The sequence below is a fragment of the Stenotrophomonas sp. PD6 genome, assembly GCF_049199305.1.
Lineage (GTDB): Bacteria > Pseudomonadota > Gammaproteobacteria > Xanthomonadales > Xanthomonadaceae > Stenotrophomonas.
In genome coordinates this window covers 5,388-61,744 of the sequence record NZ_JBLZQD010000011.1, presented here as the reverse complement: position 1 = coordinate 61,744, position 56,357 = coordinate 5,388, and the positions used below count along the sequence as shown (strand labels likewise).

Annotated in this window: 50 protein-coding genes (1 of these 50 only partly in view); 33 read left to right on the top strand and 17 right to left on the bottom strand. The window is 68.1% G+C overall.

Going from position 1 to position 56,357, the window contains the following annotated elements:
* The 6 genes from ACOZHM_RS15010 to ACOZHM_RS14985 all read left to right on the top strand — a co-directional run.
* A protein-coding gene (locus ACOZHM_RS15010) for a PhoH family protein (protein WP_421570116.1) crosses the window boundary here: on the top strand, positions 1-133 show its final stretch. The gene continues 848 nt to the left of window position 1, outside the view; only the last 133 of its 981 coding nucleotides appear in the window; its start codon lies beyond the left edge, outside the window; the stop codon is at positions 131-133.
* Between the two features lie 101 nt (positions 134-234).
* Positions 235-720 (top strand): rRNA maturation RNase YbeY, encoded by a 486-nt coding sequence (gene ybeY / locus ACOZHM_RS15005; RefSeq protein WP_421570115.1) that lies wholly within the window; start codon positions 235-237, stop codon positions 718-720.
* Between the two features lie 29 nt (positions 721-749).
* Positions 750-1,352: a hypothetical protein gene (locus ACOZHM_RS15000; RefSeq protein ID WP_421570114.1), complete on the top strand. Its 603-nt coding sequence runs from the start codon at positions 750-752 to the stop codon at positions 1,350-1,352.
* A 64-nt stretch (positions 1,353-1,416) separates the two neighbouring features.
* Entirely contained in the window at positions 1,417-2,298 is an 882-nt protein-coding gene (locus ACOZHM_RS14995; protein WP_421570113.1) for an HlyC/CorC family transporter, read from the top strand.
* 23 nt (positions 2,299-2,321) lie between these two features.
* Positions 2,322-3,566, top strand: a complete 1,245-nt coding sequence (locus tag ACOZHM_RS14990) for a DUF4105 domain-containing protein (protein ID WP_421570179.1) — start codon at positions 2,322-2,324, stop codon at positions 3,564-3,566.
* Between the two features lie 15 nt (positions 3,567-3,581).
* Positions 3,582-4,580 carry a magnesium and cobalt transport protein CorA gene (locus tag ACOZHM_RS14985; protein ID WP_421570112.1) on the top strand — a complete coding sequence of 333 codons (999 nt, stop codon included), beginning with the start codon at positions 3,582-3,584 and terminating at the stop codon, positions 4,578-4,580.
* Between the two features lie 90 nt (positions 4,581-4,670).
* Here the strand turns inward: ACOZHM_RS14985 and ACOZHM_RS14980 are convergent, their stop codons facing one another.
* From ACOZHM_RS14980 to ACOZHM_RS14965, 4 genes are all read right to left on the bottom strand, one after another.
* Entirely contained in the window at positions 4,671-6,035 is a 1,365-nt protein-coding gene (locus ACOZHM_RS14980; RefSeq protein ID WP_421570111.1) for an NAD-dependent succinate-semialdehyde dehydrogenase, read from the bottom strand.
* 146 nt (positions 6,036-6,181) lie between these two features.
* A complete protein-coding gene (locus ACOZHM_RS14975) occupies positions 6,182-7,024 on the bottom strand; it encodes an ABC transporter permease subunit (protein WP_421570110.1) in 843 nt (280 codons plus the stop codon).
* On the bottom strand, positions 7,021-7,932 hold the full coding sequence (locus tag ACOZHM_RS14970; protein WP_421570109.1) for an ABC transporter permease subunit: 912 nt from the start codon (positions 7,930-7,932) through the stop codon (positions 7,021-7,023). Before ACOZHM_RS14970 ends, ACOZHM_RS14975 begins: the two co-directional genes overlap by 4 nt.
* Complete coding sequence (locus ACOZHM_RS14965) at positions 7,929-9,062, bottom strand: ABC transporter ATP-binding protein (protein ID WP_421570108.1); 1,134 nt, start codon at positions 9,060-9,062, stop codon at positions 7,929-7,931. The genes ACOZHM_RS14970 and ACOZHM_RS14965 overlap by 4 nt, the downstream gene beginning before the upstream one ends.
* A 415-nt stretch (positions 9,063-9,477) precedes the next feature.
* Between ACOZHM_RS14965 and ACOZHM_RS14960 the strand changes: the two genes are divergently transcribed.
* Positions 9,478-10,842 (top strand): flavin-containing monooxygenase, encoded by a 1,365-nt coding sequence (locus tag ACOZHM_RS14960; protein ID WP_421570107.1) that lies wholly within the window; start codon positions 9,478-9,480, stop codon positions 10,840-10,842.
* Positions 10,843-10,898: 56 nt separating this feature from the next.
* On the opposite strand, the gene ACOZHM_RS14955 is transcribed toward ACOZHM_RS14960, so the two are convergent.
* Positions 10,899-12,005, bottom strand: coding sequence for a polyamine ABC transporter substrate-binding protein (locus ACOZHM_RS14955; RefSeq protein ID WP_421570106.1), 1,107 nt, complete (start codon positions 12,003-12,005; stop codon positions 10,899-10,901).
* Between the two features lie 158 nt (positions 12,006-12,163).
* Entirely contained in the window at positions 12,164-13,615 is a 1,452-nt protein-coding gene (locus tag ACOZHM_RS14950) for a glutamine synthetase family protein (protein ID WP_421570105.1), read from the bottom strand.
* Positions 13,616-13,808: 193 nt separating this feature from the next.
* Between ACOZHM_RS14950 and ACOZHM_RS14945 the strand changes: the two genes are divergently transcribed.
* The 3 genes from ACOZHM_RS14945 (at position 13,809) to ACOZHM_RS14935 (ending at position 17,877) form a co-directional block, all read left to right on the top strand.
* Complete coding sequence (locus ACOZHM_RS14945) at positions 13,809-15,110, top strand: NAD(P)/FAD-dependent oxidoreductase (protein ID WP_421570104.1); 1,302 nt, start codon at positions 13,809-13,811, stop codon at positions 15,108-15,110.
* 894 nt (positions 15,111-16,004) lie between these two features.
* Positions 16,005-17,345: a diguanylate cyclase gene (locus ACOZHM_RS14940; protein ID WP_421570103.1), complete on the top strand. Its 1,341-nt coding sequence runs from the start codon at positions 16,005-16,007 to the stop codon at positions 17,343-17,345.
* A gap of 70 nt (positions 17,346-17,415) precedes the next feature.
* The gene (locus ACOZHM_RS14935; protein WP_421570102.1) at positions 17,416-17,877 is read left to right on the top strand and encodes a bacteriohemerythrin; all 462 of its coding nucleotides are present in this window, start codon (positions 17,416-17,418) and stop codon (positions 17,875-17,877) included.
* Here ACOZHM_RS14935 and ACOZHM_RS14930 read toward each other — a convergent pair.
* Entirely contained in the window at positions 17,858-19,153 is a 1,296-nt protein-coding gene (locus tag ACOZHM_RS14930; protein ID WP_421570101.1) for an MFS transporter, read from the bottom strand. The two genes, ACOZHM_RS14935 and ACOZHM_RS14930, sit on opposite strands and share 20 nt — an antisense overlap.
* A 93-nt stretch (positions 19,154-19,246) precedes the next feature.
* Positions 19,247-20,743, bottom strand: coding sequence for an aldehyde dehydrogenase (locus tag ACOZHM_RS14925; protein ID WP_421570100.1), 1,497 nt, complete (start codon positions 20,741-20,743; stop codon positions 19,247-19,249).
* A 111-nt stretch (positions 20,744-20,854) separates the two neighbouring features.
* On the opposite strand from ACOZHM_RS14925, the gene ACOZHM_RS14920 reads away from it, so the two are divergent.
* The 4 genes from ACOZHM_RS14920 (at position 20,855) to ACOZHM_RS14905 (ending at position 25,148) form a co-directional block, all read left to right on the top strand.
* A complete protein-coding gene (locus ACOZHM_RS14920) occupies positions 20,855-22,207 on the top strand; it encodes an aspartate aminotransferase family protein (protein WP_421570099.1) in 1,353 nt (450 codons plus the stop codon).
* Between the two features lie 73 nt (positions 22,208-22,280).
* Entirely contained in the window at positions 22,281-23,159 is an 879-nt protein-coding gene (locus tag ACOZHM_RS14915) for a plasmid replication/partition related protein (RefSeq protein ID WP_421570098.1), read from the top strand.
* Positions 23,160-23,267: 108 nt separating this feature from the next.
* On the top strand, positions 23,268-24,560 hold the full coding sequence (locus ACOZHM_RS14910) for a DUF445 domain-containing protein (protein ID WP_421570097.1): 1,293 nt from the start codon (positions 23,268-23,270) through the stop codon (positions 24,558-24,560).
* 189 nt (positions 24,561-24,749) lie between these two features.
* Complete coding sequence (locus tag ACOZHM_RS14905) at positions 24,750-25,148, top strand: DUF4124 domain-containing protein (protein WP_421570096.1); 399 nt, start codon at positions 24,750-24,752, stop codon at positions 25,146-25,148.
* A gap of 28 nt (positions 25,149-25,176) precedes the next feature.
* Here the strand turns inward: ACOZHM_RS14905 and ACOZHM_RS14900 are convergent, their stop codons facing one another.
* Complete coding sequence (locus ACOZHM_RS14900) at positions 25,177-26,412, bottom strand: aminotransferase class V-fold PLP-dependent enzyme (RefSeq protein ID WP_421570095.1); 1,236 nt, start codon at positions 26,410-26,412, stop codon at positions 25,177-25,179.
* 278 nt (positions 26,413-26,690) lie between these two features.
* Between ACOZHM_RS14900 and ACOZHM_RS14895 the strand changes: the two genes are divergently transcribed.
* Genes ACOZHM_RS14895 through ACOZHM_RS14885 form a run of 3 tightly spaced genes read left to right on the top strand, consistent with a single transcriptional unit; the run spans position 26,691 to position 28,977 of the window.
* On the top strand, positions 26,691-27,014 hold the full coding sequence (locus tag ACOZHM_RS14895; RefSeq protein ID WP_421570094.1) for a DUF3649 domain-containing protein: 324 nt from the start codon (positions 26,691-26,693) through the stop codon (positions 27,012-27,014).
* The gene (locus ACOZHM_RS14890) at positions 27,011-28,651 is read left to right on the top strand and encodes a PepSY-associated TM helix domain-containing protein (RefSeq protein ID WP_421570093.1); all 1,641 of its coding nucleotides are present in this window, start codon (positions 27,011-27,013) and stop codon (positions 28,649-28,651) included. Before ACOZHM_RS14895 ends, ACOZHM_RS14890 begins: the two co-directional genes overlap by 4 nt.
* On the top strand, positions 28,648-28,977 hold the full coding sequence (locus ACOZHM_RS14885; protein WP_421570092.1) for a DUF3325 domain-containing protein: 330 nt from the start codon (positions 28,648-28,650) through the stop codon (positions 28,975-28,977). The genes ACOZHM_RS14890 and ACOZHM_RS14885 overlap by 4 nt, the downstream gene beginning before the upstream one ends.
* 83 nt (positions 28,978-29,060) lie before the next feature.
* On the opposite strand, the gene rlmKL is transcribed toward ACOZHM_RS14885, so the two are convergent.
* Both rlmKL and ACOZHM_RS14875 read right to left on the bottom strand, forming a co-directional pair.
* On the bottom strand, positions 29,061-31,205 hold the full coding sequence (gene rlmKL / locus ACOZHM_RS14880; RefSeq protein ID WP_421570091.1) for a bifunctional 23S rRNA (guanine(2069)-N(7))-methyltransferase RlmK/23S rRNA (guanine(2445)-N(2))-methyltransferase RlmL: 2,145 nt from the start codon (positions 31,203-31,205) through the stop codon (positions 29,061-29,063).
* Between the two features lie 216 nt (positions 31,206-31,421).
* Positions 31,422-31,952, bottom strand: a complete 531-nt coding sequence (locus tag ACOZHM_RS14875; protein WP_421570090.1) for a hypothetical protein — start codon at positions 31,950-31,952, stop codon at positions 31,422-31,424.
* 57 nt (positions 31,953-32,009) lie between these two features.
* On the opposite strand from ACOZHM_RS14875, the gene ACOZHM_RS14870 reads away from it, so the two are divergent.
* Entirely contained in the window at positions 32,010-32,579 is a 570-nt protein-coding gene (locus ACOZHM_RS14870; protein WP_421570089.1) for an N-acetylmuramoyl-L-alanine amidase, read from the top strand.
* A gap of 4 nt (positions 32,580-32,583) precedes the next feature.
* Here the strand turns inward: ACOZHM_RS14870 and ACOZHM_RS14865 are convergent, their stop codons facing one another.
* The 3 genes from ACOZHM_RS14865 to ACOZHM_RS14855 form a co-directional block, all read right to left on the bottom strand.
* Positions 32,584-33,492 (bottom strand): sulfurtransferase, encoded by a 909-nt coding sequence (locus ACOZHM_RS14865; RefSeq protein ID WP_421570088.1) that lies wholly within the window; start codon positions 33,490-33,492, stop codon positions 32,584-32,586.
* Complete coding sequence (locus ACOZHM_RS14860) at positions 33,489-34,292, bottom strand: CoA pyrophosphatase (RefSeq protein ID WP_421570087.1); 804 nt, start codon at positions 34,290-34,292, stop codon at positions 33,489-33,491. Before ACOZHM_RS14860 ends, ACOZHM_RS14865 begins: the two co-directional genes overlap by 4 nt.
* An 89-nt stretch (positions 34,293-34,381) precedes the next feature.
* Entirely contained in the window at positions 34,382-35,083 is a 702-nt protein-coding gene (locus ACOZHM_RS14855; RefSeq protein ID WP_421570086.1) for an FKBP-type peptidyl-prolyl cis-trans isomerase N-terminal domain-containing protein, read from the bottom strand.
* Between the two features lie 167 nt (positions 35,084-35,250).
* Between ACOZHM_RS14855 and ACOZHM_RS14850 the strand changes: the two genes are divergently transcribed.
* The 12 genes from ACOZHM_RS14850 (at position 35,251) to rnt (ending at position 46,049) form a co-directional block, all read left to right on the top strand.
* Positions 35,251-36,033 (top strand): enoyl-CoA hydratase/isomerase family protein, encoded by a 783-nt coding sequence (locus ACOZHM_RS14850; protein WP_421570085.1) that lies wholly within the window; start codon positions 35,251-35,253, stop codon positions 36,031-36,033.
* Positions 36,034-36,036: 3 nt separating this feature from the next.
* Positions 36,037-36,399, top strand: a complete 363-nt coding sequence (locus ACOZHM_RS14845) for a hypothetical protein (protein ID WP_421570084.1) — start codon at positions 36,037-36,039, stop codon at positions 36,397-36,399.
* Positions 36,399-37,073, top strand: coding sequence for an endonuclease III (gene nth, locus ACOZHM_RS14840; RefSeq protein WP_421570083.1), 675 nt, complete (start codon positions 36,399-36,401; stop codon positions 37,071-37,073). Before ACOZHM_RS14845 ends, nth begins: the two co-directional genes overlap by 1 nt.
* A 181-nt stretch (positions 37,074-37,254) precedes the next feature.
* The gene (locus ACOZHM_RS14835) at positions 37,255-38,466 is read left to right on the top strand and encodes an OprO/OprP family phosphate-selective porin (RefSeq protein ID WP_421570082.1); all 1,212 of its coding nucleotides are present in this window, start codon (positions 37,255-37,257) and stop codon (positions 38,464-38,466) included.
* Between the two features lie 322 nt (positions 38,467-38,788).
* Positions 38,789-39,808 (top strand): phosphate ABC transporter substrate-binding protein PstS, encoded by a 1,020-nt coding sequence (pstS, locus tag ACOZHM_RS14830; protein WP_421570081.1) that lies wholly within the window; start codon positions 38,789-38,791, stop codon positions 39,806-39,808.
* Between the two features lie 287 nt (positions 39,809-40,095).
* The gene (pstS, locus tag ACOZHM_RS14825) at positions 40,096-41,187 is read left to right on the top strand and encodes a phosphate ABC transporter substrate-binding protein PstS (RefSeq protein ID WP_421570080.1); all 1,092 of its coding nucleotides are present in this window, start codon (positions 40,096-40,098) and stop codon (positions 41,185-41,187) included.
* A gap of 109 nt (positions 41,188-41,296) precedes the next feature.
* Positions 41,297-42,265: a phosphate ABC transporter permease subunit PstC gene (pstC, locus tag ACOZHM_RS14820; RefSeq protein ID WP_313348790.1), complete on the top strand. Its 969-nt coding sequence runs from the start codon at positions 41,297-41,299 to the stop codon at positions 42,263-42,265.
* Entirely contained in the window at positions 42,265-43,140 is an 876-nt protein-coding gene (gene pstA / locus ACOZHM_RS14815) for a phosphate ABC transporter permease PstA (protein ID WP_421570079.1), read from the top strand. Before pstC ends, pstA begins: the two co-directional genes overlap by 1 nt.
* A 19-nt stretch (positions 43,141-43,159) precedes the next feature.
* Positions 43,160-43,990, top strand: a complete 831-nt coding sequence (pstB, locus tag ACOZHM_RS14810) for a phosphate ABC transporter ATP-binding protein PstB (protein ID WP_421570178.1) — start codon at positions 43,160-43,162, stop codon at positions 43,988-43,990.
* Between the two features lie 141 nt (positions 43,991-44,131).
* A complete protein-coding gene (gene phoU, locus ACOZHM_RS14805) occupies positions 44,132-44,839 on the top strand; it encodes a phosphate signaling complex protein PhoU (protein ID WP_421570078.1) in 708 nt (235 codons plus the stop codon).
* 129 nt (positions 44,840-44,968) lie between these two features.
* Positions 44,969-45,310 (top strand): RcnB family protein, encoded by a 342-nt coding sequence (locus ACOZHM_RS14800; protein WP_421570077.1) that lies wholly within the window; start codon positions 44,969-44,971, stop codon positions 45,308-45,310.
* Between the two features lie 151 nt (positions 45,311-45,461).
* Positions 45,462-46,049 carry a ribonuclease T gene (rnt, locus tag ACOZHM_RS14795; protein ID WP_421570177.1) on the top strand — a complete coding sequence of 196 codons (588 nt, stop codon included), beginning with the start codon at positions 45,462-45,464 and terminating at the stop codon, positions 46,047-46,049.
* Here rnt and ACOZHM_RS14790 read toward each other — a convergent pair whose 3' ends face one another.
* The 3 genes from ACOZHM_RS14790 to ACOZHM_RS14780 all read right to left on the bottom strand — a co-directional run bounded on the left by ACOZHM_RS14790 (position 46,050) and on the right by ACOZHM_RS14780 (position 51,346).
* A complete protein-coding gene (locus ACOZHM_RS14790) occupies positions 46,050-49,076 on the bottom strand; it encodes a two-component regulator propeller domain-containing protein (RefSeq protein ID WP_421570076.1) in 3,027 nt (1,008 codons plus the stop codon).
* A gap of 150 nt (positions 49,077-49,226) precedes the next feature.
* Positions 49,227-50,639, bottom strand: coding sequence for an ATP-binding protein (locus ACOZHM_RS14785; protein ID WP_421570075.1), 1,413 nt, complete (start codon positions 50,637-50,639; stop codon positions 49,227-49,229).
* Positions 50,636-51,346: a response regulator gene (locus ACOZHM_RS14780; protein WP_421570176.1), complete on the bottom strand. Its 711-nt coding sequence runs from the start codon at positions 51,344-51,346 to the stop codon at positions 50,636-50,638. Before ACOZHM_RS14780 ends, ACOZHM_RS14785 begins: the two co-directional genes overlap by 4 nt.
* Positions 51,347-51,564: 218 nt before the next feature.
* Between ACOZHM_RS14780 and ACOZHM_RS14775 the strand changes: the two genes are divergently transcribed.
* The 3 genes from ACOZHM_RS14775 to ACOZHM_RS14765 are packed head-to-tail and all read left to right on the top strand — an operon-like array spanning position 51,565 to position 56,212.
* Complete coding sequence (locus tag ACOZHM_RS14775; RefSeq protein ID WP_421570074.1) at positions 51,565-52,806, top strand: efflux RND transporter periplasmic adaptor subunit; 1,242 nt, start codon at positions 51,565-51,567, stop codon at positions 52,804-52,806.
* Positions 52,803-54,773: a MacB family efflux pump subunit gene (locus tag ACOZHM_RS14770; RefSeq protein ID WP_421570073.1), complete on the top strand. Its 1,971-nt coding sequence runs from the start codon at positions 52,803-52,805 to the stop codon at positions 54,771-54,773. Before ACOZHM_RS14775 ends, ACOZHM_RS14770 begins: the two co-directional genes overlap by 4 nt.
* Entirely contained in the window at positions 54,770-56,212 is a 1,443-nt protein-coding gene (locus ACOZHM_RS14765) for an efflux transporter outer membrane subunit (RefSeq protein WP_421570072.1), read from the top strand. Before ACOZHM_RS14770 ends, ACOZHM_RS14765 begins: the two co-directional genes overlap by 4 nt.
* Positions 56,213-56,357: the final 145 nt, after the last annotated feature.

Below are 56,357 nucleotides of genomic sequence, written 5' to 3'. Positions count from 1 at the left end.
GGTGCTGCGCGACGTGGACGGGGTGAGCTTCACCTTCTTCGAGGCGCGCGACGTGGTCCGCCATCCGCTGGTGGCGCGCATCGTCAGCGCCTACGATCGCCGCGACCTGCAGCAGGTCAAGCCGGACGCGTGACAGGGCTCCCGGCGCCACCTGGGACACGCATGGCGTGTCGCTACCGTCGGGGGCGCTCACGCGCGATAATGTGCCTCACAATTTGATGCACCGGAACCGCCATGACCAAAGGCCCCATTCGACTCGATGTCGCCGTCAGCTACGCCCTGCCCCGCGCCGGGTTGCCGTCGGCGGTGAGTTTCCGCAAATGGGTGGGCGCCGCGCTCAAGGGCCGCATCCGCGAAGCCGATCTGGCGATTCGCGTGGTCGATGCCAAGGAGGGCCAGTCGCTGAACCGGCACTACCGCGGCAAGGACTACGCCACCAATGTGCTCAGCTTCCCCGCCGAGCTTCCCGAGGGCCTGCCCAAGGGCGTCAAGTTCCCGCTGCTGGGCGACCTGGTGATCTGTGCGCCGGTGGTGGCCGCCGAGGCGGAGGAACAGGCCAAGGCGCTCAATGCGCACTACGCGCACCTGACCGTGCACGGGGTGCTGCACCTGCTGGGCTGGGACCACGAAGACGACAAGGAAGCCGAGGCGATGGAGCAGCTGGAGCGCGACATCCTGGCCGAGCTCGGCATCGACGACCCCTACGCCGGCGAACGCTGAGCGCGCCGCCCCTGATGGAAGCTCTCCGCATGCCCCTCCTGCGCCCCGCCCGCCTGACCCTGCTCGCCGTGCTCTGCGGCCCGGCCCTGGCCGCCGCCGCACCGCTGGATATCGCCGCCCTGATCGAATGCCGCCAGCGCGTGGCCGACTACGACGCCGTGGCCCCGGTCGTGGCCGACCCGCTCAAGGCCGTGGCCAACGGGCTGCAGCCGTTGCCGCAGAGCAACCAGTTCATGAGCGAGTTCCGCCTGGCCGCGCCGGTGACGGTGTTCGGCCAGCGCACCGAATACGTGGCCGTGTCCGGCGCCAGCATCATGGCGATCCTGGACCTGGCCGACCCGCGCCCGCTGGCCAAGGCGCTGGCGCTGGAGGCCAGGGTCGACAACCCGGACAAGTTCATGGCCGGGCGCGAGGTGGTCAGCCGCGACGTGACCGACCCGCGCACCGGCGAGCCGATGATCGAATCGATCGTCCTCGGCCTGTCCACGGTCAAGAGCCACCCGGGCAAGTCCCTGGCCGGCTGCACCTACAGCCTGGACCTGCCGGCCGAGGAGGAGCTCCCGGCCGACGCCCCGCCGGCACCGGCCGCCCCGCTGCCCCCGTCCGTGAATACCCCGCCGGACAGGCGCTGACAGCGGCCCGCATCCTGATAGACTGGCGCCAACGCCCGGCTCGCCGGGTGCCTTTTTTCCAGAGATGTCTGACGACGACAGTAGTGGCTCCATCGCGGAGCAAAATGAGAAGAAGCGCAGCTGGCTTGAACGCCTGACCTCTGCCTTCTCCGGCGAACCCCACACCCGCGACGAGCTGGTGGCGGTACTGCACACCGCGCACGACGACGGCCTCATCGCCGCCGATACGCTGCGGATGATGGAAGGCGCGATCTCGGTGGCCGAGCTCACCGTTGGCGACGTGATGATCTCGCGCTCGCAGATGGTCTCGCTGCCGGTGGAAGCGCCCTTCCTTGAACTGATGAAGCAGGTGGTCGAATCGGGCCATTCGCGCTTCCCCGTGCACGGCGACAACAAGGACGACATCCTTGGCATCCTGCTGGCCAAGGACCTGCTGCGCGGCGTGGTCGCCGACAACGGGCCGGCCAACGTACGCGAGCTGCTGCGCCCGGCGGTGCTGATTCCCGAGGCGAAGAAGCTCAACGTGCTGCTCAAGGAGTTCCGCCTGTCGCGCAACCACATGGCCATCGTGGTGGACGAGTACGGCGGTGTCGCCGGCCTGGTCACCATCGAGGACGTGCTGGAGCAGATCGTCGGCGAGATCGACGACGAGCACGACGAGGCCGAGGACCACACCGCGCAGATCGCGATCCAGGCCGACGGCCAGTACGTGGTCGACGCGCTGACCCCGATCGAGGATTTCAACGAGCGCTTCGGCGCCACGTTCCCCGATGACGACTACGACACCATTGGTGGCCTGGTCACCGAGGCGATCGGGCACCTGCCCGAAACCGGCGACGAGCTGACCCTGGACCGCTTCGTGTTCCGGGTGGCGCGCGCCGATGCACGCCGCGTGCAGGCCTTCCACGTGACGGTGCTGGCGCCCGACACGAACCACGAGGATTGATCCACGCCATGCGGCCCCTGCTGATGCGGTGGCCGTTGTGCCGCCTGTTGTTCCTCCTGCTCCTGTGCGGCCTGTCCAGCCTGCCCGTGGCGGCGCTGGCCAGCCCCGAGCCCGCGCCTGCCGCAGTACCGACGGCGCCGGCCGAGGCCCCTGCGCCGCGGATCGGCATCGTCACCATGCAGCCCGGCTCGATCTTCTTCGAGCGCTTCGGGCACGACGCGATCGTGGTCCAGGACCCGCTCAGCGGCCAGGCCACCTCGTACAACTTCGGCTACTTCGACCCGTCCGAGCCGGACTTCATCGGCCGCTTCATCCGCGGCGAGATGATGTACTACCTGGTGGCGCTGCCGCTGGAGCAGGACCTGTCCTACTACCGGGAGAGCGGTCGCGGCGCCAACCTGCAGTGGCTGGACCTCAGCCCGGCGCAGGCACGCACCCTGGCCGCCTCGCTGGCCGAGCGCGCCAAGCCGGAAAACGCCCGCTACCGCTACGACTACTACACCGCCAACTGCGCCACCATGGTCCGCGATGCGATCGATGGCGCACTCGGCGGCGGCCTGCATTCGCAGCTGTCCGGGCGCTCGCGCGGCAACACCTACCGCAGCGAGTCGGTGCGCCTGGCCTCGCCCGCGCCGTGGATGTGGCTGGGCTTCGACATCGGCCTCGGCCCGTTCGCCGACCAGCCGCTGTCGCGCTGGCAGGAAGCCTTCGTGCCGATGCGGCTGGCCGACGCGCTGCGCCAGGTGCGCAACAGCGACGGCCGCCCGCTGGTGCAGGCCGAACAGGAACTGCTGCCGCACCGGGTTGCCCCGGAGCCGCCGGAATCGGCACGCCACTGGTGGCCGTGGCTGCTGTGCGGGCTGGTGCTGGCCGCTGGCGTGCTGGCCCTGCGCCGCCGGCGCCGGCTGCTGGGCGGGCTGGCGCTGCCGCTGTGGCTGTTCTGCGGTATCGCCGGTGCGCTGCTGACCTTCCTGTGGGGCTTCAGCGCCCACCAGGCTGCCTGGGCCAACCGCAACCTGCTGCAGCTCTCGCCGCTGTGCCTACTGTTGCTCCCCGGGGCGATCACCCTGCTCCGCGGACGCGTGCCGGGGGCCTGGTTCCGCTGGACCCTGTGGGCGGTGGCCGTGCTTTCCCTGCTTGGCCTGGTGCTGCACTGGCTCAGCCTGCAGGCGCAGGTGAACCTGCAGTGGATCGTGCTGCTGCTGCCGCTGCACGTCGCCCTGGCCTGGGTGCTGGGCCGTCGTGACCCGCCCGTCACGGGTGGCTGACGCAGGATGCCGCCCATGGAAAACACTGCAACGCCCAATCCGCCCTGCGTCATCAACTGCGTGCACTACGACGACCAGGGCAAGCGCCACGACATCAGCCTGGACGCGATCAGCGACGTGATCGAGAGCGGCAACGGCTTCGTCTGGGTGGGCCTGTACGAGCCCGCCGACAGCGTGCTGCTCAAGCTCCAGGAAGAATTCTGCCTGCACTCGCTGGCCATCGAGGACGCGCGCAACGCGCACCAGCGGCCCAAGGTGGAGGCCTACGGCAATTCGCTGTTCGCCGTGGTCACCACCGCGCAGATGGTGAACGAGCGCATCGAGTACGGCGAGACCCACGCCTTCCTCGGCCCGCGCTTCCTGGTCACGGTGCGGCATGGCGCTTCGCTTTCCTACGCCGCGCCGCGTGCGCGGGTGGAACGTGAACCCGAGCTGCTGCGCCGGATGGGGCCGTCCTACTGCCTGTACGCCGTGCTGGATTTCGTGGTCGACAACTACCTGCCCATCACCCAGCGCTACCGCGACACGCTGGAGCTGCTGGAGAAGGACATCTTCTCCGACAGCTACAAGCGGCACACCGTGGTGCGCCTGTACGAGCTCAAGCGCGAGCTCAACAAGATGCGCATGGCGGTGGCCCCGCTGCAGGACATGCTGGCGCAGATAAAACGCTACCAGGGCGAACTGGTGCCCGAGGAAGTGAAGCTGTACCTGCGCGACGTGCATGACCATGCCGTGCGCATCAGCGATGTGATCGACACGCTGCGCGAGATGCTGGGCACGGCGCTGAGCGTGAACCTGTCGCTGGTGACGCTGGCCCAGGGCGAAACGGTCAAGCGCCTCGGTGCTTGGGCCGCGCTGTTGGCCGCGCCGACCCTGATCACCAGCTGGTACGGCATGAACTTCACCCACATGCCCGAGCTGGACAAGCCCTGGGCCTACCCCGCGATGATCATCGGGGTGGGCGCGATCTGCGTGGGCCTGTATCGGTTGTTCAAACGGGTCCGCTGGCTGTAACGGCGTGACCACCAACGGTGGTCACCTACCGGGTAGCGCACGACCGTTGGTCACCTACCGGTAGGGCACGACCGTTGGTCGTGCCGCGCATCAGGCCACGTAGACCGTCTTGATGTTCATGAACTCGTGGATGCCGTGGTCGGCCAACTCGCGCCCGAAGCCCGAGCGCTTGCTGCCGCCGAACGGCAGCCGCACATCGCTGTTGACGATGGCATTGACGAACGCGGCGCCGCATTCCAGCCGCTTGGCGATGCGTTCGCCACGCACCGGGTCGCCGCTCCATACGCTGCCGCCGAGCCCGAACGTGGTGTCGTTGGCCACCCGCAGCGCGTCATCGTCATCACGCACCCGCAGGATCGCCGCCACCGGCCCGAACAGCTCCTCGTCATAGGCCGGCATGCCCGGCGCCACGTTGTCGAGGATCGTCGCCGGATAGCCCGCATGCGTGCCGGCCACCGGCTCGCCGCCAAGCAACACCTTCGCCCCCTTTCCGACGCTGGCCTGCACCTGCTTGTGCAGCTCGTCGCGCAGATCGGCGCGCGCCATCGGCGCCAGCGTGGTCTTCTCGTCCTGCGGGTCGCCATACACCCGCTGCGCCGAGGCGGCCACGAACTTCTCCACGAACGCATCGGCAACGGCGTCGACCACAATGAAGCGCTTGGCCGCGATGCAGGTCTGCCCGCTGTTGTCGAAGCGCGACTTCACCGCCGCGGCCACCGTCTTGTCCAGGTCGGCGTCGTCGAGCACCACGAAGGCATCACTGCCGCCGAGTTCCATCACGCACTTCTTGAGCTGGTCGCCAGCGTTGGCCGCGATCGAGCGCCCGGCGCGCTCGCTGCCGGTCAGCGTGACCGCCTTGACCCGCTTGTCGCGCAGCACCTCGGCAGCCTGGTCGTTGTCGATGTGCAGCACATCGAACACGCCCTCCGGCAGCCCACCGTCACGGCACACGGCCAGGATCAGGTCGGCGCATTGCGGCACGTTGCTGGCGTGCTTGAGCAGCGCCACATTGCCGGCCATGAAGGCCGGTGCGAGGAAGCGGAACACCTGCCAGATCGGGAAATTCCACGGCATCACCGCGAACACGCAGCCAATCGGCTCGTAGCGCACGTAGCTGCGCTGGGCCTCGGTGTCGATCAGCTGGGGCTTGAGGTAATCCGCGGCATGGTCGGCGTAGTACTCGCAGGCCTGCGCGCATTTCTCCACTTCCGCCAGCGCCTCGCCCTTGAGCTTGCCCATCTCGGTGGTCATCGCCTGCTGCAGGTCGTCCCTGCGCGCACGCAGCTGGGCGGCGATGCCGCGCAGGATCGCGCCGCGCTCCTGCAGTGAACGGGCCGACCACAGGGGGAAGGCCGTGGCGGCGGCGGCCAGGCGCTGCTCGATCTCGGCCGCCTTGAGCAGCTCGTGGCGGTAGGCCACCAGGCCGGTGGCGGGGTTGACGATTTCGACGGTCATCGCGGTGCTCCGAAAGACAGGGCACCCATTCTGCGCCCGGTCCTGTGAGCCGGGTGTTGCCGGTGATGGCGGTGATGCGCACGGCGCCGCGACACAACGTCGCGGTGGGGTGGACCGCGCCGACGGCGGCCGGGCAGAGCCCGGCGCTACCGGTCCTGCAGCGCCATCTGCATGTCGCGCTGCCGGCGCTTCTCGCTGCGCGAGGTGATGAACCAGCCCACCACCGCCGCCACCGACACCGCCAGCACCATCAGCGTGGCCAGCGCGTTGATCTCCGGCTTGATGCCCATCCGCACCGAGGCGAACACCTTCATCGGCAGCGTGGTCGAGTTCGGCCCCGCCACGAAACTGGCGATCACCACGTCGTCCAGCGACAGCGTGAATGCCAGCAGCCAGCCGGCGACCAGTGCCGGCGCGATGATCGGCAGGGTGATCTGGAAGAACACCTTCAGGCGGCTGGCGCCCAGGTCCATCGCCGCCTCTTCCAGCGAGCGGTCCAGTTCCTGCAGGCGCGAGGACACCACCACCGTCACGAACGACAGGGTGAAGGTCACATGCGCGATCCAGATGCTGGTCACGCCGCGGCTGGGGAAACCCGGAATGCCACCCATGGCCACCAGCAGCGTCATCAGCGAGAAGCCCAGAATCACTTCCGGCATCACCAGCGGCGCCGTGATGAGCGCACCGAACAGCGTCTTGCCCGGGAAGCGCTTGAAGCGCGTCATCACCATCGCCGCCATCGTGCCCAGCACGGTGGCCGCGCTGGCCGTCCAGAACGCCACCTTCAGGCTGATCCACAGCGCATCCAGGATCTGCCGGTTGTTGAACAGCTCGCCATACCAGCGCGTGGAGAAGCCCGACCACACGGTGGCCAGCTTGGACGCGTTGAACGAGTAGATCATCAGCAGCAGGATCGGCAGGTACAGGAAGGCAAAGCCCAGCCCCAGGACCGTCCAGCCCAGCCAGCGGCTGCGCCGCACCATGCTCATGTCAGCTTCCCTTCCAGCTCACGCTGCTGCACCCGGTTGAACAGCAGGATCGGCACCAGCAGCAGCGCCAGCATCACGATCGCCACCGCCGAGGCGGTCGGCCAGTCGCGGTTGTTGAAGAACTCGCCCCACAGCACCCGGCCGATCATCAGCGTATCCGGGCCGCCGAGCATTTCCGGAATCACGAACTCGCCCACCGCCGGGATCATCACCAGCATGCAGCCGGCGATGATGCCGGTGCGCGACAGCGGCAGCGTGATCTTCAGGAAGGCCTGCCACGGCTTCGCACCGAGGTCGTAGGCCGCCTCCAGCAGCCGGTGGTCCAGCTTGACCAGGTTGGCATACAGCGGCAGCACCATGAACGGCAGGTAGCAGTACACGATGCCGATGTAGGCCGCCGTCGGGGTGTACAGAATCTGCAGCGGCGCATCGATCACCCCGATCTTCAGCAGCAACTGGTTGAGCAGGCCGTTGCGGTCCAGGATGCCGATCCACGCATACACGCGGATCAGGAACGAGGTCCACGAGGGCAGCACCACCAGCATCATCGCCACGTTGCGCGCGGCCGGGGTCATCCGCGAGATCACGTAGGCCATCGGGTAGCCGATCAGCAGCGTGAACAGCGTGGCGATCACCGCGATCTTGATCGAGCTGAGGTAGGCCAGCAGGTACTGGCTGTCCTTCACCATCGCCGCATAGTTGCCCAGGTTGAGCTTGAGCGAGAACGCGCCGTCGACGTATTCCAGCAGCCACGTATAGGGCGGCGAGCCGACCTGGGTGCGCGCGAACGAGATCATCAGGATGATCACGAACGGCACCGCGAAGAACAGCAGCAGCCACAGGTACGGCGCGGCGATCACGCCGCTGCGCGTGCCGGGGAGCCAGCGCTTCCAGCCGGTGGCGTTCATGCGGTGAGCACCACGCCGTCGTTGTCGCGCCAGTGCACCCACACGCTGTCGCCCCAGGTCAGGCCATCGCTGGCCCAGCGCTGCGAGTTGGCGAAGTTGGACAGCACCTTGGCCCCGCTGGGCAGGCGCACGTGGTACACCGAATGGCTGCCGAAGTAGGCGATCTCCTCGATCACGCCCTGCGCCTTGTTGGTGTCGCCGGCCGGTTCGTCCTTGCCGATCATCACCTTCTCCGGGCGCAGCGCGAAGGCGACCGGCTGCCCTTCATACCCGGTGATGCCGTGCGCGACGTAGATCGGCGCCGGGAACAGCGGCGTGCGCACCGTTACATACTCAGGCAGGTCCTCGTCGATCACGCCCTCGAACAGGTTGACCGAGCCGATGAAGCTGGCCACGAAGCGGTTCGCCGGCTGTTCGTAGATCTCGTCCGGCTTGCCCACCTGCTGGATCCAGCCCGCGTCCATCACCGCGATGCGGGTGGCCATGGTCATCGCCTCTTCCTGGTCATGGGTGACCATCACGCAGGTCACGCCCGAGGTTTCGATGATGTTGACCAGCTCCAGCTGCATCTGCGAGCGCAGCTTCTTGTCCAGCGCGCCCATCGGTTCGTCCAGCAGCAGCAGCTTGGGCCCCTTGGCCAGCGACCGCGCCAGCGCCACGCGCTGCTGCTGGCCACCGGACAACTGGTGCGGCTTGCGCTTGGCCAGCTTCTGCAGCTGCACCAGTTCCAGCATCTCGCCGACCCGCCGGCGGATCGCTTCGCGGGCCAGGCCGTCCTGCTTCAGGCCGAAGGCGATGTTCTGCTCCACCGACATGTGCGGGAACAGCGCGTAGGACTGGAACATCATGTTGAGCGGGCGCTGGTACGGCGGCAGTGCATTGATGCGCTGGCCGTCCAGGTCGATCGTGCCGGCCGTGGGGGTCTCGAAACCGCCCAGGCAGCGCAGCAGGGTCGACTTGCCGCTGCCCGAGCCGCCCAGCAGCGCGAAGATCTCGCCCTTGTTCACGTCCAGGCTCACATCGTCGAGCGCGACGAAGCCGTCGAACTCCTTGCGCAGCGCGCGGATGGACAGATAGCCCGGCTCCAGGACCGGGACGACCTCGCCTTCCGGCTTGGCTTCAAATGGCATGGGCAGCGGCTCCAGGAGCGGCGTCAGGACGGGGGGATGGCCCATTTTAGCGGCCGTTGGCGACAGCAGCGATACCGGATCGTGGTTTTGGGGTGATCGGGACAGGTTTGCCCTGCCCAACCTAATCAGGCCCGTGCCGAGAGGGGGTGAACGCGCGCCGCTGCGCAGACCCGGCTTGACACGGTCGCGCCCTGAGCGCCTGGCCGCCGGGCCGGTTGCGAACCCGCCGCTGACGTTTGCGGTCACGTGACCGGGCGAATCGTCCGGTTTCTTGATCGGCACCACAGCTTGAGTGCAGCCGCGTACGCGCCTTACGCGGCCGGTCACAGTCTGGAGGAGATCGCGTTGACGCTGCGACAGCGGGAAGGCGATATCTGCGTGGACGGCGAACGCGCACGAATGCAAGGAGAGAGCGATGCATGCCAATGACGCAATCAACCGGCCCACGGGCGGCGAACGGTCACCCAACGCCCTGCAGCTCGAGGTCGTGATCATTGGCGCCGGGCATTCAGGCCTGTCGCTCAGTGCCAGGCTGGCCGAGACGGGCGTGGCGCATCGGGTGCTGGAGGCCGAGACCATCGGCGCCAGTTGGAGCCGGCGCTGGGATTCCTTCCGCCTCAACACCCCCAACTTCCTGACCGCCCTGCCCGGCTATCGGTACGACGGTACGGACCCGACCGGCTTCGCCACCGCGCCGGACGTCATCGACATGCTCACCGGCTACGCACGAGGGCGACAGCTGCCCGTGGTGGAGGGCTGTGCCGTACGCCGGGTGTTCGCCGCGGGCGACGGCTACCGCGTCGACACCCATGCCGGCGCCCTCCAGGCGCGCTGCGTGGTCGTGGCGACCGGCGAGTACCGACGGCCGCGTTGGCCACAGGTGTTCTTCTCGCCCGCCGCCGGGCTGGAGGTGGTCCATTCCCGCGATTATCGGCGCCCCCGGCAGTTGGGTCCGGGCGCGGTGCTGGTCATCGGCGGCGGCCAGTCGGGCGCGCAGATCGCGCAGGACCTGCGCACGGCCGGGCGCGAGGTGTTCTGGTCCATGGCCGAGCGCTACTCGCACATCCGGCGGGTACGCGGCCGGGATTCCATGCACTGGTGGGACATGCAGGGGCTGCTGCATCGGCATGTGCGCGAGCGCCCCGACGTGGTTGCCGGCGTGGCGGGCGCACTGCAGAAGGCGAGACGGGCCGAATTCCCTCTTGTATCCGGCACCGGCGCGCTGGGCAGGGGCAGTTCGATCAGCCTGTTGTCGATGCACCGCGACGGCATCGTGCTGCTCGGCAAGCTGGAGCAGCTGGATGGCCACATCGCGCACTTCCGCGACGTACGCCCGCAGATCCGCGCGGCCGTGGCCGGCACGCGTGCCGAGTACAAGCATCTGAACGACATGGCCGATGCGCACTACGCGACGGTCGACGAGGCGCCAACCGACGACGCCCGCTACCTGCCCGAAGAGGTCTATCTGGACTGGGAGCCCGACGCATCGCCGCGCTGCCTCCGGCTGGACGCCGCAGGAATCAACACGGTCGTGGCCGCCACCGGCTTCGAAGCGGAGTGGCCATGGCTCGACGTGCCCGGCGTGCTCGATCCTCGCGGCTACCCCCTGGGCGACTACGGCGTGTCACCGCAGCCAGGCCTGTTCTTCATCGGCATGTACAACCTGCAGCGGCCGAGCTCGAATTTCCTGTGCAATGGCGGGCGCGATGCGGCCGAGCTGCTGCCGGCGATCCTGCGCCACCTCGGCGCCGCGCCCGCACGCCACGATGCGGTTGCGTGAAAAAGGCCGCCGATCTTCATCGGCGGCCCCTCTGTTCAAGCGTCAGACCCGTCGCCTCAGCGACCCGTCTTCACCTCGGTCCACAGCCGGGTGTAGAGCTTGTCCACGTCCGGCGGATTGATCGAGTAGGTGAACATCTTCGCGGCCACGTCGGCCGGCGGGTAGATGGTCGGGTCGGTGCGGATCGCTTCGTCCACCAGCGGCGTGGCCGCGTCCACCGGGTTGGCGTAATGGATGAAGTTGGTGTTGGCGGCGGCTACCTTCGGGTCCAGCAGATAGTTGATGAAGGCGTAGGCCGCTTCAGGGTGCTTGGCGTCCTTGGGAATGGCCAGCATGTCGAACCACTGCGGCGCGCCTTCCTTCGGAATCGAGTAGGCCACGGTCACGCCGTTGGCCGCTTCGGCGGCGCGGTCGCGGGCCTGGATGATGTCGCCGGACCAGCCCACCACCAGGCAGGTGCCGCCGTTGGCCAGCGAACCCACGTACTGCGAAGAGTGGAAGTTCTGTACGTACGGGCGGATGCTCTTGAGCAGGTCGGCCGCCTTCTGGATCACCGCCGGATCATGGCTGTGCGGATCTTCGCCCAGGTAATGCAGCGCGATCGGAATCATGTCGGCCGGGGTATCCAGGATGGTGATCCCGCAGTCCTTCATCTTGGCGATGTTTTCCGGCTTGAAGATCAGGTCCCAGCTGTTGGCGATCTCGGTGCTGCCGCCGAAACGCTCCTTGAGCATGTCCACGTTGTAGCCGATGCCGGTGGTGCCGATCATGTACGGCACGCCGTACTTGTTGCCCGGATCCTGCTGCGCGATGCGCTTCATCATCTCCGGGTCGAGATTGGCCAGGTTCGGGATCTTGCTCTTGTCCAGCGGCAGGAACACGCCGGCCTGGATCTGGCGGCCGAAGAAGTTCAGCGTGGGCACCACGACGTCGTAGCCGCTGCCGCCGGCGAGCAGCTTCGTTTCCACCATCTCGTCGCTGTCGAACACATCGTAGGTCACCTTGGTGCCGGTGGCCTTCTCGAAGTTGGGGATGGTGTCTTCGGCGATGTAGTCGCTGTAGTTGTAGACGTTCAGCACCTTGCTGTCGTCCTGCTTGGCACCGCCGCCACAGGCGCTGAGCATCGAAACGGCAATGCCGAGGGTGAGGATTCGCAGCTTCATCGGACTCTCCAACAGGTCGGGTGCGAGGTGGGGGAAACCGGCCGGGCCGGCATGACCGGTGCCAGCCTAACGGGCAGGCGACCATTTTCCCAGCACGCGGCGCTCACGGCCATGCCTGATCGGGCGGCTGGCCGGCGCAGCGCCCTGCCCCGCACGGGTCACACATTCAGCAGCAGGAACTCGCGCTCCCAGGAGCTGATCACCCGGAAGAACGTCTCGTATTCCTTGCGCTTGACCGACACGTAGGCGCGGCAGAAGCGCTCGCCCAGCATCTCGCGCAGTTCGGGGCAGCGTTCCAGCCCGTCCAGCGCCTCGCCCAGCGAGCGCGGCAGGTCGTAGCCCAGCTCCTTGGCGCTGCCGCTGATCGGCGCGGTGGGCGAGCCCTGTTCGCGGATGCCCAGCAGCCCCGCCGCCAGCGTGGCCGCCATGGCCAGGTAGGGATTGGCGTCGGAGCCGGCGAAGCGGCTCTCCACCCGCATGTTTTCCGGGGTATCCAGCGGCACGCGCAGTCCACAGGTACGGTTGTCGAAGCCCCAGTGCACGTTGCTCGGCGACACTTCACCGAACACCAGGCGGCGGTAGGAATTCACGTTCGGGGCGAAGAACGCCATGGCCGCCGGCACGTACTTCTGCAGGCCGGCCAGGTAGTGCCCGAACAGCGGGCTGAAGTCCTCGCCGCCGTTGTCGCCGCTGAACACGTTGTGGCCGTCGCTGATCCGCACCAGGCTCTGGTGGATGTGCATGGCGCTGCCCGGCTCGGTCTCCATCGGCTTGGCCAGGAAGGTGGCATACACCCCGTGGCGCATGGCCGATTCGCGCATGGTGCGCTTGAACAGGAACACCTGGTCGGCCAAGTCCATGGCGTTGGCGTGGGTGAAGTTGACCTCCAGCTGCGCCGCGCCGGATTCGTGGATCAGCGTGTCCACGTCCAGCTTCATCGCATCGCAGTAGTCGTACATCAGATCGAGGATCGGGTCGAACTCGTTGACCGCGTCGATCGAGTACGACTGCCGCGCCGTCTCCGGGCGACCGGAGCGGCCGGCGGGCGGCAGCAGCGGGAAATCCGGGTCGGTGTTCTTCTGCACCAGGAAGAACTCCAGCTCCGGCGCCACCACCGGGCGCAGGCCGAGTTCTGCGTAGGCGTCCAGCACCCGGCGCAGCACGTTGCGCGGCGCCAGCTCATGCGGCTCGCCATGCTTGGTGTAGCAGTCATGGATGACCTGCGCGGTGGGGTCGGTGGCCCAGGGCACCATGCGCACCGTGTCCGGGTCCGGCCGCAGGATCATGTCTGAGTCCGACGGCGAAGTGAGCTCGTAGTAATCGTCCGGGAATTCGCCGGTGACCGTGGTGGCGAAGATGCCCTCGGGCAGGCGCGTGCCGTAGTCGTGCGAGAACTTGTCGGCGGGAATGATCTTGCCGCGGGCATTGCCGGTGATGTCCGGCACCAGGCACTCCACCTCGGTGATGTGCCGCTCCTTGAGCCAACGCAGCAGCGCGCTCTCCTCGGCCACCGGCTTGGCAGCCTTCTTGCGCGCGGGCGCCTTGCGCGAGGGCGCGGCGGCCTTGCGCGACGGAGTGGGGACTTTGCGCGAACGCGTTCGGGTAGCCATGAAAGGTCTGCTGTGCGGGAGCAACGGCGACAAGCATCGCCGATGACGTGGAAAGTACCGTGAGCAACCGGGCTCTGGATGACAGCGCCCGGGGCCTGCCTGCACGGTACCCCTGCCCGCCTCACCGCTGCAACCAACCACCCTCACGGCGGGCGCACCTGTCCTAGACACCGGTTGCTGGCATGCTGTGGACATGAGCGAGCCCCCGATGAGCCTGGCCGGACAGGCGCACGCACCCAACTGGTATGCCGACAGCATGCCTGAAACGCCGCTGCGCGCGCCGCTGCGCGGCGACCACGCCACCGACGTGTGCGTGCTCGGTGCCGGCTACACCGGCCTGTCGGCCGCGCTGGCGCTGGCAGAGCGCGGTTACCGGGTGACGGTGCTCGAAGCACATCGGGTCGGCTGGGGTGCCTCGGGACGCAACGGCGGTCAGGCGATTGTCGGGTACGGCTGCGAGGTGGACACGCTGGAGCGGCTGGTCGGCAACGCCGATGCGCGCCGGCTGTTCGACTTTTCGCGCGAGGGCATGGCCCTGCTACGCCATCGCCTTCGGCACTACGCCATCGACTGCGACTGGCGCGATGGGCATGCCAGCGTGCCGATCAACGCGCGCCAGGAGCGTGCGCTGCGGGCCGGCATGGACACGCTGGTGGAGCGCTATGACTACCCGCTGCAGTGGTGGGACCGGCAACAGCTGCAGAGCCAGCTCGACAGCCCGCGCTACCGCAGCGCGATGTTCGATGCCGCCAGCGGGCACCTGCATCCGCTGGCCTATGCGCAGGGGCTCGCCCGCGCGGCGGAGGGCCTGGGCGTGGTGATCCATGAGGCCAGCCCCGTCCTCGAACTGGTGCGCGGGGGGCGGCCGCGGCTGCGAACCGCCAGCGGCAGCGTGGCGGCCAACCAGGTCGTGATTGCCGGCAATGCCTGGCTGCAGGGCATCGCGCCGGAGCTGGAGAGCCGGATCATGCCGGTGGGCACCTACATCGGGGCCAGCGCCCCGCTGGGCGAGGAACGCGCGCGGGCGCTGATCCGCAACGACATGGCCGTGGCCGACGTGAGCTGGGCGCTGGATTACTTCAAGCTCAGTGCCGACCACCGGCTGCTGTTCGGCGGCCGTGCCAGCTATTCGGCCCTGCCGCCGCCGAACCTGCGCGGTGTAATGACCTGGCGCATGCACCAGGTGTTTCCGCAGCTGGCTGACGTGGGCATGGACCAGGTCTGGGGCGGCTACGTTGACATCACGCGCAACCGTGCGCCGCATTGGGGCCGGCTGACCCCGACTGTGTATTTCGCGCAGGGGTTTTCAGGGCACGGCGTGGCGGCCACCGGGCTGGCCGGGGCGGTCATCGCCGAAGCCATCGCCGGGCAGAACGAACGACTGGATGTGTTCGAGCGCATTCCGCATGGACGCTTCCCCGGTGGGAAGCTGCTGCGCACGCCGCTATTGGTGGCGGCGATGTCCTGGTACAAGTTGCGGGATGTGGTGGGGTAACCGCTGCGCAATGAAGCGCAGCGCTCCACTCAGGGACGCTTGGGGGCAGGCGGCGGATTCGGCGGAACGTTGCGCCGGTTCCTACCAGTCGACGGATCCACATCGTCAGGACACATTCGCCGGGATGCGGGTAGAGGCGGATTGGACCCCCACCGGCCGTTCCACTCGCCGCCCTTTTCCCTCAGCCAGGAATGGTACGTATCCCTGTTGACGACGGCCGCCATGAGTGCACCCAGAGCTGTCGCAAACAGCATCGAGCAGGTGAGCTGGCTTGTCGATGTCCACTCTCCAACGGAAAACGTCCGGCCAATTGTTTCGAGCCCGACCTCAACTACGCGGGTGGCGGAATAAACCACAAACGTGAAGACCAGCGCTTCCACGGTCCTCTCGAACGGACTGGGTCTGGGACGAGAGGTGAATCCGTAGAAAAGCGATGCCGAGAGGAAACCTGGCAACAGGAAAGTGAGTAGCGGCGTCACTTCTTTGAAAAAATTGTCCATGCCTTGTGGAACTTGGTTGTCGACATGGAGGGATCGTAGACACCGTGCGCGGACCCGTGCGTGCACCGGTTGGCAGTACCGCACTCTGGCGATTGATTTTCCCTACCGGATGGGCAGATGCCACGCTACCAAGCGTATCCCGGCCGGCGGCAGCATTCGTGCGCGTGGCGACGCGCCGATCGAATCGGCGCACGCCGTTCATGGGGCGCGGCGTTGCACTACGAATTGGCATGGGCCCATTGAGATTTGGGTCAATCAACACAGTAGAGCCACCCCATGGGTGGCTGCTCGCTGCTGCGGGGGTGCCGTTCACATATCTTCACATTGACCCTAAAGTCGCGCGTGAAGACGCCGATATTCCTTCCGACCCTCTCGGAAATCGAGCGTACGCGACATGCCGGCACTGTTTCAGGGCGCCTTCGACAGCGCCCCCGCTGACTCCCTCCCCCAGCGGATCCTGCTGGTGGAGAACTCGCGCACGTTCACCAGCATGCTCAAGGAAGCCATCGAGCAGCGGCTGGAGCTGCCGGTGTCGGTAGCCACCAGCCTGGCCGAGGCCGGCCGCCTGCTGGACGAGGAGGAAGGCTGGTTCCTGGTCCTGACCGGGCTGGTGCTGGCCGACGGCGACCGCGACAAGGTGGTGGAATACTTCCTGTCACGCGGGCTGCGTACGGTGGTGGTCAGCGGGGTATACGACGAAGACCTGCGCAAGCGCGTGCTGCAGCAGCAGATCATCGACTACGTGCTGAAGAACACCCCGGGCAGCATCGACTACCTGGTGTGGCTGGTACAGCGCCTGGAGCGCAACCGCCGCATCGCCGCGCTGGTGGTGGACGACTCGATGTCCGCGCGCATGTACGCCGCCTCGCTGCTGCGCATGTATGGCCACGATGTCTACGAGGCCGCCGACGGCGCCGAAGGCCTGAAGGCGATCGAGGCGCATCCGGCGATCCGGCTGGCCGTGGTCGACCAGGAAATGCCGGGCATGGAAGGGGTGGAATTCACCCGACGGCTGCGGACCCTGCGCTCGCGCGACAAGGTCGCGGTGATCGGCATTTCCGGCAACACCGACCCCTCGCTGATTCCGCGCTTCCTCAAGAACGGTGCCAACGACTTCCTGCGCAAGCCGTTCTCGCGCGAGGAGTTCTTCTGCCGCGTCTCGCAGAACGTGGACCAGCTGGAGCTGATCGGCACGCTGCAGGACCTGGCCACGCGCGACTTCCTGACCGGGCTGCCGAACCGGCGCTGCTTCCTGGAGCAGAGCCAGCGCCAGCTGCCGCAGCTGCAGCTGGACGGCGAGCAGGTTGCGGTGGCGATGATCGACATCGACCACTTCAAGCACATCAACGACACCCATGGCCACGAAGCCGGTGATGACGCGCTGCGTGCGGTAGCCGCCGCCGTGGCCGACCATGCCCGCGACCAGGACCTCACCGCACGTTTCGGCGGCGAAGAGTTCTGCCTGCTGGTGCCGGGCCTGGAGGAAGACGAGGCCATCGGCTACTTCGAGATCCTGCGCCAGCGCATCGCCGCGCTGGAGGTCGACCTGGGCCATACCACGCTGCGCATGACGGTGAGCATCGGCCTGTGCTGCCTGCGCCCGCAGCGCGATTCGCTGCACCGGCTGATCTCCGAAGCCGACCGCCAGCTCTATCTGGCCAAGGCCGGGGGTCGAAACCGGGTCAGCAGCACCCGGGTGACAACCACGGTGCGGGAACCCGCGCTGGCGCCTTGATCCAGATCAACGCGCCGGCGCCCCGCCCTGCCTACAGTCGTTCCCAGTTGAACAGTACAGGGAACGCGACATGGCACTTCTGGTCTGGCAAGACGACCTGAACATCGGCATCGACGTCATCGACCACCAGCACATGCGGATCGTCGAGATGCTCAACCACCTGCACGTGGCGCAGACCAGCCTGCACAAGATGGCGGTGGCCGAGGTGATCGACGAACTGGTGGACTACACCATGTCGCACTTCGCGTTCGAGGAAGAGCTGATGGAGGAAGCCGGCTATCCGTTCTGCGCCGCACACAAGCGCGTGCACGAGATCTTCGTCAAGCGCGTGGCCGAATACCGGCTGCGGTTCCAGGCCGGTGAGGATGTCACCGACGAGCTGCGCACGATGCTCTCGCGCTGGCTGTTCAACCACATCCGCGGCGATGACAAGGCCTACGCCGAGTCCGTCAAGCAGCACCTGAACCAGTTCGCCCGCGACCACCAGCAGGGCAGCTGGCTGGGGCGCACGCTCAAGCGGTTCTTCCGCTGAGACGGACCGGGCGGCCCATCGCCAGCAATGCCAGGATCGTCACCACCGCAGTCAGGCACAGGTAGTAGCCGACCGCGACCAGCCCGAACCGCTCGGCCAGCCAGGTCGCCACATACGGGGCAGGTGCGGCGCCGAGGATGCCGGCCAGGTTGAACGACAGCGAGGCACCGGTGTAGCGCACCTGCACCGGGTAGATTTCCGCCAGGAAGGTGCCGCACGGCCCGTAGGTCAGGCCCATCAGGAACAGGCCCAGCGACAGGAAGCCCAGCACCATCCACGGGCTGCCCGCCTGGAACAGCGGGGCGAACACCACGCCGAAGCCCAGGATCAGGCCGCTGGCCACGATCATCGTGCGCCGCGTTCCCCAGCGGTCGCCGTACATGGCCGAAAGCGGGATGCCCAAGGCGAAGAACAGGATGCCCACCATCTGCATCAGCAGGAACTGCTCGCGCGTGTAGTGCAGCACCGTGGTGCCGTAGCCCAGGGTGAACACCGTCATCAGGTAGAACAGCACGAACGTGGCGAACGCACCCAGCGTGCCCAGCACCAGGCTGCGGAAGTGATGACGGAACACGGTCAACATCGGCAACCGCACCCGCTCATTGCGGTCCAGTGCGGCCTGGAACTGCGGGGTCTCGTGGATGTTCAGGCGCACCCACAGGCCCACCGCCACCAGCAGCGAGCTCGCCAGGAACGGCACACGCCAGCCCCACTGCAGGAAGTCCGCATCGCTCATCGCGCGGCCCAGCGCCAGGAAGATGCCGGCCGACAGCAGGAAGCCCAGCGGCGCGCCCAACTGCGGAAACATGCCGTACCAGGCGCGTTTGCCCGGCGGTGCGTTCTCGGTCGCCAGCAGCACCGCCCCGCCCCATTCGCCGCCCAGGCCGAGGCCCTGGCCGAACCGGCACAGTGCCAGCAGGGCCGGCGCCACCAGGCCGATGCTGGCATGCGTGGGCAGCAGGCCGATCGCCACCGTGGATACGCCCATGGTCAGCAGCGCCGCCACCAGCGTGGCCTTGCGTCCGATGCGGTCGCCGTAGTGGCCGAACACCGCCGAGCCGACCGGCCGCGCGATGAAGGCCACCGCAAAGGTCGCCAGCGACTGCAGCAGCGCCGCACCGTCGCTGCTGTCGGGGAAGAACAGGTGCGGGAACACCAGCACCGCCGCCGTGGCGTAGATGTAGAAGTCGAAGAACTCGATGGTGGTGCCGATCAGGCTGGCCAGCAGGATGCGGCGGGGCGAATTGACGGCGTTTGCAGCGGCAGGAGTGGACATCGTTCACGCGCGGGAGATTCAGCTGCCCGATTCTGCCATGGCGCTTGCCCAAACCGGCGCGATGGTTGCACAGGCAACGGTAGCGCCGGTGGATCACAGCTTGATCCAGGTGGCCTTGAGCTCGGTGTACTTGTCGAACGCGTGCAGCGACTTGTCGCGGCCGATGCCGGACTGCTTGTAGCCGCCGAAGGGCGCAGTCATGTCGCCCCCGTCCCACTGGTTCACCCACACGCTGCCGGCGCGCAGCTGCCGCGCCACCCGGTGCGCGCGGCCGAGGTCGCGCGTCCACAGACCGGCCGCCAGGCCGTAGGGGGAATCGTTGGCCAGGCGCAGCGCGTCGTCCTCATGGTCGAAGCCCATCACCGCCAGTACGGGCCCGAAGATCTCCTCGCGGGCGATGACGTGACCGGCATCGACCTCGTCGAACACGGTCGGCTGCAGATAGCTGCCACCGGCCACCACCTCCACCCGCTTGCCGCCCAGCAGCAACCGCGCGCCGTCGGCCTCCCCGCGCGCGATGTAGTCCAGCACCCGCTCGGCGTGGGCGCTGTCGACCAGCGCCCCCATCGGCGCCTGGGGTTCGAACGGATGTGCCGGCTGCATGCGGCGCGCATGGGCCAGCACCCGGGTCACGAATTCGTCCTGGATCGAGCGCTGCACCAGCAGCCGCGACGCGGCGGTACAGACTTCACCCTGGTTGTAGAAAATGCCGATCGCGGCTGCCTCCGCAGCGGCGTCCAGGTCCGGCGCGTCCGCGAACACCAGGTTGGCGCTCTTGCCGCCGCACTCCAGCCACGTGCGTTTGAGGTTGGAGCGACCGGCACACTGCAGCAGGTGCTTGCCGACCGCGGTGGAGCCGGTGAACGCCAGTGCGTCCACATCCATGTGCAGGGCCAGCGGCTCGCCGGTGCGCTGACCGTGACCGGGCAGCACGTTGAACACGCCGTCCGGCACGCCGGCCTCGGCCACCAGCGCCGCCAGCCGGATCGCACTCAGTGGCGAACGCTCGGAAGGCTTGAGCAGCACCGAGTTGCCGGCCGCCAGCGCGGGGGCGATCTTCCAGGTGGCCATCAGCAGCGGGAAATTCCACGGCACGATCGCGGCGACCACGCCGACCGGTTCGCGGGTGACCAGCCCCAGCGTATCCAGCGCGGTGGGCGCGATCTCGCCGTAGACCTTGTCGAGCGCTTCGGCGGTCCAGCGCAGGCAGCGCACCGCGCCGGCCAGGTCGTCATGCAGGGCGTCGCGCACCGGCTTGCCCATGTCCAGGCTTTCCAGCAGCGCCAGCTCCTCGGCGTGCTGCTCGACCAGCTCGGCCAGCCGCAGCAGGATCTTCCGGCGCTGTGCGGGGGCCGCGCGCGACCACTGCCCGCCGTCGAAGCTGCGCCGGGCGGCGGTCACCGCGCGGTCCACGTCCTGTGCCGCGCAGTCGGCCACCCGCGCCAGCACGCGTCCGTCGATCGGGCTGACGCAGTCGAACCGCGCCCCGTCGGCGGCGTCCACGTAGCGACCGTCGATGAAGGCACGGCCTTCCAGCACCAGCGCATCGGCGCGTTGCTGCCAGGTCTCTCGGCTGGAATGTGCGTCCATGAATGGCTCCACTACTGACCGGAAAGGTCCCTGTTATACCCGCTGCCCTCACTGCGCTTCGTGATGCAACTGCGATAGAGTCGTTGGCATCCGGAGCCCACGGAGTTGCCCATGCCGCGTACCGAATTGCCGCCGTCGTCACTGTCCCAGCAGGTCCCGGCGGCACTGGATGCCTGGTGGATGCCGTTCACCGCCAACCGCCAGTTCAAGGCGGCGCCACGCCTGCTGGTGCGTGCCGAGGGCATGTACTACCACGACGTGGACGACCGCCCGATTCTCGACGGCGCCGCCGGTTTATGGTGCTGCAATGCCGGCCATGCACGGCCGCGCATCGTGCAGGCCATCCAGGCGCAGGCCGCCACGCTGGATTTCGCACCGCCGTTCCAGATGGGCTCGCCACTGCCCTTCGTGCTGGCGCAGCGGCTGGCGGCACTGGCGCCGGGACCGCTGAACCACGCGTTCTTCACCAATTCCGGTTCGGAGGCGGTGGATACGGCGATGAAGATCGTGCTCGGCTACCACCGCCTGCGCGGCGAGGGCCAGCGCACCCGCTTCATCGGCCGCGAAAAGGCCTACCACGGGGTCGGCTTCGGCGGCCTGTCGATCGGCGGCCTGCCCAACAACCGCAAAGGCTTCGGGCCGTTGCTGGCCGGCAGCGATTTCCTGCGCCACACCCTGGACCTGTCACGCAATGCGTTCACCGCCGGCCTGCCCCGGCACGGCGCCGAGCTGGCCGAGGACCTGGAACGGCTGATCGCGCTGCATGATGCCTCGACCATCGCGGCGGTGTTCGTCGAACCCATCGCCGGCTCAGCCGGGGTGATCCTGCCCGCGCCGGGCTACCTGCAGCGCCTGCGCGAGATCTGCGACCAGCACGGCATCCTGCTGGTGTTCGACGAGGTGATCACCGGCTTCGGCCGGGTCGGCAATGCGTTCGCGGCGCAGCGCTTCGGCGTCACCCCCGACCTGCTCACCCTGGCCAAGGGCCTCACCAACGGCGCGGTGCCGATGGGCGCGGTGATGGTCTCCGACGCCATCCATGCCGCGTACATGCAGGGTCCGCCCGGCACCATCGAGCTGTTCCACGGCTATACCTATTCAGGCCACCCGCTGGCCTGTGCGGCCGCGCTGGCGGCGCTGGACACCTACGCGGCCGAAGGCCTGTTCGACCGCGCCATCGAGCTGGGCGACTACTGGCAGACCCGCCTGCACAGCCTGCGCGGGTTGCCGAACGTGGTGGACATCCGCAATTTCGGCCTGATCGGCGCGGTGGAACTGGCCGCACGCAAGGACGCGCCGGGCAGCCGGGGCTACGAGGTGTTCGAACGCTGCTTCCGCGACGGCCAACTGCTGGTGCGCTGCACCGGCGACGTGATCGCCCTGTCGCCGCCGCTGATCATCGACCGGGAGCAGATCGACCGGCTGGTGGACGTGCTGGGCGAGATGATCCGCGCCACCGGGTGACGGGGTCAGACAGAGTCCGGCACGGCGCGGCGGGTACAATGGGCGGTCAATAACCGCTCGCCTCCCGGATTGCATGGACATCGTCGTCAAAGAAGAACTCAAGGCCTACATCGATCCGCTCACCGCCGACGAACACGACGCGCTGGAGCGCAGCATCCTGGCCGAGGGTTGCCGCGACGCGCTGGTGCTGTGGAACGATGTGCTGGTGGATGGGCACAACCGCTACGGCATCTGCCAGAAGCACGACCTGCCGTTCCAGACCGTGCAGAACACCCGTTTCCAGTCGATGGACGACGTGCACCTGTGGATGATCGAGCAGCACCTGGGCCGGCGCAGCGTGTCCGACTTCCAGCGCGGCGTGCTGGCGCTGCGCAAGCGCGACATCCTGGCCGAACGCCACCGCGCCGAGCAGGCGCAGCTGCAGAAGGAAAGCGACGGCGACGCTACCGATGCCACGCCGGAAGGCGATGAAGACAGCCCGCCGTGGGCACCGGCCACCAAGGTGAGCCGCGCCGACATGGCGCGCGAAGCCCGGCTGAGCAGCAGCCAGGTGACGATGATCGAGCGCATCCACAAGCAGGCGGCGCCCGAGCTGGTGGAGGCGGTCAAGAGCGGCGTGATCTCGATCAGCGCCGCGGCCGCCGTGGCCGCGCTGCCGGAAGATGAACAGCGCGCGGCCGCCGTGGCCGGCAAGGACGAACTGAAGCAGGCCGCCAAGCGCGTCCGCGAGGCCAAGCGCAAGCCGCGCAAGCCGGTGCAGGAGGTGCTGCACAGCGCCGACGAGGAACTGGAGATCGACGCCAGCCGCGAAGCCGAGGTCGCCGACGCGCTCAACGCGCTGGGCGAAGGGCCGGCCGAGCTGCGCCAGCGGGTGATTGCGCTGACCCTGGAAAACGACGCGCTGCGCAGGCAGTTGACGTCACTTCGCCGACAGATTGGCGAAGTGGCGTAGTGCCACCCCATGGGTGGCAACCGCAATAGACTTCGGCGGAGAATTCGTGGTTGCCGGCCATGGGCCGGCACTACCGCGTCGTCATTCGACGCTGGGTAGACTTGGAGCATGAATTACACGCCCCCGATCGACCCCCGCCGCGCGCAGCTGCGCCGCCTCAAGGCCATCGCCCTGGCGATGCTGCTGGCCATGCTGGCCGGTTTCGTCATCAGCCACCTGCAGGGCGAACGCGGCATCTGGGCCTGGGTATCGGCGTTCTGCGAGGCCGCGGCAGTCGGTGCGCTGGCGGACTGGTTTGCAGTGGTGGCGCTGTTCCGCCGCCCGCTGGGCCTGCCGATTCCGCATACCGCGATCATCCCGCACAGCAAGGAGCGCATCGCCGACAGTCTGGCGGTGTTCGTGCGCGACCAGTTCCTGGAACCGCAGGCACTGCTGGCGCGGCTGCAGGTCTTCGACCCGGCCAGCCGGCTGGGCAGCTGGCTGGCCGACCCGGCCCGTTCGCGGCTGCTGGCCGACATGGCGCGCGGCTGGGCGCTGCAGGCGCTGGACTTCCTGGACGAGGCGGCGGTCCGGCGCAGCATCCAGGCATTCGTGGTGGAGCAGCTGCGCCAGTGGAACGCCGCGGCCACCGCCGGCGAACTGCTGGGGCTGCTGACCGCCGACAACCGCCACCAGCGCGTGCTCGATGAAGGCCTCACCCGGATCAGCGAGTGGCTGGACAACGAGACGGTCAAACAGCGCGCGTCCGAGCTGATCGTGCGTTACATCCAGCGCGAGTGGCCGAAGCTGGCCAGCACGGTGAACTGGGTCAAGCCGATCGACGAGATCGGCGACAGCCTGGCCGAACGGATGGCGCATGCGGTGCTGGCCGAACTGCAGCAGATTCTGGCCGAACCCGCTCACCCGCTGCGGCGCGACTACGAGACCTGGCTGGGCGACTACATCCAGCGCCTGCGCAGCGACCCGGCGCTGGCCGAGAAGGTCGACCAGCTCAAGCAGCAGGTCATCGACCATCCGGCCGTGCAGGACTACGTGCAGGGCCTATGGGCCCGCATCCACGCCAGCCTGCGGGCCGACCTGTCGCGCGAGGACTCGGCGCTGGCGGGCTACCTGCACCGCAGCCTGGCGAAGATCGGCCAGGCGCTGCAGGACGACCCTTCGCTGCGCGAGGCGCTCAACCAGCACCTGATGGACGGCGCCGAACGCCTGACCAGCCGCCTGCGCGACGGGGTCACCACGCATATCGCGCAGACGGTGAAGGGCTGGGACGAGCGCCACCTGGTGGAACAGCTGGAACTGAGCGTTGGCCGCGACCTGCAGTTCATCCGCTTCAACGGCACGCTGGTGGGTGGGTTGATCGGATTGCTGCTGCATGCACTCACGGTGTGGATGCACTGGTAGGTGACGCAAGGAACGGCGTCGCCGTTCCTAACGTCGGACCCGACGGCCCGAAGGGTGCCCGGCCTTGGCGGGCATACCGTTGGTCGTCACCTCCGGGACCGCCGGTTGACAGTTTGACCGGGTGTTTTTGCGACGGGGTTCGCGTATTCTGCCGCGCATTCAGGGCTGGAGTGGCCCACCGGGGGAACCATGCGAAGGACGATCGTGATGCTGGCGCTGTGCGCGCTGGCCGGCAATGCCCATGCCGGGCGCGTATACAAGTGCCTGGCCAATGGCCAGACCATCTACCAGACCGTGCCCTGCGCACCCGAGCACGACACCGGCGTGACCCGGCCCATCACCCGGGACCCCAAGCTCACCTGGGAAGAGCGCACCCGCGCCGAGCGAGAGTTGTACCAGGCGCGCCGCCGCATGCAGGCCGATGCCGGGCGCGGCCAGCCTGCGGTGCGCGGTTCGGTGATCGACGGCGCAGCCAATCCCGAGCAGTGCGAAGAACTGCGCGCGCGCCGCGAGATCAGCCAGATATTCGGCCGCCCGACGCCGGAACGCATCAACGACGACATCACCCGGGCCTGCGCGGCGCGCTGAGCCCAGGTGTCGCGCGTCGCCCGCCGCGCTACCCCGCCACCGCGCGTACCGCCTGCACCAGCGCGTCGATCTGCGCCGGCGTACTGAAGATGCCCGGGGTGACGCGCAGGCAGGCACCGGAGGCCAGGCCCTCGCGCGCCACCACGAACACGCGTGACTGCGCGAGCATGCGTTCGGCGGTGGCCGTGTTGGCGTCCATGCCCAGCTGACCCTGCAGCCGGAACGCGGCAATCGCGCTGGACAGGCGCGGGTCCGCACTGGCCAGCAGCTGCACCCGCGCGTCGTCGCGCAGCGCCTCCAACCATTGATTGCGCAGGCGCAGCAGCCGCGCGCGCTTGTTCGCCACGCCGATGCGCTGGTGCAGCGCCAGCGCCACCGGCAGCGCCATGCAGGCCGCGAAATTGACCGTGCCGGTATGCAGCCGGGTGCGGATGTCGTCATGGTCCGGCTCCCCCATGTACGGGTCCAGGTCGCGCACGCGTCCCCGCCGCACGTACATGGCGCCCAGGCCGACCGGTGCACCAAACCACTTGTGCAGGTTGATGCCGACGAAGTCCGCGCCCAGCGCGCGCAGCGGCGTGTCCACCTGGCCGATGCCGTGGGCCGCATCGAGGACCACGTCCACGCCCGCCGCGCGGGCCAGCGCGCAGATCTCCGCCACCGGCAGCAGCATGCCGTTGCGGTGGTTGACCTGGGTGAGCAGCAGCAGCCGCGTGCGCGGATAGCGCGCCAGGGCCTGGCGGTAGGCATCGATGATGCCGTCGTGGTCGAAGGGCTCGGGCAATGCAATGCGCTGCACCTCCACGCCACGGCGCTGCTGCAGCCACTGCATCGCACTGACCATGCTGTCGTAGTCGATGTCGGCATACAGCACGCCATCCCCGGGCGCGAGCCGGCGATAGCCGCCGATCAACAGCTGCATCGCCTCGGTCGCCCCCCGGGTCAGCACGATCTCGTCGGTCTCCACGCCCAGCACCTGCGCCAACTGCGCGCGCGCCTGTTCGAACAGCGCCGGGAAGGTACGCCGCCCGAACCAGGCGTTGCCCTCGTTCACCGTGACCGTGGCCTGCTGGTAGGCCTGCATGACCGGGTTGGCCATCGCGCCCCAGTAGCCGTTGTCGAGCATCACCACCTCGTCGGTCAGCGCGTACAGGGCTCGCACCTGGTCCCACCAGGCCTCGTCGTGCGCCAGCGCGGCAGGATCGCATCCCGCGCGGTCAGGCAACGTCCCACCGCTTTCCAGCCAATGCTCTGCTTCGTTCATGCCCCCAGTATCGCAGCGAAGCCATCGATCCTGCTTGCCCTCGCAAATGATAATGCCTATCATTACCGAATCTGCTGCACGCTCAGCCGCACCCCCGGAACCGCTCCTGCGCACGCGCCCCCTCGATGGGCCGCACCGCGCTGCGCGCACACCGGGGCGCGACGTTCTCCAGGGAAACCACCGTTACGTGCGGTGGCTGGGCCAAGGACGGCCACTTATCACCCGTCATCGGCCCTTGCCGCTGACGCCCGTTGCAGGACCCGACATTGCAGGAACCTGTGGAAAGCACGCCTGACGCCCGCTGGTTGAACCGTTTCGGACGGTACCTCGCCCCTCCCTGGCTGGGCGTGCTGTCACGCACGCTGGCCGCCATCGTCGGCGGCTACGCACTGGCGGCAACGTGTTCGATGTTCTTCGCCGTCGCCCTGCCGATCCCGCGCGCGCAGGCGGTGTTGACCGGCATGCTGGTGGCCATCGTGCTGTGTGCCTGCGCGGCGTTGTGGGCCTTCGCCACGCGCACCGCCCTGCGCGCCTGGCTGGGTATCGCGCTGCCGACGGCGCTGTTCTGGCTGGGCACGATCGTGCTGGGAGCACACGCATGAAGAATGGATTCCGCCAGTCGATGGCGTGGCTGCACACCTGGACCGGGTTGCTGGTGGGCTGGCTGCTGCTGCTGATCTTCATGGCCGGTACGGCGAGCTACTACCGCGAGGAAATCAGCCGCTGGATGCGTCCGGAGCTGCCGCGCACACACGTGGACGCCGACGTGGCTGCCGCGCGCGCGCTCGCGTTCCTGGAGCACAAGGCGCCGCAGGCCGACAGCTGGAACGTGACCCTGCCCGACCCGCGCAACCCGGCCATGCGCATGTTCTGGCGCAACCCCGAATCCATGGTCAAGCCGCCGGTCGAAGGCGAGAAGCGCCGCCGCGGCGGTGGTCGCTTCGGCGACGCCACGGTGGACCCGGCCAGCGGCCAGGAAGTGGCGGCACGCGAAACGCGCGGGGGCGACTTCTTCTACCGGCTGCATTTCGACCTGCACTACATCCCGGTGCTGTGGGCGCGCTATCTGGTCGGCTTCTGCGCGATGTTCATGCTGGTGGCGATCATCACCGGGGTGATCACCCACAAGAAGATCTTCAAGGACTTCTTCACCTTCCGCCCGGACAAGGGCCTGCGATCGTGGCTGGACTTCCACAACGTCAGCGCGGTCATGGCCCTGCCGTACCACGCCATGATCACCTACACCGGCATCGTCACGCTGATGTTCATGTACCTGCCGTGGGGCGTGAACGTGGCCTACCCCAAGGACCCGGACGCCTTCTTCAGCGAAGCCTTTGCGCGCCTGGCCGACGTGGAAGGTCCGGCCGAGGGGCGCGCGCCGTCGCTGCCGGTGCAGCAGTTGCTGGACAGCGCGCGCGCCGAATGGAAGGGCGCCGAGGTCAGCGGCTTCACCGTGTTCCGCCCGGGCGCGGGCAACGCGGTCATCGACATCTACCAGCGTGACGGCAAGCGTCTGTCGGTGGACACGCCGTCGCTGCGCTACAACGCGGTCAGCGGCGCGCTGATCGAGGGCAGCCCGGTGTCCGGCGGCGCCACCCAGACCCGGGGCGTGATGTACGGCCTGCACATCGCCCGGTTCGCCGACTGGGGAGTGCGTGCGCTGTTCTTCCTGTCCGGCCTGGTCGGCTGCCTGATGGTGGCCAGCGGCGTGGTGTTGTGGGCGGTCAAGGAGCGCCCCAAGCACGCCAAGTCCGGCCGCATCGGCTTCGGATTGCGCCTGGTCGATGCGCTCAACATCGGCGCGGTCGCCGGCCTGCCGATCGCCTTTGCCGCGTACTTCTGGGGCAACCGGCTGCTGCCGGTGCAGCTGGCCGAACGCGCCGATGCCGAAGCCAGCGTGTTCTTCTATGCTTGGGGCGCCGCGCTGCTGGCCGCCTTCCTCTGGCCCAAGCGGCTGATGTGGGCGTGGCAGCTGTACCTGGGCGCCGCGATGTTCGCGCTGATTCCGCTGCTCAATGCGCTCACCACCCATGCCCATCTGGGCGTGACGCTGCGCAACGGCGACTGGGTGCTGGCCGGCTTCGATCTGGTGATGCTCGCCTTCGGTGCGATGCTGGCCTATTGCGGCCTGCGCATGCAGCGCTGGCAGCCGGCGCTGAGTGCGGCCGAAAAGAAGAAGCGTCAGGCCGCTGCTGCGGCGGCGGCTACGGCACGCGCGCCTGCGGAGGCCGGCGCATGATGTTGCTGGCGATCACCGTGAGCTTCGCTGCGTTTGCCGCGCTGTCGCTGGCGATGGAAAAGCATCAGTTGGAGTTGCATGGCAAAGCGGCGGCCGCCCGTGCACGCCCCATGCTGTGGCGCTCGCTGGGCTGGGTGTTGCTGGGCGTGGCGTTCGGCATCTGCGTGGCCGATCACGGCTGGGCCGCTGGCCCGGTACTGTGGTTGGGGGCGATGACGATCAGCGGGTTGGTGATCGCGTTCGGCCTCTACCCGTGGCGCCCGCGCTGGTTGATGCCGCTGGCGTGCGTGCTGCCGGTGCTGGGGTTGGTTGCCGCAGCGCTGTAATGCCGGGCTCTGCCCGGCTGCGTTGCATTGCCGGGCAGAGCCCGGCACTACGTGCATGCCGACCGTTGGTCGGCACACCCGGATCAGGCGGTAAACCGCCGCAGTTCCCACGCGCGATGGATGCGCGGGTTGCGCTCGAAATCGTCGCCGATGGTGTCGGCGGAGATCTCGCGGCACTCGGCGAACTCCTTGATCGCTTCTTCGTCCAGCTTGAAACGTCGGAAGTTGTTGGAGAAGTACAGCACGCCTTCCGGGCTCAGGCGGGCCACCGCCGCGCGCAGCAGCCGCACGTGTTCGCGCTGCACATCGAAGTCCTCGGCGCGCGCCGAATTGGAGAAGGTCGGCGGATCGCAGAAGATCACGTCGAAACGATGCCGCTCCGCCTCCAGCCACGCCAACGCGTCGGCCTGGATCAGCTGGTGCTGGCTGCCGCCCTTGCCGTTCAACGCCAGGTTGTCGGCACACCACTGCAGGTAGGTGCCGGACAGATCCACGCTGGTGGTCGAGGCGGCACCGGCCACCGCCGCCTGCACACTGGCCACGCCGGTGTAGCAGAACAGGTTGAGGAAGCGCTTGCCAATCGCCTCCTGGGCCATGTGCCAGCGCAGCGGGCGGTGGTCCAGGAACAGGCCGGTGTCGAGGTAATCGAACAGGTTCACCCGCAGCAGCGCATCGTTCTCGCGCACCAGCACGAACTCGCCGCGCTGTTCGAAGCGGCCATACTTGCTGCCGCCCTTGCCACGCTCGCGCGACTTCAGCGCCACCTGCTCGGCCGGCACCTGGAACACCTCGCGCGCGGCCGACAGCAGTTCGTTGCGCCGGCGGCGCACGTCCACGTCCGGAATGGTCGCCGGGGCCGCGTATTCCTGCACATGCAGGAAGGTGCGGCGGGCGCCGGCATCCTCTTCGTAGACGTCGATGGCGGCGGCGTACTCGGGAAGATCGGCGTCGTACACGCGGTAGCAGGTGATCGCCTCGCGGGCGCGCCAGTTCTTGAACTTCTTGATGTTCTTGCGCAGCCGGTTGGCCACCATCTGCGCGCCTTCGCTGAGCTCACGCGGCTGGCCGGTGTTCTCGCGCTGCGGCACCGCAATCGGATCGCAGACGATCAGCGCGCACTCGATGGCACCGTTGAACAGCTGGTACTTCTTGGCGGCGCGCAGACCGGTGGCGAACGCCAGCTCGGCACTGCCGCACAGCAGGCTGGCGCGCCACTGCGGCACCGCGCGCTTGAGCGCATCGCCCAGACGGCGATACAGCACCGCGTCCGCGGCGAGGCGTTCGTCATAGGGGGGATTGCACACCACGCAACCGGTGTCCTGCGGCGGCACCTGCACGTCGGCGACGTCGCGCACACCGAACCAGATCGCCTCGGCGACACCGGCGGTTTCCGCATTTTCCTTCGCGGCGCGGATCGCGTGCGGGTCGATATCGCTGCCGTGGATGACCTGCTTGAGCGCGGCGCGACCGGCCTGCTCGCGGGTGCGCGCCTCGGCCATCATCTCGTTCCAGGCGTCACGATCGAAGCCCAGCCAGCGGCTCGGCGGAATGCTGCCGTGGCGCTGCAGGCCCGGGGCCACGTCGGCGGCCATCAGCGCGCCTTCGATCAGCAGCGTGCCGCTGCCGCACATCGGGTCGAGCAGGCCACCGCCTTCGGCATGGATCTTCGGCCAGTTGGCGCGCATCAGCACGGCGGCGGCCAGGTTTTCCTTCAGCGGCGCCTCGTTCTGCGCCATGCGCCAGCCGCGGCGGTGCATCGGGCCACCGCCGAGGTCGATCGAGATCGTGGCCCGGCCCTTGCGCAGCGACAGGTTGATGCGCACGTCGGGGAACTCGGTGTTCACCGACGGCCGCTCCAGGCCCTGCGAACGCAGGCTGTCGACCACGCCGTCCTTGACCCGCTGCGCGGCGAATCGCGCGTGCGTGATCTCGGTCCCGGACACATGGGCGTCCACCGACAGGGTCAGCTCGGGGCTGATGTGCTGCTCCCAGGCCATGGACGAAACGCCCTGGTACAGCGAGCCCTCGTCGGGGCAGTCGAATTCGGTCAGCGGCCACAGCACCCGGCTGGCCAGGCGCGACCAGAGCACCACCTTCAGCGCCTGCGGCAGCTCGCCTTCGGCGTTCACGCCGGAGATCGTGGCGGTGGCCTTGTCCAGGCCGAGCGCCAGCAGTTCATCGGCGAGCAGGTACTCCAGGCCCTTGGCGCAGGAAACAAAGAATTTCACGGGATCGGTATCGCAGGTCAGCAAGAGGGGGAGCGCCGGGCGGGCACGGGGATGCGCCCAGCCGTCGGGCCGGGGATGTCATTGTACGGCAGAGCCAGGTCTCTGCCCGGCAGGTATCCGGCAGTAGCGCCGGGTCTCTGCCCGGCAGATGAAAAGCCGCGGGGCAGAGCCCTCCGCAGCGGGGCAGAGCCCTCTGCAGCGGGGCAGAGCCCCGCTCTACGCGAGGGTGGCCAGCAGGGCCTCGAAGGCCTGGGCCGAGGCGTCCACGTGGTGGTTGAGGCGGTGGCCGTCGTCGACCAGCAGCAGCCGCGCCGACCGGGCCTGCGCCCAGGCGATGACGTCGGCGGCGGGAATCAGTTCGTCATGCCAGGCATGGACCACGCTGGTCGGCACCGGCGCGGCGTCCAGCGCGGGCATCGGTCCCATGCGGGTCGGCGGGACCATCAGAAACAGGCCGCGCACCGGCACCTGCAGCGAGGCGATGGCCGAGATGTAGGCACCCAGGCTGGACCCGGCCAGCACCACGGGGCCGCGCGCGGCGGCAGCGGCGGCATGTTCCACCAGGCGTTGCAGGCGCGCACGCACGTCGCCCACGCTGCTGACCTCGCGCAGGGCGTCCAGGTCGGTGTAATCCGGGCGTTCGTGGGTCCAGCCGAGCCGCTGCGCGACCTCGGCCAGTGCCGTCACCTTGGTGGCGTCCGGACCGCTTTCAAAGCCGTGGGACAGGATGCAGTGGCCGCGGCTCATGCCGGCACCGCGTGGGAATCGATGTAAGCGCTCATGGCGGAATGCTAGCATCGCCGCATGCCCGACCGTGCCCTGCCCCGCATCGACCTGCAGCCGCTGCCCTATGTGGAACAGCTCACGCCGCGCGCGGCGGCGGATGTGGACCTGGTGGTGATCCACTGCACCGAACTGCCGGACCTGGCGATGGCGCGCGACTACGGCGAGCGCGTGTTGTACGACAGCGGCAGCGGCAACAGCGGGCATTACTACATCGACCGCGACGGCAGCATCGTCGAGTACGTGCCGGTCGAGCGCGTGGCGCACCACGTGAGCGGCTACAACCCGCGCTCCATCGGCATCGAACTGGTCAACAGCGGGCGCTACCCGAACTGGCTGGATTCGCGCCACCAGGCGATGGACGAACCGTATCCGGACGCGCAGATCGCCGCCTTGATCGACCTGCTGCAGCACCTCTGCGACTCCTTGCCGGCGCTGCACCACATCGCCGGCCACGAACAGCTGGACACCCGAGAAGAGGTGGCGACCGACGATCCCGAACGCCGCGTCCCACGCAAACGCGACCCGGGCCCGCTGTTCCCGTGGCCGCGGGTGTTGGCGGCAATTCCGTTGACCGCACTGCTGCCTTGATCCCTCACGCGCCCGTGGCCACCGGTCGGCTTGAATCGCTCACCCACCCGCTCCACGAATCGGCATAGATACGTGCGCCGTGCAGACCGGCCACTTCCATGGCCAGCAGCAGATGGCAGGCGGTCACGCCCGAGCCGCACATCAACACCACCTGCTGCGGATCATGCGTGCCGATCAGCGGCAGCAGCGCCGCCTGCAGGTCTGCCGCCGGGCGCAGGCGCCCATCGGCCACGTTCAATCCAAACGGCCGGTTGACGGCCCCCGGCACATGCCCAGCCACCGGATCCAGCGGCTCGACCTCGCCACGGAAGCGCTCCCCGGCACGCGCATCCAACAGCCAGCCCGGCGCATGCTTCAGGCGCGCGGCGATTTCCTCCACCGACGCGACCTGCGTCGTGTCGAAACGCCCGGGATAGGCCGGCGCCGGCGCCACCTCCGGTACCTTGGTGGTCAACGGCAACCCGGCCGCCTGCCAGGCCGCGACGCCGCCATCGAGCACCGCCACCCGCGTGTGCCCGATCAGCCGTAGCAGCCACCAGGCACGCGCCGCCGCCATGCTGCCGTCGCCCCCGTCGTAGACCACCACCTGTGTTTCCGGGCCGATGCCCCAGCGCCCCAGCGTCGCGGCAAAGGCTTCGCTGTCGGGCAACGGGTGGCGTCCGTGGCCCACCACCGTCATGTCGGCCAGGTCGCGGTTCACGTCGGCGCGCAGCGCGCCGGGCAGATGTCCCTGTGCGTACGCCTGCGCGCCCGATTGCGGGTCGGCCAGCGAAAAGCGCGCGTCGAGTACACGCGGCGCCGCGCTGGCGGTGGCGCGCGCATCGAGCAGGCGCGGCGCGCCCGGTTCGAGCGCGGCGGCGAGCGTGGCCACGTCGATGATCGTGGTCCAGCCGGGGGACGAGGCGGTAGTCATTCGAGCTGCTCCAGGCGGCGTCGCAGGTTGTAGAGAATGGCGGCGGTGGCGCCCCAGATGCGCTGCCCGGGCCAGCCGTATTCGAGCACATGGCGGATGCGGCCGCGGTGATCGATCTCGACCTGGTGCAGGTTGGCCGGGTCCATCAGGTACGCCAGCGGCACTTCGAATACTTCGGCAACTTCATCGGGCTGCGCCACCGGCACGAACGCGGGATCGATCACCGCCACCACCGGCATCACCCGGTAACCGGTGATGGTCACGAACGGGTCCAGGTAGCCCAGCGCCTGCACGCGTTCCGGCGGCAGTGCGATTTCCTCCTGGCTCTCGCGCAGCGCGGCGGCGACCGCGTCGCGGTCGTCCGCTTCGGTACGCCCGCCCGGAAAGCCGACCTGGCCGCCATGCTGGCGCAGGGTTTCGGTGCGTCGGGTCAGGATCACCTGCGCGCCACCGGGCCGCGGCACGATGCCGGCCAGCACGGCGGCTTCCACCGGCGGACCCGGCGGCAGCAGGTCGATCAACTCACTGCGGTTCCAGCCATCGCCGGCGGGCGGGGAATCCAGCGGATGCAGCGCGCGCAGCAACCGCTCGTGGTCGGCCAGCGTGCCACGCAGCGATTGCCGCAGTTGTTCGCGCAGGGGCAAGGTATGCTGCATGACGTCGCGTTGCTGCTGGCGGCTCATGGCACCCCAGCCCGCGATTTCGTGAAGGGTACGCAGGCAGCCCGTACACACCCCCGCACGATCGAGCGCACAGATGCCGATGCAGGGCGTGGGTATCGCATGCGTTGAGTCTTCCATGGAATGCACCGGGCAACAGTAGCGCGAAACGCGGGTACAAAAAAACGCGCCGACGTTTCCATCGGCGCGTTTCGTGTTTCAGGCGTTTCTTATTTGACGCTGACCAGCTTGATTTCGAACTGCACGGCCACGTTCGGCGGGAACGGGGTGCGCGGGTCGGCACCGTAGGCCTGTTCCGGCGGCAGGGTGACTTCCCACTTCGAGCCCGCCGGCATCTGCAGCAGTACTTCGCGCATGGCCTTCATTTCGACTTCGCTGACCTTGATGGCCGGAATCTGCTGCGCCGGGCGTGCTTCAGCCGGACGGGTGCCGAACGGGTACGGACCGGCCACTTCCAGCTGCACGGTGCTGGCCTGGGTGGGCTTGGCACCCTTGCCGGCTTCGACGATGCGGTACTGCACGCCGCTCGGCAGCGCCTGCACGCCGGCCTTGGCCTTGTTGGCGGTCAGGAAGGCGGTGCTCTTGGTCTTGTTTTCGGCAGCAGCCTTTTCGTACTCGGCCTTGGCGGCCTGGGCACGAGCCTGCTCACGCTTCTGGAAGGCTTCGACGGCCGGCTTCAACTGGTCGGCGGTGATCGCCGGCTGCTTCTTGGCGTAGGCATCCTGCAGGCCCTTCACCACCGAGTTGATGTCCAGCTGCTCGCCACGACCGGTAAGCTCCGCCAGGTTGTTGCCGTAGTCGTAACCGAAGTAATAGCTCAGCTTGCCCTTCTCGGACGCGATGTCCTGGGCGAAGGCATTGCCCGTCAGGGCCAGGGCCGCGACGGCGACCGCGATAGAACGCAACTTCATCAAACGTTTCTCCAGGGGTGGTAACTCAGGACGCATTGGGCCGCCCTGAGGCGACGGGTTAGGATAGCCGCCGCAACGTTGAACCGCCACTAACGACGCAGGCTATGACCTGCCTTTGTTTCAAAGGTTCAATATCACTTTTTTTTAACGTTTCCGAGGAGCACGCCGTGGCCGACGCCCCCCTTGCCATTATCGACGACGGCGCCATCCGCTGGGTCAGCGTCAACCGCCCGGACAAGCTCAATGCCCTCAACCAGGCCACGCTGGAGGCCCTGGACGCGGCCTTCGAGGCGGCGGACCACGACCCGCAGGTGCGCGTGGTGGTGCTTACCGGGGCCGGCCCGAAGGCCTTCGTGGCCGGTGCCGACATTGCCGAAATGAACGGCCTGACCCCGGTTCAGGGACGCGACTTCTCCCTGCTGGGCCAGCGATTGATGCGCCGCATCGAACGACTGCGCAAACCGGTGATCGCTCGGATCAACGGATTCGCCCTCGGCGGGGGCCTGGAGCTGGCCATGGCCTGCCATCTGCGGGTGGCCGCCGACACCGCCAACGTGGGCCAACCCGAGATCAACCTGGGGCTGATGCCGGGCTTCGGCGGCAGCCAGCGGCTGCTGCGCCTGTGCGGTCGCGCCGCCACCCTGGAGCTGTGCCTGCTGGGTACGCCGATCAGCGCGCAGCGCGCCCTGCAGCTGGGCATCGTCAACGAGGTGGTGGCCGCCGAACAGCTGGACGCACGCGTCGGCGAACTCGCCGCGCAGTTGGCACGCTCCGCCCCGCTCGCACTGCGCGGCATTCTCGACGCGGTACATGTGGGCGGCGAATGCGCGCTCGGCGAAGGGCTGGAATACGAGAGCGTGCAGTTCGGCCTGATGTTCGCCACCGAGGACATGCGCGAAGGCACGTCGGCGTTCCTGGCGCGGCGCCCGCCGGTGTTCCAGAACCGCTGAGCCATGTCGCACACCGACACACCCCTGCCCGCCCGCCTGCTGATGCTGGTGCTGGATGACGACCTCGATGCCGCGCTGGCCGCCGGCCTGATGGACTACGCGCCATGGCCGGGCGACGCACGGCTGTTGCCGGACCACCCGGAACTGCCCGCGCGCCTGCTGCAGGCCCAGCAACAGGTGCAGCGCGCCTGGGATGCGCGCACGCGCTACCGCCAGCGCGCGCAACGGCTGGCCCGCCGCGCGGCCGAGCGGGATGCGCGGCGTGCGCCACCCGCCCCCACCCCCGAACAGAAACCGGCCTTGCCGCCTGCCGCCGCCGCGATCCTCGCGCGCGCCAAGGCCAAGGCCGCCGGAAAGCTGCCCTGATGCCCATTGCTGCAAAAGCCGCCCCGCGTAGTGCGCGCATGCCCAAGGCCGACGTCGTCGAGATGTTCACCCGGCTGCGCGAGCTCAATCCACATCCGAAGACGGAACTGGAATACAGCTCGCCGTTCGAACTGCTGGTGGCCGTCGCGTTGTCCGCGCAGGCCACCGATGTGGGCGTCAACAAGGCCACGCGCAAGCTGTTTCCCGTTGCCAATACGCCGCAGGCGATCCTGGCATTGGGCGAGGACGGGCTGAAGAAGTACATCGCCACCATCGGGCTGTTCAACGCGAAGGCGAAGAACGTGATCGCCGCGTGCCGGCTGCTGATCGAGCTGCACGGCGGTGAAGTGCCGCGCGACCGCGCCGCGCTGGAAGCCCTGCCCGGGGTCGGCCGCAAGACCGCCAACGTGGTGCTCAACACCGCCTTCGGCGAACCGGTGATGGCGGTGGACACGCACATCTTCCGGGTCGCCAACCGTACCGGCCTGGCGCCGGGCAAGGACGTGCGCGCGGTCGAGGACCTGCTGGTCAAGGTGATCCCGGCCGAGTTCCTGCTGGACGCGCACCACTGGCTGATCCTTCACGGGCGCTACGTGTGCAAGGCGCGCAAGCCGGACTGCCCGCAGTGTGTGATCCGCGACCTGTGCCGTTTCAAGCAGAAAACCGCCGCCTGAGCCCGGGCCGCGACTGCCATCTGGGCGCAACCGGGCAGTCATCTGTTTCAGGCAATTTTGGCAACCCCAGCAATGGCCTGCGTGGGGGCCGGGGCCGCTTTGTCCGAAACTGTCATATTTACGCAATCTTCACTTATTAGCCTGCGCAGCATCTTCCCACCTGCCTGCAAGGCTCCTTTCCATGAAACTGCATCGCCAACTCCTCACTGCGGCCGTGGCTGCTGCGCTGTTCGTGCCGGCCGCTCACGCTGAAGTGGCCATCGACGTGATCGGCGGCTCGGAGATCACGTTCGAAGGCCTGGTCCAGGCCGACGGCAACTGGTTCGACAACGATGTGACCGACCTCAACGGTGGCGACGCCGGCAACGGCAAGGACAGCGAGTTCGAGCTGCGCCGCGCCGAGCTGGTGCTCAAGGGCAAGGGCCCGGGCAACGTGGAATGGGTGGTCGGCTACGACGCCAAGGCCGACAAGTTCCTGGACACCAACGTCAAGTACAAGCTGTCCGGCAACGCCAACCACTTCGTGCAGCTGGGCCAGTTCAAGCAGCCCAACAGCCTGGAAGAGCTGTCCAGCACCAAGAACAACGACTTCATCTCCAAGGCCGCGGTCACCAACACCTACGCCGTGGCCCGTCGCCTCGGTGGCGCCTACAGCATCGGCGACAACAACTGGTCGGTCACCGCCAGCGCGTTCGGCCGTGAGCTGACCCGCAACCTGGCCCACGGCAGCGGCTACGGCGCGCGTGGTACCTGGGCGCCGATCAACGAGAAGGGCCAGGTCCTGCACTTCGGCCTGAGCTACGTCGACTACGACACCGACGCCGACACCCTGCGCGTGCGCGCCCGTCCGAATGCCGACCTCGCCACCGCGCGCCTGGTCGACAGCGGCAACATGACCGACACCGACCGCCTCAGCACGATCGGCGCCGAAGCGATGTACATCACCGGCCCGTTCAAGGCCCAGGGTGAGTATTACAGCAGCAAGGCCAAGCGTTACGCGCACGACAACTACAAGAGCGACGGCTACTACGTCAGCGGCCTGTGGAACATCACCGGCGAAAGCTGGGGCTACAAGAGCGGCGTGCCGACCACCGGCCTGCCGGACGCGCCGGCCAGTGGCATGTGGCAGCTGGGCGCACGCTACGACTCGATGAACCTGGACGACGGCAACCTGCTGGCCAACCCGGTCGCCGGTCGTCCGCCGATCGTGGACGGCGTGCTGGGCGGCAAGATGGACATCTGGACTGTGGGCGTGAACTACTACTGGCGCTCCAACACGAAGTTCGCCCTGAACTACGTGATGGTGGACAGCAAGAAGTACAGCTCGGCCACCCGTTCGTTCGTCAATGACGACCCGAACATCCTGGAAGCGCGCCTGCAGTTCTTCTGGTAAGTCTCGCGGTAAATGTGTGATGGAGGGGCGCAGCTTGGGCTGCGCCCCTTTTTGTTTCCGTTTCCCTGCGTCACCGGGCGTTGAACCGTTCACGGCAGTCGTCTGACGACCGCCCCTACCGACGCCAATATTTTCACTGGTGGAGAGCCCCCTTCCTGTTGAAGGGGGCGCGCCAACGGCGCGGGGATGAGGTGGAATGCGCGGACAGCGCAGCGACTGTCACATGTCTTTAATGTGACAGTCGCTGCGCTGTCACGGAACCGTTATGGAATAGGCACCGGGCGGGAAACCCCGCACCACCATCCATCCCAGGAGCCACCCCGTGATCCACGCCTTCAAGTCGCGCGCCGCCGTTGCCGTTCTCGCCGCGTCGTCCGTGTTCGCCGCCAATGCCGCCGATGTGACCGGCGCGGGCGCCTCGTTCATCTACCCGGTCATGTCCAAGTGGTCGGCCGACTACAGCACCGCGACCGGCAAGAAGGTCAACTACCAGTCCATCGGTTCCGGTGGCGGTATCGCGCAGATCAAGGCCGCGACCGTTGATTTCGGTTCGTCCGATGCCCCGCTGAAGCCGGAAGAGCTGGCCGCCGCCGGCCTGGCCCAGTTCCCTTCGGTGATCGGCGGCGTGGTGCCGGTGATCAACGTGGCCGGCGTCGCCCCGGGCGCGCTGAAGCTGGATGGTCCGACCCTGGCCAACATCTTCCTGGGCAAGATCAAGACCTGGAACGACCCGGCGATCGCCGCGCTGAACCCGGGCGTGAAGCTGCCCGACGGTAAGATCACCGTCGTGCACCGCTCCGACGGTTCGGGCACCACCTTCAACTTCGTCAACTACCTCTCCAAGGTCAACCCGGAGTGGAAGAGCAAGGTCGGTGAAGGCACCTCGGTCCAGTGGCCGGTCGGCATTGGCGGCAAGGGCAATGAAGGCGTTGCCGCGTACGTGAAGCAGATCAAGGGCGGCATCGGCTACGTCGAACTGTCCTATGCCCTGCAGAACAAGATGTCCTACGCCGCGATGAAGAATGCATCGGGCAAGGTCGTGCTGCCGAGCGACGAGACCTTCGCCGCCGCCGCTGCCAGCGCCGACTGGGCCAGCGCCAAGGACTTCTACCTGGTCATGACCAATGCCCCGGGCGCCAACGCGTGGCCGATCACCGCCACCAACTTCATCCTGGTCCGCAAGCAGCCCAAGAACGTGGCCAACGCCAAGGCTACCCAGGAGTTCTTCCGCTGGATCTACAAGAGCGGCGACGCCCAGGCCAAGCAGCTCGACTACGTGCCGCTGCCGGACGACCTGGTCAAGCAGATCGAGACCTACTGGTCGCAGAACCTGAAGTACTGATTGAAGGGGGTCACGACCAACGGTCGTGACCTGCCCCGGCAGGTATCGACCGTTGGTCGGTACGCATTGCAGGCAACGGTGTCGCCAAGTCCTCTCTCCCCTTGGCGGCACCAGCGGCGCGGATCGAAAGGTCCGCGCTTTTTTTTGCCTGGCTCCCCCCGCCAGCCCTTGCCCTGCGGGCCTTTCATGTGCCCCCGGTCACGACGTCATCAAGCTGTAACAAAAACATCATTTCATAGCAGCGTCAGCCGGCGAGCCCGGCCCCCTATCCCGCTACGGAGTGACGCATGAAACTGCAGACCGCCGGCTTTGCCGCCCTTTCCCTTGCCATCGCGCTGGGCCTGTCCGCCTGCAAGCCGGCCGCCGAAGGCCAGGCCACCGCCCCGGCCGCCGGCGCCCCCGCCACTGCCCCGGCCGCCGGCGACAAGCTGACCGCCGAGATCTCCGGCGCCGGTGCGTCCTTCATCTTCCCGCTGGTGTCCAAGTGGTCGGCCGACTACAACACCGCCACCGGCGCCAAGATCAACTACCAGTCGATCGGTTCCGGCGGCGGCATCGCCCAGATCAAGGCCGGCACCGTTGATTTCGGTTCCTCCGACAAGCCGCTGAGCAGCGAAGAACTGGCCCAGGCCGGTCTTGGCCAGTTCCCGTCCGCCATCGGCGGCGTGGTGCCGGTGGTGAACATCGACGGCCTGGAAGCCGGCAAGCTGCGCCTGAGCGGCCCGCTGCTGGCCGACATCTTCCTCGGCAAGGTCAAGACCTGGAACGACCCGGCGATCGTGGCCGCCAACCCGGGCGTCAAGCTGCCCGACGGCAAGATCACTCTGGTCCACCGTTCGGACGGCTCGGGCACCACCTTCAACTTCTCCAACTACCTGTCCAAGGTCAGCCCGGACTGGAAGAGCAAGGTCGGCGAAGGCACCTCCGTGCAGTGGCCGGACGGCGTGGGCGGCAAGGGCAACGAAGGCGTCGCCTCGTACGTGAAGCAGATCAAGGGCTCGATCGGCTACGTCGAACTGGCCTACGCACTGCAGAACGGCATGCCGTACGCCTCCATGCAGAATGCCGCCGGCAACTGGGTGCAGCCGACCGCCGAGACCTTCGGCGCCGCCGCCGCCAGCGCCGACTGGGCCAGCGCCAAGGATTTCAACCTGGTCATCACCAACGCCCCGGGCGACCAGGCGTGGCCGATCACCGCCACCAATTTCATGCTGATGCACAAGCAGCCCAAGGACGCCCAGCGCAGCAAGGACACCCTGGCCTTCTTCAAGTGGGCGTTCGAGAACGGCCAGGCGCAGGCGAATGAACTGCACTACGTGCCGCTGCCGGCGGAGCTGGTGAAGCAGATCGAAGGCTACTGGACTGCTGAATTCAAGTGATCCAGACCGGACCCGCGCCCTGCGCGGGTCCGGTGTTTCGCGCCGTGACACCGTTCTGCCGGGCAGAGCCCGGCGCTACCCCATCCTATTTTGGGCCCCTGCCTTTCCCATGAATGCCATCGCCCAGCCTGTACCCGCACCGTCCTCGCGCGACCTGCGCGATGCACGCAATGACAAACTGTTCCGATGGGCCCTGATCGCCACCGTGATCCTGGTGCTGGCCGCCCTCGCCTGCGCCGCGCTCTCGATGCTGTGGGGCGGCCGCCATGCCCTGCAGGAACAGGGACTGAGCTTCTTCTATTCCTCCGACTGGAATCCGGTCGAGAACAAATTCGGTGCGCTCGCACCGATCTACGGCACCCTGGTCACCGCCCTGATCGCGATGGTCATCGCCGTGCCGGTGAGCTTCGGCATCGCCTTCTTCCTCACCGAAGTGGCCCCGCGCTGGATGCGTGGCCCGGTGGGTACCGCCATCGAACTGCTGGCCGGTATCCCCTCGATCATCTACGGCATGTGGGGCCTGTTCGTGCTGGTCCCGGTCATGACCGAGTACGTTACCCCCGTCCTCAATGAAACCCTGGGCGAGTGGCCGATCATTGGCCCGCTGTTCCAGGGTCCGCCGCTGGGCATCGGCGTGCTGACCGCCGGCTTCGTGCTGGCCATCATGGTCATTCCCTTCATCTCCTCGGTGATGCGCGAAGTGTTCCTGACCGTTCCCACCCGCCTGAAGGAATCGGCCTACGCGCTGGGTTCCACCAAGTGGGAAGTGAGCTGGGACATCGTGCTGCCCTATACCCGCTCGGCCGTGATCGGCGGCATCTTCCTCGGCCTGGGCCGCGCCCTCGGCGAGACCATGGCCGTTGCCTTCGTCATCGGCAACAGCGTGCGCCTGTCGCCCTCGCTCTTGGAGCCGGGCACCACCATCGCCGCGCTGATCGCCAATGACTTCGGCGAGGCCACCGAAACCTACCGCTCGGCCCTGCTGCTGCTCGGCTTCGTGCTGTTCATCGTGACCTTCGTGGTCCTGGCCATTGCCCGCCTCATGCTGATGCGCCTGTCCCGCAAGGAGGGCAACTGATGTCCACTGTCGCCAACACCGCCGCCCAGCCGCTGTACCTGCGCCGCCGCATCGTCAACGTCGTCGCATTGCTGCTGTCGTGCCTGACCGCACTGTTCGGACTGTTCTTCCTGGGCTGGATCCTGTACACGCTCGCCTCGCGCGGCCTCGCCGGAATCAACCTGGACCTGTTCACCAAGATGACCCCGCCGCCGATGCAGGAGGGTGGCCTGGCCAACGCCTTCTTCGGCAGCGCGGTGATGTGTGCGCTGGCGATCGCCATCGGCACCCCGCTTGGCGTGCTGGCCGGCACCTGGCTGGCCGAGTACGGCAACTTCCGCAAGGCCGGCACCGTGGTGCGCTTCGTCAATGACATCCTGCTCTCGGCGCCGTCGATCGTGCTGGGCCTGTTCGTGTACACGCTGTACGTGATGCAGACCGGTGGCCAGTTCTCGGCCTTCGCCGGTGCGCTGTCGCTGGCCTTCATCGTGCTGCCGGTGGTGGTGCGCACCACCGACGAGATGCTGCGCCTGGTGCCGTCGCAGATGCGCGAAGCGGCGCTGTCGCTGGGCGTGCCGCAGTGGAAGGTGACCGTGCAGGTGCTGTACCGCAGCGCCGCCGCCGGCATCGTCACCGGCATCCTGCTGGCGCTGGCCCGCATCTCGGGCGAGACCGCCCCGCTGCTGTTCACCGCCTTCGGCAACCAGTACTGGAACAGCAATGTGTTCCAGCCGATGGCGAGCGTGCCGGTAGTGATGAACCAGTTCGCCGGCAGCCCGTACGAATCCTGGCAGACGCTGGCCTGGGCCGGCGCGCTGGTGCTGACCGTGTTCGTGCTGCTGGTCAGCCTCTCCGCGCGCGGCATCCTGCTGCGCAACCGTATCTCCCATGACTGACCTTTCCGCGGACATCGCCATGAACGATCTTTCCAATGCCGTGCCGATGCAGCGCATCGCAGTCCCGGCCTCGCATGAAACCCTGCACAACCCGGCGCCGATCAAACTGGCTGCACGGGGGCTGGACTTCTACTACGACAAGTTCCACGCGCTGAAGAACATCAGCCTGGAAGTGCCGGAGAAGCGCGTCACCGCGCTGATCGGCCCGTCCGGCTGCGGCAAGTCCACGCTGCTGCGCATCTTCAACCGCATCTACGCCCTGTACCCGAAGCTGGAAGCGCGCGGCGAAGTGCTGCTGGACGGCGAGAACATCCTGTCGCCCAAGTACCCGATGAACCGCCTGCGCAGCAAGGTCGGCATGGTGTTCCAGAAGCCGGTGCCGTTCCCGATGACCATCTTCGAGAACGTCGCCTACGGCATCCGCCACCACGAGAAGCTGTCCAAGTCGGACATGAACGACCGCGTCGAGCAGGCCCTGCGCCAGGGTGCGCTGTGGGACGAGGTGAAGGACAAGCTCAACCAGAGCGCGCTGGGCCTGTCCGGCGGCCAGCAGCAGCGTCTGTGCATCGCCCGTGCCGTGGCGCTGCGCCCGGACGTGCTGCTGCTCGACGAGCCGACCTCGGCACTGGACCCGATCTCCACCAGCCGCATCGAACAGCTGGTCGAAGAGCTCAAGCACGATTACACCATCGTGATCGTGACCCACAACATGCAGCAGGCCGCGCGCGTGTCCGACTACACCGCCTTCATGTACCTGGGTGACCTGATCGAACACGACCGCACCGAAGTGATCTTCTCGCAGCCGAACAAGCAGCAGACCGAGGATTACATCACCGGGCGGTTTGGGTAAGGCAGGCCGTTTGCGCGGCACTGCCGCGCGGCCTGCCGCACGCCCGGCCACGGATGGCCGGGCCGGACGGTCCGAAGCCGCTGCGATTCCGCCATGGACGGCAGCGACGATGCCACCCACCAGACAATCGAGCACATCACAATGAACTTCCCAAACGACCATATCGTCAAGAGCTACGACGAAGAACAGCAGCGGCTGGTGGCCGAGATCGTGCGCATGGGCGAAATGGCCGTGGCCCAGCTCGATGCATCCATGGATGTGATCGAGAAGCGCGACGAGAACGCCGCCCACCGCATCATCGCCAACGACGAGGCCATCGACAGCCTGGAACAGCAGATCAGCCATGACGTGATGCGCCTGGCGCTGCGCGGCCCGATGGCACGCGACCTGCGCGAAATCCTGGCCGGTCTGCGCATTCCGGCCGACATCGAACGCATCGGCGACTATGCCGCCAATGTAGCCAAGCGCTCCATCGCGCTGAGCAAGGTGCCGCCGCTGCCGCAGATCCAGGGCCTGCGTTCGCTGGGCCGGCTGGCCGCGCAGCAGGTGCGCCGCGCCATCGAGGCCTACCGCGACAACGACGCCGCCGCCGCGCTCGCGCTGCGCGATGACGACGCCCGCCTGGACGCGCAGTACACCGCGCTGTTCCGCGAGCTGCTGACCTACATGATGGAAGACCCGCGCAACATCACCCCGTGCACCCACCTGCTGTTCATGGCCAAGAACCTTGAGCGCGTGGGCGACCACGCCACCAACATCGCCGAGAACGTGTGGTTCCTGGTGCATGGCGAGCAGGTCCTGCCGCCGCGTGAGAAGCGCGACGAGACCAGCAGCACCGAACAGCTGTAAGCACCGCGCGTTCGGTGTTACACGCCGTTACAGGCCGATACTGCGTATCGGCCTTTTTTAATTCCCTATTCATCAAAAAAATCCCACTCTGGACCTGCGTTCCCCCCCCACCGATCCAGAGGGACTTCCATGAAACGACTCCTTGCCGCCACGCTGTCCCTGACCCTGCTCGCCGCCACCGGTTCGGCTTTCGCCGCCCCGCCCCGCCATGACGATCACGACAGCCGCGACCGCCACGACCAGCGCGACGACCGCGACCATGGCCCCTCGCGTGGTCACGACCGCCATGAGCCGCCGCGTCGCGGTGGCCACCTGGACAAGGATCATCGCGGCACCTACGTGAGCGACTACAAGCGCCACGGCCTGCACGCGCCGCAGCGGGGCCAGCAGTGGCGCAAGGTCGACGACCGCTACGTACTGATCGCCGTGGCGACCGGCCTGATCGCCAACGTGGTGCTCAACGGGCGCTGAGCCTCGGGCGCCCTCCCCCACGCCGGTCTCCGGCGCGGGGCAGGGACCGGTCAGGTGGCTCTGCTAAACTGGGCCGATGACCCAAGACCTCCCCCAGGCCGCCGGCACGCCGGCGGTTGCTGAAGACATGCCCTCTGCCGCGCAGCGCATGATGGCGACCCGCTTCCGTGGCTTCCTGCCGGTGGTGGTCGATGTGGAAACCGGCGGCTTCGACAACCAGCGCCATGCGCTGCTGGAGATCGCCGCGGTACCGATCGAGATGGACGACAACGGCCTGCTCTATCCGGGCCAGACCGCCAGTGCCCACGTGGTGCCGGCCGAAGGGCTGGAGATCGACCCGAAGTCGCTGGAGATCACCGGCATCATCCTCGACCACCCGTTCCGGCTGGCCAAGGCCGAGAAGGATGCGCTCGACCACATCTTCGCGCCGGTGCGCGCGGCGGTGAAGAAGTACGGCTGCCAGCGCGCGATCCTGGTCGGGCACAACGCGCATTTCGACCTGGGCTTCATCAATGCCGCGGTCAACCGGGTCGGCCACAAGCGCAACCCGTTCCACCCCTTCAGCGTGTTCGACACCGTGACCATGGCCGGTATCGCCTATGGGCAGACGGTGCTGGCGCGTGCGGCCACCGCCGCCGGGCTGGGCTGGGATGCGGACGAGGCGCACAGCGCGGTGTATGACACCGAGCAGACCGCGAAGCTGTTCTGCAAGATCGCCAACGCGTGGCCGCGCCCCTGATCAACCGATCGCGGTGCGGTCGCGGCCTTCGCTCTTGGCCCGGTACAGGGCGCGGTCGGCGCGCTGGTAGAGCAGCATCGGGGTGCGGTCGGCGGCGTCCAGCTCGACCAGGCCGGCGCTGAAGGTCACCTGCAGGCCCGGCACCCCGGCCCAGTCCGGGTGGTCATGGAACAGCCCGCGCAGGCGTGCGCAGACCTGGGCCGCCTCGGCCAGGCGGGTGTCGTTGAGCAGCAGGGTGAACTCTTCGCCACCGGTACGCGCCGGCATGTCCGAATCGCGGCAGGCCGAGGCGATCACCCGCGCCACCTCCACCAGCACCACGTCGCCCACGCTGTGGCTGTGCTGGTCGTTCACTTCCTTGAAGTGGTCGATGTCCAGCACCACCAGGCACAGCGGGTGGCCGCTGCGCTGCGAACGGGCGAAGTCGCGCGCCAGCGCCTCGTCGAACGCACGCCGGTTGGGCAGCCCGGTCAGCGCGTCTTCGCGGGCCTGCCGCTCGAACTGCTCGGCCTGCACCGCGAGGCGCTCGGCCAGGCGGGTCTTCTCCTGGTTCAGCGCCTGCAGGCTTTCCGTCTGCGCCTTCAGGTCGCGGGTCGCTTCCTCGACCTTGCGCGCCAGGCGCACGTTGCTCGCCTTGTAGCGCTTGATCAGGTAGCGGTACAGCGCGACGAGCCCGGCCAGCAGCAGCAACCCGCCGATGATCTGCACGCTGCGCCGCTGCCACAGGAACGGTTCCACCGTGAACGACCACACCGCCTCGCTGCCGCTCCACGTGCCGCCCGGATGCGCGGCCGACACGTGCAGCGTGTAGTCGCCCGGCGGCAGCCCGATGAATTCCACGCTGCGCTGCTGGCCGCGTTCGATCCAGCCGCTGTCCAGCCCTTCCAGGCGGGTGCGGTAGCGGATGCGCTCGGACAGCAGGTAGCTCAGCCCCACGTAGCTGATGCTGAGCCGGCGCCCGCCCGGCAGCGTGTTGTGGTTGGCGCCCTGCCAGTGCAGCGGCACGCCGTCGACCAGCACCGTCTCGATCACCGCCGGCGGCGCCAGTCGCTCACGGAAACGCTGCAGGCGCAGCGGATCGACCATGCTCAGGCCACCGGCGGTGACCACCCAGAACGTGCCGTCCTGGCGCAGGATCGCCGAGGGACCGGAGCTGCCATTGGCCTGCGAATTGGCCATGCCGTCGATTTCGTTGTAGTGCTCCACCTCGATCCGCCGCGCACGCCCGTCGGCGACGTCGTTGAGCATGGCCATGTCGGTGCGCAGCACGCCGCGGTTGCTGCTGATCCAGACATTGCCCACCCGGTCGGGCACCAGCTGGAACACGGTGTCCACCGGCATGCCCTGCTCCAGCCCGACCCGCGCAAGCACGCCGTGCTGGTAGCGGTACAGGCCGCGGTCGCTGCTGATCCACATCGCATCGCCGATCTGCTGGAAGCCGAAGACGCTGCGCCCGCCGCCCAGCGGCGCCAGGTCGATGGACTGCACACGGTCGCCGCGCAGCACCCGGATGCCTTCAATGGTGCCGATCCACAGGTCGCCCTCCGCGTCATGCGCCATCGCGGTGATCAGGCCACCGGGCAGGCCGGCGATGGCGGGCACCGACACGCCGTTGTCGTCGATGCGGGCCACGCCCTTCTGGGTGCCTGCCCACACCGCACCGTCGCGATCCACGCTGATCGCGCGGATGTTGCCACCGGGCAGGCCATCTTCCGGCCCATAGCGGCGCAGCATGCGGCCCTGCGCGTCCAGCCGCAGGATGCCGTCACCGAAGGTACCTACCCACAACCCGCCCTGATGGTCCTGCGCCAGGCTGAGCACGGACGGGGTCTTGCCGCCGCTGTTGCGCAACGGCACCGGGTGGAACACGCCCTGTGCGTCGCGCCGGTCCAGGCCGCTGGCGCTGCCGATCCACATCTGCCGGTCGCGGTCTTCGAGCACGGTGCGCACGTAATCGCCGCTGAGCCCGTCACGTTCGGTGAAGCTGCTGAACAGCGTTTCGCGTAGCCGGTACAGGCCGCCATTGGCGCCAACCCAGATGCTGCCCTCCGCGTCCTCGCGCAGGCTGACCACGCGCCCGCCGGGCAGTGACAGGCCGGTGGGCAGCCGCTCCAGGCCGTGCCGCGACAGCCGCAGCAGGCCCTGGTTTTCGGTGCCCAGCCACAGATCGCCATGCCGGTCCTGCAGCATCGCCGTGATGTGCATGCCGCCGTCAAGCCGGTGCTGCAGCTGCGGTACGCCGTCCTGCATGCGGTAGATGCGCTCGCCGGCGACGATCCACAGCACCCCGTCCGGGGCGCGATAGGGCCACACCAGCCCCCGGCCCAGGCCATAGCTTTCCGGCGCGCGGCGCAGCACGCCGTCGTTGCCGCGCACCACCAGGCCGTCGAGCGTGCCGACCCAGACCCGATCCTGCGCATCCACCACCAGCTTGGTGAAGCTCATCGCCATCGGCACGTCGGCCGGCGGCTTCTGGTAGTCGAAGTGGCCGTCCTGCGAGAGGCTGCCGATGCCGCTGCCTTCGTACAGCAGCCACAACCGCCCGTGGCTGTCCATCTGCATGGCCTGGATCAGCACCTCCGGCGCGGGCGGCTGGCGCTCGAACACCTGCCAGCGGCCATCGGCGCTGCGTCGGGTGACGTTGCCGCGCGAATCGCTGATCCACAGCCCACCGGCACGGTCGACGAACAACGCGCCCACGCCGTTGTCGCGCAGGCCCGGGCGGGTGCTGCGGTCGAACACGGTGAAATCCAGCCCGTTGTAGCGCACCAACCCTTCCCAGGTAGCGAACCACAGGTGGCCTTCGGGGGTCTGCGCGATGTCGCGCAGGGAGTTGTGCGGCAGGCCGTTGCGCGAGGTCCACACGTCGATGGCGTAGTCGCGCAGCGGCGGCGGGCCGTCCTGCGCCACCAGCGTGGTGGGCACGCCGCACAGCAGGCACAGCACCACCAGCGCCCGCCAAAGGCACTGCAGGGGCACTCGAAGTTGTACCGGCCGCCACCGGTTCCCGCCTCCCCTTCGCCTCATCCGTAAGGACCTGGCGGGGAGCAGGAATGGCGCAGTGACGTAAGCACTACGCGGCTGTGGAGACCGGCCAGTTGGGGCACGCTCATGCGGCGGAAGCTGGCGGGGGTTGCCCATAGTAGGCAAAACCGCCGCCGTTTGCCTCGTTGGTGCTCAGCCGGCGCGGGAGGTCGGCGGTCGCGGCGGTGCCGGCCAGTGCACCACGGCCTCCAGACCGCCCTGCGGATGGTTGCGCAGGTGCAGGGTCGCCCCTTCCTTCTCGGCCAGTGCGCGGGCGATGGTCAGGCCGAGCCCGGCGCCGCCGGTTTCCCTCGAGCGCGAGGTTTCCAGGCGGACGAAGGGGTCGAACACGGTCTCCAGCTCGTCCTCGGCCAGGCCGGGCCCGGTATCGCGCACCCGCACCACCACGCCGTCGGCGTCCTGTTCGATCCGCACCAGCGCCGTGCCGCCATAGCCGATGGCATTGTCGACCAGGTTCGAGAACAACCGGTGCATGGCCAGCGGCCGCAGCATCAGCACCGCGCCGCTGCCCTGTTCAAAGCGCGCCTCGGCGCCGGCCTCGACCGCGTCCTCCACGATGCTTTCCAGAAGCGAATCCAGATCCAGCGCGGCGCGCGGTTCGGCGCTCTCCGCACTGCGCGCCAGTTCCAGGCCTTCGCGGATCAGCGCCTGCATGGCGGCCAGGTCGCCGATCAGGCGCTCGCGCAGGGCCTCATCGCCGACGTTCTCCAGCCGCAGCCGCAGCCGGGTCACCGGGGTCTGCAGGTCATGGGTGATCGCCGCCAGCATCTGGGTGCGCTCGCCCAGCGTGCGCTGCAGGCGTTTCTGCATGGCGTTGAAGGCCTCGGCCGCGCGGCGTACTTCCAGCGGCCCCGTGACCGGCAGCGGGGCGCGCTGCAGGTCATCGCCCAGCTCGGCCGCCGCCGAGGCCAAGCGCTGCAGCGGTGCGCTGGCCATGCGCGCGACCACATAGGCCAGTACGCCGATGGCGAACACCAGCAGGGTCAGGAACAGCGGATCGACCGCAAGGATGCCGTTGTGGGCGATGGCCGGCGATTCCAGCGCCAGCGACAACACGGTACCGTCGCTGAGCGGCACCTGCACCGCACGGCACTTGGGCGGAATGAAAGCGGGGTCGCGCTCGTGTGGCGGCCGGCGCCGCTGCTGCGGTGGGGGGGGCGGCGGCAGCAGTTCCTGGGCCTTGGGCAGGCACGAACGGAACGAGGTGAAGTGCACGGTGGCGTGCGCCACCGGGCCCTGGCGGTCGTCGAGCACGTCCATCATGGCCGCGTCTTCGCGGCCCAGCCGCGCACCTTCGGGCAGACTGCGCACCGCTGGCCCGCCCACGGTCAGCAGCCGGCCGCGCAGGTCCGGGTCGCTGTCGAGCATGTTGACGAAGCCCTGCAGGCGGTCGGCGATGCGGTTGAGGTTCTGCCGCTCGAACTCCTGCTGGCGCTTGGCACTGGCCAGCATGGTGGCGCCGATCGCGGCCACGCTCATGCCCAGCAGCAGGATCACGAACAGCCGCCCGACCATCGAGGCGAAGAAGCGGCGCAGGCGCATCATTCCAGCGTGACCGCCGTGGCCAGCACGTAGCCTTCATTGCGCACGGTCTTGATCAGGCCGTCGCTGCCGCCGTCATCGGCCAGCTTGTTGCGCAGCCGGCTGACCTGCAGGTCGATGGCGCGGTCCTGCGATTCGTAGCTGCGGCCACTGCTCAGCGAGACCAGCTGCTCGCGCGACAGCACCTTGTTGGCATGCCCGACGAACACGCGCAGCAGGCGGAACTCCGCGCCGGACAGCACCACCACGCGCCCGTCCGGGTCGACCAGGTGGCGATGCTCCAGGTCGAAGATCCAGTGCGAGAAGCGGGCCCGGCGGATCGCCAGCGGTTCAAGATTGGCCGGCAATGCTTCGGTCCGGCGCAGCACGTTGCGGATGCGCGCCAGCAGCTCGCGCGGTTCGAACGGCTTGCCCAGGTAGTCGTCGGCGCCCATCTCCAGACCCAGCACGCGGTCGATCGGTTCGCTGCGCGCGGTGAGCATGATCACCGGCGTGGCCGACCGCGCACGCAGGTCGCGGCACAGGGTCAGGCCATCCTCGCGCGGCAGGTTGAGGTCGAGCACGATCAGGTCGACATGCTCGCGCTCCAGCACCTGGCGCATGCCCTGGCCATCGCTGGCGGTGCTGACCTGGTAGCCGGCACGGCCGAGCTGTTCGGCCAGCAGTTGGCGGATGTCGTTGTCGTCATCGACGATCAGCAGGCGTTGCATCGTAGTGGTGTTCTCCATGCGGCGATGATCCCCTGTCGGGAGCTGAACCGCATCCTCTGGTTTGCGTACGCGTGTTTCAGGGCATGCACACGATACAGAAGGACACGTCGAACCGGGGCGTGGTTACGTCCTGTTACATGCCGTGCGTTGAGGCCGCCACAGCCGCTCTTCACAATGCTGACAACGCCGCACGCCGGCCTGTCGAGTTGACGATCATCGTGAAGTCCCGCCTGCCTACCACCCGTCGCGGCCGCGTGCTGCTGTTGATCGCCCTGGCCGTCCTGGTGTGCGGCATTGTCGCATGGACCCTGCGCAAGCCCAGCGCCCCTACCCTGGCCACCAGCCCGGTGACCCGTGGCGACCTGGAACAGACCGTGGAGGCCACGGGCGTGATCGATGCCTACAAGCTGGTCAGCGTCGGTGCGCAGGCCTCGGGCCAGATCAAGTCGCTGCGGGTGCAGCTGGGCGATACCGTCAAACAGGGCGACCTGATCGCCGAGATCGACGCCACCACCCAGCGCAACGCCGTGCTCAACGCGCAGGCGTCGCTGGACCAGGTCACCGCCCAGCGCGCGGTGCAGCAGGCCACGCTGCGCCAGGCCGAGCTGGAATTCGCGCGGCAGCAGGAGATGCTGGCCGCCGAGGCGACCTCGCGTGCGGAGTTCGACGCCGCCGACGCCGCACTCAAGACCGCCCGTGCGCAGGTCAAGGCGTATGACGCGCAGATCCAGGGCCGCCAGACCGAACTGGGCACGGCCAACGCCAACCTGGCCTACACCCGCATCACCGCGCCGATGGACGGCACCGTGGTGGCGGTGGTCGCCGAGGAAGGCCGCACCGTCAACGCCAACCAGACCGCACCGACCATCGTGATGCTGGCGCGGCTGGACCTGGTCACGGTGAACGCCGAGGTGTCCGAGGCCGACGTGGTCAAGATCAAGGCCGGCATGCCGGTGTACTTCACCACGCTGGGCGACCCGGACCGCAAGTACCACGCCACGCTGCGCCAGATCAATCCGGCGCCGTCGTCGATCGCCAGCGACAGTTCCAGCAGCTCCAGTTCGTCCAGTTCCAGCTCCAGTTCGGCGGTGTACTACAACGCGCTGTTCGACGTGGAGAACCCGGACGGCACGCTGCGCATCGACATGACCGCGCAGGTCTCGGTGATGCTCAAGCAGGCCAAGGGCGTGCTGATCATTCCGTCGGTAGCGCTCGGCCCGAAGGCCCGCGATGGCCAGTACGTCGTGCGCGTGGCCGACGCCGACGGCATGCCGCAGCCGCGCAAGGTGAAGATCGGCATCAACACCGGTTCCAGCGCCGAAGTGCTGTCGGGGCTGAAGGAAGGCGAAAAAGTCGTGGTCGGTGAAGGCAGCGCCACGCCGGCCGCGAGCGGCAGCGGCAACCGTGGCGGCGTGCAGATGCGCATGGGCGGCCCGGGCATGGGCGGGCCGCGTCGATGAAGACCGCCCCCACCGGCACGCCGCTGCTGCGGCTGCGCGACCTGCGCCGCGAGTTCCCGGCCGGCGATGAAACCATCGCCGTGCTGCGCGACGTCAACCTGGACATCGCCGCCGGCGAGATGGTGGCCATCGTCGGCCAATCCGGCTCGGGCAAGTCGACGCTGATGAACATCCTGGGCTGCCTGGACCGCCCTACCCGCGGCAGCTACCAGGTGGCCGGCCGCGAGACCGGCAGCATGCTGCCCGACGAGCTGGCCGAACTGCGGCGCGAACATTTCGGCTTCATCTTCCAGCGCTACCACCTGCTCGGCGACCTGGATGCACGTGGCAACGTCGAAGTGCCGTCGGTGTATGCCGGCAGCCCGGCCGCCGCGCGCAGCGCACGCGCCGAACAGCTGCTGCAGCGGCTGGGCCTGGGCGATCGCATGAAGCACAAGCCCGGCCAGCTGTCCGGTGGCCAGCAGCAGCGTGTGTCGATTGCGCGGGCGCTGATGAACGGCGGCGAGGTGATCCTCGCCGATGAGCCGACCGGCGCGCTGGACACGAAGTCCGGCGAGGAAGTGATGGGCATCCTCGGCGAGCTGCATGCCGAAGGCCACACCATCATCATCGTCACCCACGACATGTCGGTGGCCGAACACGCCCAGCGCATCATCGAGATCCGCGACGGCGAGATCATCGCCGACCGCATCAATGCCAAGGCGCCCAGCTACCGCGCCCAGCGCACGCCGACCGTGGCCGCTGCCAAGGGCCACAGCTGGCGGGCGGCCCGCGACCGCTTCACCGAGGCCTTCCGCATGGCGCTGCTGGCCATGAACGCCCACCGCCTGCGCACCTTCCTGACCATGCTGGGCATCATCATCGGCATCGCCTCGGTGGTGTCGGTGGTGGCGATGGGCAACGGCTCGCAGCAGCAGATCCTGCAGAACATCAGCGCACTGGGCACCAACACCATCGACGTGTATCCCGGGCGCGGCTTCGGCGACATGCGCTCGGCGCGGGTGCAGACGCTGAAGGCCAGCGATGCCGACGCCCTGTCGCGGCAGAGCTACATCGACAGCGTCACCCCCAGCGTGTCCTCGTCGGCCACCGCGCGTTACCGCAACCAGTCGGCCACCGCGCAGGTCAGCGGCGTGGGCGAACAATTCTTCCGGGTCAAGGGCGTGACCCTGAGTGCCGGCAGCTTCTTCGATGCCGATGCGGTGAAGGGCCTGGCGCAGGTGGCGGTGATCGATGAGAACACCCGCAGCCAGTTCTTCCCCAACGGCGCCGACCCGGTGGGCCAGGTGATCCTGCTCGGCAACGTGCCGGTGCGCGTGATCGGCGTGGCGCAACGCCAGAGCATGGGCTTCGGCAGCAGCACCAGCCTGTCGATCTGGGTGCCCTACACCACCGTGATGTCGCGCATGCTGGGCCAGAGCTACGTGTCCAGCATCACCGTGCGGGTGGACGACGCCACTCCGATGGACGCGGCGCAGGCGGCCATTTCCAAGCTCCTGATCATGCGCCATGGCACCGAAGACTTCTTCCTCAGCAACAGCGCCGAGATCCGCGACACCATCGAGCAGACCACGCGCACGATGACCCTGCTGATCAGCGCCATCGCCGCCATCGCCCTGCTGGTCGGCGGCATCGGGGTGATGAACATCATGCTGGTGTCGGTGACCGAGCGCACCCGCGAGATCGGCGTGCGCATGGCCGTGGGTGCACGGCAGAGCGATATCCGCCAGCAGTTCCTGATCGAAGCGGTGCTGGTCTGCCTGCTCGGCGGCCTGCTCGGCGTGGGCCTGTCGCTGGTGGTGGGCTGGGTGTTCGACACCTTCGCCCCTGATTTCAAGATGCTGTTCTCCACCGCCTCGATCGTGGCCGCGTTCGCGTGCTCCAGTCTGATCGGCGTGGCGTTCGGCTTCCTTCCGGCACGCAATGCGGCCCAACTCGATCCCGTGGAGGCGCTGGCGCGCGAATGAAGATTTCAACCCTGTTCCCGTTCGCTCCGACCGTGCGCCCGTTGGCGCTGGCCTGCACCACCGTTCTGCTGCTGTCGGCCTGTGTCAGCACCGGCCAGTACAGGGTCGACCCGCCCTCCGTGCCGGCCGTGTACGGCCTTGGCGATGCGCAGCGCAATGCGCCCACCGAGGCGTCTGATGCAGTGCCGACGCTGCGCGCCGACGTGCGCGATGACGCCTGGTGGACGGGCTTCGGCGACCCCCGCCTGGACCGCGTCATCGACCGCGCCCTGCGGGCCAACACCGACCTGGCCTCGGCTGGGCTGGCGGTGCAGCGCGCACGCCTGCAGGCCGGGCTGAGCGACAACGCGCTGTGGCCGCAGCCGTCGGGCAGTGTCGGCAGCAGCGGCAATCGCCCCATTGACCAGAGTGCCGACTGGAATCGCAGCAGTTCGGCCGGGGTGTCGCTGCAGTGGGAGATCGACCTGTGGGGCCGCCTGCGTGCCCAGCGCGACATCGCGCAGTGGGAGGCCCAGGCCAGCGAGGAAGACCTGCAGAACACCGCGCTGCTGGTGATCGGTGATGTGGCCACGCAGTATTGGACGCTGGCCTACCTCAACCAGTCCATTGCCGCCGGCGAAGCGAATCTCGCACGCCTGCAGCGCACCCAGGAACTGGTACAGGCGCGTTTCAACGCCGGTGCGGTGTCGCGGCTTGAAGTGCGCCAGGCCACCCAGTCGCTGGAGGCGCAGCGCGCCGCACAGAGCGCGCTGGAGCAGCAGCGCGTGGCCAGCCGCAACGCGCTGACCGTGTTGCTCGATGGCCAGCCGTGGCCGCAGGCCGACGAACCGCAGGCACTCGAAAATGCGGGCAGCCCGGCCATCGCCGAAGGCCTGCCGGCCGAACTGCTGGGCCGGCGCCCGGACCTGCGCGCGGCGGAACTTCGCCTGCGCAACAGCCTGAAGGACATCAAGGTCACCGCCACCCGCTACTACCCGGCGTTGAGCCTGACCGGCGGCGTGAGCAGTGGCGCGACCACGCTATCGGACGTATTGAAGAACCCGGTGGCGTCGCTGGGCGCGGGGTTGTCGCTGCCGTTCCTCAACATCCGCCAGGCGCAGCTGGATACGCAGATCGCCGGAACCGACTACCAGATCGCGGCCAACACGTTCCGGCGCACGCTGTACACGGCGCTGTCGGAGGTGGACAACGCGTTGTCGGCGCGCACCCAGTTCGCCACCCAGGTGGCCGCCTCGCAGGCGTCATATGACGAAGCGGTGGAGATCGAGCGCATGTATGAAGTGCGCTACCGGGTCGGCGCCACCGACCTGCGCACCTGGCTGGAGGCGCAGCAGACGCGGCGCGATGCCGAGCTGTCGCTGGCGTCGGTGAAGCAGAAGCAACTGGTCAACGACGTGACGTTGTTCAAGGCCTTGGGAGGCAATGCCAACGCGCCGTAGAGCCACGCCGCGCGTGGCTTCGTGGTGCATGAATACCGGTAGAGGCCCCCCCCGCGGGGGGGGGGGGGGGGGGGGGCGGGCGCCAGCCGAACCATCGGGGGGGGGGGGGGGTGAAGCATGAACGCGGCGGGGGGGCGGCCCGCGG

Excerpts from the sequence above, each read along its gene's own strand:
- ACOZHM_RS14995 (WP_421570113.1), top strand. The coding sequence starts at position 1,417 with ATGTCTGACGACGACAGTAGTGGCTCCATCGCGGAGCAAAATGAGAAG.
- ACOZHM_RS14765 (WP_421570072.1), top strand. The coding sequence starts at position 54,770 with ATGAAGATTTCAACCCTGTTCCCGTTCGCTCCGACCGTGCGCCCGTTG.
- ACOZHM_RS14990 (WP_421570179.1), top strand. The coding sequence starts at position 2,322 with ATGCGGTGGCCGTTGTGCCGCCTGTTGTTCCTCCTGCTCCTGTGCGGC.
- ACOZHM_RS14800 (WP_421570077.1), top strand. The coding sequence starts at position 44,969 with ATGAAACGACTCCTTGCCGCCACGCTGTCCCTGACCCTGCTCGCCGCC.
- ACOZHM_RS14890 (WP_421570093.1), top strand. The coding sequence starts at position 27,011 with ATGAAGAATGGATTCCGCCAGTCGATGGCGTGGCTGCACACCTGGACC.
- ACOZHM_RS14865 (WP_421570088.1), bottom strand. The coding sequence starts at position 33,492 with ATGACTACCGCCTCGTCCCCCGGCTGGACCACGATCATCGACGTGGCC.
- ACOZHM_RS14790 (WP_421570076.1), bottom strand. The coding sequence starts at position 49,076 with ATGAGGCGAAGGGGAGGCGGGAACCGGTGGCGGCCGGTACAACTTCGA.
- nth (WP_421570083.1), top strand. The coding sequence starts at position 36,399 with ATGCCCATTGCTGCAAAAGCCGCCCCGCGTAGTGCGCGCATGCCCAAG.
- ACOZHM_RS14835 (WP_421570082.1), top strand. The coding sequence starts at position 37,255 with ATGAAACTGCATCGCCAACTCCTCACTGCGGCCGTGGCTGCTGCGCTG.
- ybeY (WP_421570115.1), top strand. The coding sequence starts at position 235 with ATGACCAAAGGCCCCATTCGACTCGATGTCGCCGTCAGCTACGCCCTG.
- pstB (WP_421570178.1), top strand. The coding sequence starts at position 43,160 with ATGAACGATCTTTCCAATGCCGTGCCGATGCAGCGCATCGCAGTCCCG.
- ACOZHM_RS14860 (WP_421570087.1), bottom strand. The coding sequence starts at position 34,292 with ATGGAAGACTCAACGCATGCGATACCCACGCCCTGCATCGGCATCTGT.
- ACOZHM_RS14960 (WP_421570107.1), top strand. The coding sequence starts at position 9,478 with ATGCATGCCAATGACGCAATCAACCGGCCCACGGGCGGCGAACGGTCA.
- ACOZHM_RS14910 (WP_421570097.1), top strand. The coding sequence starts at position 23,268 with ATGAATTACACGCCCCCGATCGACCCCCGCCGCGCGCAGCTGCGCCGC.
- ACOZHM_RS14785 (WP_421570075.1), bottom strand. The coding sequence starts at position 50,639 with ATGATGCGCCTGCGCCGCTTCTTCGCCTCGATGGTCGGGCGGCTGTTC.
- ACOZHM_RS14870 (WP_421570089.1), top strand. The coding sequence starts at position 32,010 with ATGCCCGACCGTGCCCTGCCCCGCATCGACCTGCAGCCGCTGCCCTAT.
- ACOZHM_RS14980 (WP_421570111.1), bottom strand. The coding sequence starts at position 6,035 with ATGACCGTCGAAATCGTCAACCCCGCCACCGGCCTGGTGGCCTACCGC.
- ACOZHM_RS14975 (WP_421570110.1), bottom strand. The coding sequence starts at position 7,024 with ATGAGCATGGTGCGGCGCAGCCGCTGGCTGGGCTGGACGGTCCTGGGG.
- ACOZHM_RS14770 (WP_421570073.1), top strand. The coding sequence starts at position 52,803 with ATGAAGACCGCCCCCACCGGCACGCCGCTGCTGCGGCTGCGCGACCTG.
- ACOZHM_RS14920 (WP_421570099.1), top strand. The coding sequence starts at position 20,855 with ATGCCGCGTACCGAATTGCCGCCGTCGTCACTGTCCCAGCAGGTCCCG.
- ACOZHM_RS14845 (WP_421570084.1), top strand. The coding sequence starts at position 36,037 with ATGTCGCACACCGACACACCCCTGCCCGCCCGCCTGCTGATGCTGGTG.
- rnt (WP_421570177.1), top strand. The coding sequence starts at position 45,462 with ATGGCGACCCGCTTCCGTGGCTTCCTGCCGGTGGTGGTCGATGTGGAA.
- ACOZHM_RS14940 (WP_421570103.1), top strand. The coding sequence starts at position 16,005 with ATGCCGGCACTGTTTCAGGGCGCCTTCGACAGCGCCCCCGCTGACTCC.
- ACOZHM_RS14885 (WP_421570092.1), top strand. The coding sequence starts at position 28,648 with ATGATGTTGCTGGCGATCACCGTGAGCTTCGCTGCGTTTGCCGCGCTG.
- ACOZHM_RS14780 (WP_421570176.1), bottom strand. The coding sequence starts at position 51,346 with ATGCAACGCCTGCTGATCGTCGATGACGACAACGACATCCGCCAACTG.
- ACOZHM_RS14970 (WP_421570109.1), bottom strand. The coding sequence starts at position 7,932 with ATGAACGCCACCGGCTGGAAGCGCTGGCTCCCCGGCACGCGCAGCGGC.
- pstA (WP_421570079.1), top strand. The coding sequence starts at position 42,265 with ATGTCCACTGTCGCCAACACCGCCGCCCAGCCGCTGTACCTGCGCCGC.
- ACOZHM_RS14875 (WP_421570090.1), bottom strand. The coding sequence starts at position 31,952 with ATGAGCCGCGGCCACTGCATCCTGTCCCACGGCTTTGAAAGCGGTCCG.
- ACOZHM_RS14945 (WP_421570104.1), top strand. The coding sequence starts at position 13,809 with ATGAGCGAGCCCCCGATGAGCCTGGCCGGACAGGCGCACGCACCCAAC.
- phoU (WP_421570078.1), top strand. The coding sequence starts at position 44,132 with ATGAACTTCCCAAACGACCATATCGTCAAGAGCTACGACGAAGAACAG.
- ACOZHM_RS14915 (WP_421570098.1), top strand. The coding sequence starts at position 22,281 with ATGGACATCGTCGTCAAAGAAGAACTCAAGGCCTACATCGATCCGCTC.
- pstS (WP_421570080.1), top strand. The coding sequence starts at position 40,096 with ATGAAACTGCAGACCGCCGGCTTTGCCGCCCTTTCCCTTGCCATCGCG.
- ACOZHM_RS15000 (WP_421570114.1), top strand. The coding sequence starts at position 750 with ATGCCCCTCCTGCGCCCCGCCCGCCTGACCCTGCTCGCCGTGCTCTGC.
- ACOZHM_RS14900 (WP_421570095.1), bottom strand. The coding sequence starts at position 26,412 with ATGAACGAAGCAGAGCATTGGCTGGAAAGCGGTGGGACGTTGCCTGAC.
- ACOZHM_RS14905 (WP_421570096.1), top strand. The coding sequence starts at position 24,750 with ATGCGAAGGACGATCGTGATGCTGGCGCTGTGCGCGCTGGCCGGCAAT.
- ACOZHM_RS14985 (WP_421570112.1), top strand. The coding sequence starts at position 3,582 with ATGGAAAACACTGCAACGCCCAATCCGCCCTGCGTCATCAACTGCGTG.
- ACOZHM_RS14935 (WP_421570102.1), top strand. The coding sequence starts at position 17,416 with ATGGCACTTCTGGTCTGGCAAGACGACCTGAACATCGGCATCGACGTC.
- ACOZHM_RS14855 (WP_421570086.1), bottom strand. The coding sequence starts at position 35,083 with ATGAAGTTGCGTTCTATCGCGGTCGCCGTCGCGGCCCTGGCCCTGACG.
- ACOZHM_RS14950 (WP_421570105.1), bottom strand. The coding sequence starts at position 13,615 with ATGGCTACCCGAACGCGTTCGCGCAAAGTCCCCACTCCGTCGCGCAAG.
- ACOZHM_RS14955 (WP_421570106.1), bottom strand. The coding sequence starts at position 12,005 with ATGAAGCTGCGAATCCTCACCCTCGGCATTGCCGTTTCGATGCTCAGC.
- ACOZHM_RS14930 (WP_421570101.1), bottom strand. The coding sequence starts at position 19,153 with ATGTCCACTCCTGCCGCTGCAAACGCCGTCAATTCGCCCCGCCGCATC.
- pstC (WP_313348790.1), top strand. The coding sequence starts at position 41,297 with ATGAATGCCATCGCCCAGCCTGTACCCGCACCGTCCTCGCGCGACCTG.
- ACOZHM_RS14925 (WP_421570100.1), bottom strand. The coding sequence starts at position 20,743 with ATGGACGCACATTCCAGCCGAGAGACCTGGCAGCAACGCGCCGATGCG.
- ACOZHM_RS14965 (WP_421570108.1), bottom strand. The coding sequence starts at position 9,062 with ATGCCATTTGAAGCCAAGCCGGAAGGCGAGGTCGTCCCGGTCCTGGAG.